Annotated in this window: 43 protein-coding genes and 1 pseudogene (2 of these 44 cut by a window edge); 17 read left to right on the plus strand and 27 right to left on the minus strand. The window is 66.3% G+C overall.

The features are described 5' to 3' along the window. The 8 genes from HWX00_RS20685 to HWX00_RS20720 all read right to left on the minus strand — a co-directional run. Positions 1–763, minus strand: the 5' portion of a protein-coding gene (locus HWX00_RS20685; protein ID WP_034187871.1) for a transporter substrate-binding and LysM peptidoglycan-binding domain-containing protein. It extends 371 nt beyond the left edge of the window; 763 of the gene's 1134 nt are visible here — the first part of the coding sequence; its start codon is at positions 761–763; the stop codon falls past the left edge of the window. A gap of 20 nt (positions 764–783) precedes the next feature. Beyond that, complete coding sequence (locus HWX00_RS20690; protein WP_034187872.1) at positions 784–1554, minus strand: hypothetical protein; 771 nt, start codon at positions 1552–1554, stop codon at positions 784–786. Between the two features lie 637 nt (positions 1555–2191). After that, positions 2192–3046, minus strand: a complete 855-nt coding sequence (locus tag HWX00_RS20695) for an amidohydrolase family protein (protein WP_124608824.1) — start codon at positions 3044–3046, stop codon at positions 2192–2194. Beyond that, positions 3043–4065: an NAD(P)-dependent oxidoreductase gene (locus HWX00_RS20700; protein WP_175028115.1), complete on the minus strand. Its 1023-nt coding sequence runs from the start codon at positions 4063–4065 to the stop codon at positions 3043–3045. The genes HWX00_RS20695 and HWX00_RS20700 overlap by 4 nt, the downstream gene beginning before the upstream one ends. After that, positions 4062–5144 carry a LacI family DNA-binding transcriptional regulator gene (locus HWX00_RS20705; protein WP_175028116.1) on the minus strand — a complete coding sequence of 361 codons (1083 nt, stop codon included), beginning with the start codon at positions 5142–5144 and terminating at the stop codon, positions 4062–4064. The genes HWX00_RS20700 and HWX00_RS20705 overlap by 4 nt, the downstream gene beginning before the upstream one ends. 8 nt (positions 5145–5152) lie before the next feature. Next, entirely contained in the window at positions 5153–7039 is a 1887-nt protein-coding gene (locus tag HWX00_RS20710; RefSeq protein WP_082744620.1) for a TRAP transporter large permease, read from the minus strand. A 3-nt stretch (positions 7040–7042) separates the two neighbouring features. After that, positions 7043–8074: a TRAP transporter substrate-binding protein gene (locus HWX00_RS20715; RefSeq protein WP_034187878.1), complete on the minus strand. Its 1032-nt coding sequence runs from the start codon at positions 8072–8074 to the stop codon at positions 7043–7045. 275 nt (positions 8075–8349) lie between these two features. After that, positions 8350–9258 (minus strand): LysR family transcriptional regulator, encoded by a 909-nt coding sequence (locus HWX00_RS20720; RefSeq protein ID WP_034187879.1) that lies wholly within the window; start codon positions 9256–9258, stop codon positions 8350–8352. Between the two features lie 113 nt (positions 9259–9371). On the opposite strand from HWX00_RS20720, the gene HWX00_RS20725 reads away from it, so the two are divergent. Continuing rightward, positions 9372–10310, plus strand: coding sequence for a 2-hydroxyacid dehydrogenase (locus HWX00_RS20725; RefSeq protein WP_124608820.1), 939 nt, complete (start codon positions 9372–9374; stop codon positions 10308–10310). Between the two features lie 76 nt (positions 10311–10386). Continuing rightward, positions 10387–11751 (plus strand): MFS transporter, encoded by a 1365-nt coding sequence (locus tag HWX00_RS20730; protein WP_124669912.1) that lies wholly within the window; start codon positions 10387–10389, stop codon positions 11749–11751. A gap of 27 nt (positions 11752–11778) precedes the next feature. Here the strand turns inward: HWX00_RS20730 and HWX00_RS20735 are convergent, their stop codons facing one another. Beyond that, a complete protein-coding gene (locus HWX00_RS20735; RefSeq protein WP_175028117.1) occupies positions 11779–12747 on the minus strand; it encodes a LysR family transcriptional regulator in 969 nt (322 codons plus the stop codon). A 364-nt stretch (positions 12748–13111) separates the two neighbouring features. Here HWX00_RS20735 and HWX00_RS20740 point away from each other — a divergent pair, with 364 nt between their 5' ends. The 4 genes from HWX00_RS20740 (at position 13112) to HWX00_RS20755 (ending at position 17382) form a co-directional block, all read left to right on the plus strand. Next, complete coding sequence (locus HWX00_RS20740; RefSeq protein WP_175028118.1) at positions 13112–14287, plus strand: HPP family protein; 1176 nt, start codon at positions 13112–13114, stop codon at positions 14285–14287. A gap of 123 nt (positions 14288–14410) precedes the next feature. Then, positions 14411–14824 carry a MarR family winged helix-turn-helix transcriptional regulator gene (locus tag HWX00_RS20745; protein WP_034187884.1) on the plus strand — a complete coding sequence of 138 codons (414 nt, stop codon included), beginning with the start codon at positions 14411–14413 and terminating at the stop codon, positions 14822–14824. 20 nt (positions 14825–14844) lie between these two features. Further along, entirely contained in the window at positions 14845–16632 is a 1788-nt protein-coding gene (locus tag HWX00_RS20750; RefSeq protein ID WP_175028119.1) for a chloride channel protein, read from the plus strand. A gap of 414 nt (positions 16633–17046) precedes the next feature. Next, positions 17047–17382, plus strand: coding sequence for a hypothetical protein (locus tag HWX00_RS20755; protein ID WP_021162025.1), 336 nt, complete (start codon positions 17047–17049; stop codon positions 17380–17382). Positions 17383–17470: 88 nt separating this feature from the next. Here HWX00_RS20755 and ppnP read toward each other — a convergent pair whose 3' ends face one another. Together ppnP and HWX00_RS20765 are read right to left on the minus strand one after the other, a co-directional pair. Further along, positions 17471–17791 carry a pyrimidine/purine nucleoside phosphorylase gene (gene ppnP / locus HWX00_RS20760; protein ID WP_006478890.1) on the minus strand — a complete coding sequence of 107 codons (321 nt, stop codon included), beginning with the start codon at positions 17789–17791 and terminating at the stop codon, positions 17471–17473. A gap of 173 nt (positions 17792–17964) precedes the next feature. Continuing rightward, on the minus strand, positions 17965–18867 hold the full coding sequence (locus HWX00_RS20765; RefSeq protein WP_175028120.1) for a LysR substrate-binding domain-containing protein: 903 nt from the start codon (positions 18865–18867) through the stop codon (positions 17965–17967). A 180-nt stretch (positions 18868–19047) separates the two neighbouring features. Here HWX00_RS20765 and HWX00_RS20770 point away from each other — a divergent pair, with 180 nt between their 5' ends. Further along, positions 19048–20232: a M20 aminoacylase family protein gene (locus HWX00_RS20770; protein ID WP_175028121.1), complete on the plus strand. Its 1185-nt coding sequence runs from the start codon at positions 19048–19050 to the stop codon at positions 20230–20232. Positions 20233–20274: 42 nt separating this feature from the next. Continuing rightward, positions 20275–21594, plus strand: coding sequence for an MFS transporter (locus HWX00_RS20775; RefSeq protein ID WP_034187888.1), 1320 nt, complete (start codon positions 20275–20277; stop codon positions 21592–21594). A gap of 620 nt (positions 21595–22214) precedes the next feature. Here the strand turns inward: HWX00_RS20775 and HWX00_RS20780 are convergent. The 9 genes from HWX00_RS20780 to HWX00_RS20820 all read right to left on the minus strand — a co-directional run bounded on the left by HWX00_RS20780 (position 22215) and on the right by HWX00_RS20820 (position 34735). Then, positions 22215–22469: a PAAR domain-containing protein gene (locus HWX00_RS20780; RefSeq protein WP_034187889.1), complete on the minus strand. Its 255-nt coding sequence runs from the start codon at positions 22467–22469 to the stop codon at positions 22215–22217. Further along, positions 22459–23292, minus strand: a complete 834-nt coding sequence (locus HWX00_RS20785; RefSeq protein WP_175028122.1) for a tetratricopeptide repeat protein — start codon at positions 23290–23292, stop codon at positions 22459–22461. The genes HWX00_RS20780 and HWX00_RS20785 overlap by 11 nt, the downstream gene beginning before the upstream one ends. Next, positions 23276–26221 carry a VgrG-related protein gene (locus tag HWX00_RS20790; protein WP_226193968.1) on the minus strand — a complete coding sequence of 982 codons (2946 nt, stop codon included), beginning with the start codon at positions 26219–26221 and terminating at the stop codon, positions 23276–23278. Before HWX00_RS20790 ends, HWX00_RS20785 begins: the two co-directional genes overlap by 17 nt. 60 nt (positions 26222–26281) lie before the next feature. Beyond that, entirely contained in the window at positions 26282–28786 is a 2505-nt protein-coding gene (locus tag HWX00_RS20795) for a type VI secretion system Vgr family protein (protein ID WP_175028123.1), read from the minus strand. Between the two features lie 784 nt (positions 28787–29570). Further along, entirely contained in the window at positions 29571–30674 is a 1104-nt protein-coding gene (locus tag HWX00_RS20800; protein WP_034187891.1) for a porin, read from the minus strand. 63 nt (positions 30675–30737) lie between these two features. After that, positions 30738–31157: a DoxX family protein gene (locus HWX00_RS20805; protein ID WP_034187892.1), complete on the minus strand. Its 420-nt coding sequence runs from the start codon at positions 31155–31157 to the stop codon at positions 30738–30740. A gap of 172 nt (positions 31158–31329) precedes the next feature. Further along, entirely contained in the window at positions 31330–32607 is a 1278-nt protein-coding gene (locus HWX00_RS20810) for a cytochrome c (protein WP_034187893.1), read from the minus strand. 2 nt (positions 32608–32609) lie between these two features. Then, entirely contained in the window at positions 32610–34229 is a 1620-nt protein-coding gene (locus HWX00_RS20815; RefSeq protein WP_034187894.1) for a GMC family oxidoreductase, read from the minus strand. Further along, positions 34229–34735: a sugar dehydrogenase complex small subunit gene (locus HWX00_RS20820; RefSeq protein ID WP_049028374.1), complete on the minus strand. Its 507-nt coding sequence runs from the start codon at positions 34733–34735 to the stop codon at positions 34229–34231. Before HWX00_RS20820 ends, HWX00_RS20815 begins: the two co-directional genes overlap by 1 nt. Positions 34736–35040: 305 nt before the next feature. On the opposite strand from HWX00_RS20820, the gene HWX00_RS20825 reads away from it, so the two are divergent. From HWX00_RS20825 to HWX00_RS20835, 3 genes are all read left to right on the plus strand, one after another. Next, the gene (locus HWX00_RS20825) at positions 35041–41076 is read left to right on the plus strand and encodes an alpha-2-macroglobulin family protein (RefSeq protein WP_175028124.1); all 6036 of its coding nucleotides are present in this window, start codon (positions 35041–35043) and stop codon (positions 41074–41076) included. 10 nt (positions 41077–41086) lie between these two features. Continuing rightward, positions 41087–43324: a penicillin-binding protein 1C gene (pbpC, locus tag HWX00_RS20830; protein ID WP_034187897.1), complete on the plus strand. Its 2238-nt coding sequence runs from the start codon at positions 41087–41089 to the stop codon at positions 43322–43324. A gap of 159 nt (positions 43325–43483) precedes the next feature. Then, positions 43484–44173, plus strand: coding sequence for a hypothetical protein (locus tag HWX00_RS20835; RefSeq protein WP_175028125.1), 690 nt, complete (start codon positions 43484–43486; stop codon positions 44171–44173). Between the two features lie 22 nt (positions 44174–44195). Here HWX00_RS20835 and HWX00_RS20840 read toward each other — a convergent pair whose 3' ends face one another. Together HWX00_RS20840 and HWX00_RS20845 are read right to left on the minus strand one after the other, a co-directional pair. Further along, positions 44196–44717 (minus strand): GNAT family N-acetyltransferase, encoded by a 522-nt coding sequence (locus tag HWX00_RS20840; protein ID WP_034187899.1) that lies wholly within the window; start codon positions 44715–44717, stop codon positions 44196–44198. A gap of 17 nt (positions 44718–44734) precedes the next feature. Further along, positions 44735–45983 (minus strand): annotated as a pseudogene (locus tag HWX00_RS20845) (multidrug effflux MFS transporter). Between the two features lie 295 nt (positions 45984–46278). Here HWX00_RS20845 and HWX00_RS20850 point away from each other — a divergent pair. From HWX00_RS20850 to HWX00_RS20860, 3 genes are all read left to right on the plus strand, one after another. Next, on the plus strand, positions 46279–46812 hold the full coding sequence (locus HWX00_RS20850) for a hypothetical protein (RefSeq protein ID WP_175028126.1): 534 nt from the start codon (positions 46279–46281) through the stop codon (positions 46810–46812). A gap of 290 nt (positions 46813–47102) precedes the next feature. After that, positions 47103–47963, plus strand: coding sequence for an urea carboxylase-associated family protein (locus HWX00_RS20855; RefSeq protein ID WP_175028127.1), 861 nt, complete (start codon positions 47103–47105; stop codon positions 47961–47963). Positions 47964–48048: 85 nt separating this feature from the next. Continuing rightward, on the plus strand, positions 48049–48723 hold the full coding sequence (locus tag HWX00_RS20860) for a GntR family transcriptional regulator (RefSeq protein WP_034187904.1): 675 nt from the start codon (positions 48049–48051) through the stop codon (positions 48721–48723). A gap of 49 nt (positions 48724–48772) precedes the next feature. Here HWX00_RS20860 and HWX00_RS20865 read toward each other — a convergent pair whose 3' ends face one another. The 4 genes from HWX00_RS20865 to HWX00_RS20880 all read right to left on the minus strand — a co-directional run bounded on the left by HWX00_RS20865 (position 48773) and on the right by HWX00_RS20880 (position 53019). After that, complete coding sequence (locus tag HWX00_RS20865) at positions 48773–49171, minus strand: ectoine synthase (RefSeq protein WP_034187905.1); 399 nt, start codon at positions 49169–49171, stop codon at positions 48773–48775. Positions 49172–49232: 61 nt separating this feature from the next. Beyond that, positions 49233–50573: an amidase family protein gene (locus HWX00_RS20870; protein ID WP_175028128.1), complete on the minus strand. Its 1341-nt coding sequence runs from the start codon at positions 50571–50573 to the stop codon at positions 49233–49235. A 23-nt stretch (positions 50574–50596) separates the two neighbouring features. Further along, complete coding sequence (locus HWX00_RS20875) at positions 50597–52099, minus strand: amino acid ABC transporter permease/ATP-binding protein (protein ID WP_049031135.1); 1503 nt, start codon at positions 52097–52099, stop codon at positions 50597–50599. A gap of 77 nt (positions 52100–52176) precedes the next feature. Then, on the minus strand, positions 52177–53019 hold the full coding sequence (locus HWX00_RS20880; RefSeq protein ID WP_175028129.1) for a transporter substrate-binding domain-containing protein: 843 nt from the start codon (positions 53017–53019) through the stop codon (positions 52177–52179). On the opposite strand from HWX00_RS20880, the gene HWX00_RS20885 reads away from it, so the two are divergent. Beyond that, positions 53018–53155, plus strand: a complete 138-nt coding sequence (locus HWX00_RS20885; RefSeq protein WP_154233740.1) for a hypothetical protein — start codon at positions 53018–53020, stop codon at positions 53153–53155. The two genes, HWX00_RS20880 and HWX00_RS20885, sit on opposite strands and share 2 nt — an antisense overlap. A 359-nt stretch (positions 53156–53514) precedes the next feature. Here HWX00_RS20885 and HWX00_RS20890 read toward each other — a convergent pair whose 3' ends face one another. Continuing rightward, on the minus strand, positions 53515–54411 hold the full coding sequence (locus HWX00_RS20890; protein WP_049034956.1) for a glutamate/aspartate ABC transporter substrate-binding protein: 897 nt from the start codon (positions 54409–54411) through the stop codon (positions 53515–53517). A gap of 423 nt (positions 54412–54834) precedes the next feature. Between HWX00_RS20890 and HWX00_RS20895 the strand changes: the two genes are divergently transcribed. Then, a complete protein-coding gene (locus HWX00_RS20895; protein ID WP_175028130.1) occupies positions 54835–56496 on the plus strand; it encodes a S8 family peptidase in 1662 nt (553 codons plus the stop codon). A gap of 716 nt (positions 56497–57212) precedes the next feature. Further along, positions 57213–57671 carry the 5' end (the start) of a magnesium-translocating P-type ATPase gene (mgtA, locus tag HWX00_RS20900; RefSeq protein ID WP_082744629.1) on the plus strand. 2307 nt of this gene lie beyond the right edge of the window, so only the first 459 of its 2766 coding nucleotides appear in the window; the start codon lies at positions 57213–57215; its stop codon lies off the right edge, out of view.

The following is a 57671-nucleotide window of genomic DNA, read 5'->3' on the forward strand; positions in this document are numbered from 1 at the left end:
TGACCGCGAACGGATAGTCGTAGATGAACGCGTCGACCGTGCGGCCGTCGATGCTCTTCGCGATGAACGCCGGATCGGAATCGTCGACCTCGACGAAGTGCACGTTCGGATACTGGCGCGTGACGAACGCGCGCACGTCGGGGTCGCCCTTCAGGATGCCGACCGTCTTGCCGACGAGATCGTCGGTCGAGCGGATCGCCGAGCCTTGCCGCACGATCAGCGAATAGCCGAAATCGTCGACGTACGGCACTGAATAAACGACGCCGGCCGGCGAGTTGTCCGGGAACGTCAGCCCGTCCATCGCGACGTCGACCACGTGGTTCCCCTTCGCGTCGGTATCGAGCAGTTGCTTCGGCACACCCGGGTACGTGTCGACCTCGTGACGCGTATCGACGACGACCGGCTTGCCGCCGCGCGAGAACGACGGATCCGCGAACAGCAGCCGCGCGAATTCGACGTTGAAGCCGTGCGGTGCCCCCTTGTCCTCGCCGAAGAACGGCTCGCTCGGGTTCTGCACCGAGATTCGCACGATGCCGTTCTCGGCAATCGATTTCAGCGTGCTGGCCTGCGGCGTGAAGCCGGCCGGCAGCACGTTCGCCGACGGCGGTGTCTGCGCGGACTGCCCGGTGTCGACATTTTGGGCGGATGTCGAGGACGATGCCGCGTCATGCGCGGGAATCAGCGTCGACAGGCCGCCCTGATGCACGATCCATACGCCGACGAGCACGACCAGAAACGCGATTGCGCCAAGAAGTTTTTTCATGGTTGAGGGCCTGCGGGAAATTATTGTTGTTTGGACGGCAACTGCGCGGGGTTCGCCGCATCGAGTCCGGGCGCGCGGCCGCCGTTCAGCACCGCCTGCTGCTGCGCCTGCTTGACCTCGGGGTTATCCATCAGCGACGTCTCCATCTCGGAGAACGCCTTGTTGACCGAGCGCATCACCGAATCGACGGCCACGTCGGTCTTGATCTGCTCGAACGTATCGGACGCCTGCCGGCCCGCGAGCTTGTTCATCTTCTGCGCCGCCTGCGACATGTCCCACATCGCCTTCGCGCGGTCGATCGCCGCCGCGAAATTCTTCAGTTCGACCTGCACCTGCTTGTAGCGGCCCTCGCGAAACGCGAGCAGCTGCTTCATCGTGTCGAGCTGCGCGCGAAAGCGTGGCGCGTCGTCCGGGTACTGCTTCTCGAACAGTTCCGTCTTGCCCTCGAAGTTCTTCACCTCGGTACGAAACGCGGTGATGCTGTCCGCGAACTTCTGCGCGTCCTGGCGCTTTTCCGCGAGCTGGTTGATCAGCGTCTCGATCGGATTCGACTGCGCCTCCTCGACGATCATCTTCACCTTCTGGTTCGCGAGCTTCATCGCGACGACCGGCGCCAGATAAATCGCGCCGAGACCGATCACGCCCGCCGTGACCAGCGCGATCACCCCCTTCAGGATGAACAGCGCGGCCGGTGCCGCGATCGCGACGCCGGCGACGATGATCGCCCACTTGATCAGCTTGACCTTGCCACTCCCCGAACTGCCGTTTGCTTCATTCGAAAGCTGCGACATGAGTTTTTCTCCTGGAACCTCGAACCGAACTGCGTACGTGTGCTTTTTCAAGCTCAATCGAAATGCTTCGGACTCCGGTGCCGCCCGGCAGACAGGCAAGCCGGCGGCGCAATGCAAGGATGGGCGCGTGCGGACGTCACGAGACGCCGGTGTAGGCGCCGTTCGGAATGCGGTGATCGGGGGCGGCGTGCGACGGAGCGATGCGGCAGGCCGAACCGGCGCCGTTCATCGTCGCGGCCCGTGCGCGGACGGGAAAGTGTACCGACGTGCGGTACGAAACGGGATGACGGATACGTGACGCGGCGGGCGTCGGGTGAAGCGTCGTCGCGGCGCGCGAACGGATGCGGCGCCGGTATTCCGGTACGAGGGCGTAAAGGCTCATCGTTGTTCTTTTGCGTGTCGCGGGTGCAGGAACCGCGCGGCCGGCGCGTCCCGCTCCAAATGCACGAACGTATCCTGCGCCGACCGGCATTCAGCGTCAAGCGGTCGGCATGGCCCGTGGCTTTCCCGATCGAAAGCGTGCACCGCACGTCAACTTTCAACACCGTAAGCATGTTGCCGGCACGGCAAGCGCCCGTGCCCGGTCAGGATTGCTTGGCATCGTCCCGCAGCCTGCGGCCGGCCGGTCGACCGGCAGCTACGTCGCGGCGTCGGGCGAGGTGCGCGCATCGAACCCGTAGAGCGCCGCCGGATTGTCGACGAGAATCGTACGGGCCGCCGCGTCGTCCGCGGCACAGGCGTACAGCCAGCCCAGCAGGTTTGCATCGTCGGGCACTGGCGACGCATTCGGGTGCGGCCAGTTGCTGCCCCACACGCAACGCGCCGCGTGCTCGCGCGCGAGCACCGCGGCGAGGCGCGCGACGTCGCCGTAACCGGGCGCACCGGACTGCGACGTTTCGTAAGGCGCGGACAGCTTCACCCACACGTGGCCGCGATCGAGCAGGCGCCGCAACGCGACGAACGCCGGCGCCTCCGTTTCAACCGGCGTCAGGAACTTGCCCGTGTGATCGATCACGACACGCGCCGGTAACGACGCCAGCATCGACCCGACGTCCGGCAGCGTCCGGCCGTCGAGCTGCACGTCGACGTGCCAGCCGAGCGGCGCGATCCGCGCGGCCAGGCGTTCCAGTTCGTCCCAGCGCGCGACGCCACCTGCGAGCGTCATGAAGCGCACGCCGCGGATACCGGCCGCGTGCAGCCGCTCGAGCTCGGCGTCCGGCACGTCGACCGGCACCGTCGCGACGCCGCGCGCCTGCGGGCCGAACGCGGCCAATGCGTCAAGCGTGCAGCGGTTGTCGAAGCCATAGCCGGTCGGCTGCACGACGACCACACGCGTGAGACCGAGCGCCTGTTGCATGCGCCGATACGCGTCCACCGGCGCATGTGGGGGACGGAAGGTCGCCGTCGGCGCGAGCGGATACGCATCGTCGTAGATATGGATATGGCAATCGCACGGGTTCGGCGGCCGACTGCCCGTCGTGTCGTGCGTCATCGCACGCCCGGTGCGGCAGACGCGACGGCCGAACGCCAGCGCTCCAGCCGCGTCGCCTGCGCCGCGTTGACGGCGCCGGTCGGCACGCGCCCGTCGAGCAGCGCGGCGAGCTGGTCGACCGTCTCCAGCGCCTGATGCTCGATCGCCGGCAGCGTCAGCCCGCCGATGTGCGGGGTCGCGATGACGCGCGGATGCGCGGCCAGCGCGGGCGTCGGCATCTGGTCCGCCGCGCGGCCGACGTCGAGTGCGCAGCCTGCCAGCCGGCCGCCGTCGAGCGCGTCGGCCAGCGCCTGCTCGTCGACGAGTTCGCCGCGGGACGCATTGATGAAGCACGCGCCCGGCTTCATCGCGGCGAATGCCGCCGCATCGAGCAGGTTCGCGGTGGCCGGCGTGGCCGGGGCAAGGCAGACGACGTAATCCGCGTCGCGCAGCAACGTGGCGGAGTCGACCTGTTCGAGCGGCCGCGCATCGACCTGCACGTACGGATCGCTGACGAGCACGCGCATGCCGAGCGCCGTCGCGATCGGTGCGAGATGGCGCGCGATCTGCCCGTAGCCGATCAGGCCGAGCGTGCTGCCGCGCAATTCGCGCCCCATCCGGGGCGCGGGCGGCGCGCCACGATGGTACGCGTCCGCGTAGCCACCGATCCCGCGCGCGAGGTCGATCATCGCGCCGACCACCCATTCGGCGACGGCCGGCCCGAAGCCGGGGCTCGCCTGCGTGACCAGCACGCCGAACGCGCTCGCCGCGGCGACGTCGACCGTGCGGATGTCGACCGCGCAACGCAGGAACGCGGCGAGTGCCGGCAGCCCCGCGAACAGCGCGCGCGGTGCCGGGGTCTGCCGGTACGCGACGATCGCGTCGCATCCCTGCGCGGCGGCAATCAGCTCGTCCGTGTCGAGTTCGCGATCGTGCGGGTTGCAGGCGACATCCGCGATCGCGCGCAGCGCGTCGAGCGCCCTGGCGCCGAAGTAGTGGTCGATCATCCCGACCGGATGCGTGACGTAGACGCGCGTCATGCGCGGCCTCCGCTCGTGCCGGCCGCATGCGGCGGCGGCGCCACCGACGCGCGCTCGACGAGCGTCACGTCCGCGAACACGCATTGCCCGGCGGCCGACGGCGCGTCGCCCTCCTGCCGCATCACGCGCCGCACCATCTCGCCGGCCATTTCGGTAACGGGCAATTGCACCGTGGTCAGCGCCGGCCACGAGATCGCCGACAGGAAATGACCGTCCATCCCGACGACGGATACATCGTCCGGCACCCGCAACCCGCCGTCGCGCAGCCCCGCCATCAGGCCGAGCGCGAACAGGTCGTTGACCGCGACGATGCCGGTCGGCCGTGCGGGATCGGCCGCGAGCTCGACGCCGAGCGCACGCCCGACATCGACGATCACCGAATCGCCGTATTCGTTGGCGGAGCCGCCGTCGAGCACGCGCGCCTGGGTGGCGCCGCCCGCCTCGCCTGCCACGGCGAGAAAGCCGCGGATCTTGTCGCTGCGGCTCACGGTGATGCCGGCCACCGTCGCGAACGCGAGCCGCGTATGACCCGCCTCGACGAGGCGGCGCGTCGCGAGCCGCGCGGCCGCCTCGTTGTCGGCCGTCACATGGTCGACCTTCGATGGCTCGCCGGGCGTCGCGCGGCGGTCGTAGCTGACGACGGTCATCCCGCGTTCGGCCGCGCGCTCGAGGTGACTTTCGTCGGCGAGCGACGAGATCACGATCACGCGCCGCACGCCATGCGCGTAGAGATCGTCGAAGAACGACGCCTCCTTGCGCGCGTCGCGATACGTGTTGCCGATCAGCACGCGATGACCGTACTGTTCCTGCGCGCAGGCCTCGACCTCGCGCGCGATGTAGCCGTACATCGGGTTCGCCATCGACGGCACCAGCAGCCCGACGAGCGGCGTCTGCCCCGTCTTGAGCTGGCGCGCGAGCGTGCTCGGCCGGTACCGCAGCGCGTCCATCGCGGCCTTCACGCGTTCGAGCGTTTCCGGCTTCATCTGATCGGTACGGCCGTTGAGCACGTTCGAAACCGTGCTGACCGAAACGGCCGCATGACGGGCCACGTCCTGAATCGTACTCATGTCGTCTTGCATGGAACGGGCTACAGGCCGAAACGGGCCGGCAGCCACAACGAAAACGCCGGTGCGAAGATCAGCGCCACCAGGGCGACGAACAGCACCAGCAGGTATTTCACCATCGGCCGGGCCACGCGCCCGACCTCGGTGCCCGTGATCGCGCACGTCGTGAACAACCCGAGGCCGACCGGCGGCGCGAACAGCCCGAACCCCATCGCCACCACCACGACCGTACCGAAATGCAGCGGGTTGATGCCGAGCTGCAGCGCGATCGGCGCGAGCAGCGGCCCGAAGATGATCAGCGCGGGCGCGCCTTCGAGCACGGCGCCGAACACGATCATCAGCAGCGCCGACAACAGCAGGAACATCGTCGCGCCGTACTGATGGGCGAACGCCGTCATTGTGCCCGAGACGAGCGCCGGAATCTGCTCGATCGACAGCGCGAACGACACGCTCGACGCCGCCGCGACGATGAACAGGATGCCGCTCGCCATCGATGCGGCGCGCACGAACACGCGGCCGACCGAACGCCACGTCAGTTCGCGGAACGCGAGCCAGCCCACGACCAGCGCGTAGACCACCGCAAACGCGGACACCTCGGTCGACGTCGCGACACCCGACGTCACGCCCTTGCCGATCATCGCGACCATGACCAGCGCGACGAGCGCGCCGCCCGCGAGCGGCAGCCACGCGCGACGCTCGACGAACACCTCGGCCACGTCGATCTTGCGCCCGGTGATCACCGTCACGACCGCGAGCGACGCGGCCAGCACGGCCGCCGGCACGATCCCGGCGACGAACAGCCCGGCGATCGAGATGTTCGCGACGAAGCCCATGATGATCATGTTCACGCAGGGCGGAATCGTCTCGGCCATCACCGCGCTGCACGCGAGCAGCGCGGCGGTTTCGTTCGGGTCCTGCCGTGCGCGGCGCACGGCGGGCATCACGACGCCGCCCACCGCCGCGATATCGGCCAGCTTCGAGCCCGACACGCCGGAAAAACACGCGGTCGCGAAAATCACGATCAGGCCGAGCCCGCCCCGCACGCGTCCGAACATCCGCAGCAGCAACTCGACGAGCCGCGCGGACATGCCGTTGGACTCCATCAGCAGCCCCGCCAGCACGAAGAACGGCACCGCCAGCAGCACGAAGTGATCGGCACCGGCCATCACCTGTTGCGAGTAGACGAGCAGCGGCAGCGTCGGATCCGCGAGGAAATACAGCAGCGCGGAAAACGCCAGCACGAACCCGATCGGCACGCCGAGCACCAGCCCGCCGACGAAGCCCGCGACGAGCAGCGTGCCCGGCGCGACCGCATGCGCGGGCCACAGTGCGTTCCAGCCGTACACGGCGACCGCGAGCGCCGCACAGCACGCGAACGTGCCGATCACACGGCGGCGCGGCGCGTTCAGCGCATTGGCGAGTGCGAATACCGTCATGAACAGCGCGCCGAACATCATCGGATACCCGTTGATCCAGCCCGGCAAGCCGCCCGTCGTCATCTGGTCGTACGAATCCGCGAGCAACTGGCACGACGACACCAGCAGGTTCAGCGCGACGGCCGCCACGATCCAGTGACCGACCTGGATCAGCGCGCCCTGCCAGCGTGCCGGCAGCCGGCCGCGAAACACGTCGATGCCGACATGCTGGCTGCGCCCCAGCACCGTCGCCGCGCCGAAGAACACCAGCACGATCATCAGCGCACTGGCCACTTCCTCGGCCCAGTCGACCGGGTCGTGCAGGAAATAGCGGAACACGACCGACACGAACACGACGAGCACGTCGACGGCGAGCACCGCCGCCGACAGGATTTCAATCCAGCGCAGCGCCGCATCGAGCACGCGGGCGGCGCGATGCGCCGGTTGGCCTGCAGCGGGCGCCGACGCGGCACCCGAGACGGAATGCATGTCCATCGCTCAACCCCGCGCGGCGGCGATCGCCGGAAACAGCGGCGCGGTGGCCGGATACTGCTTCGCGAACGCGACATACAGGCGGTCGCGCATCGTCTGCCGCAGCACCGCGCGCTCGGCATCGGCCAGCGGATAAAACGACATGCCGCGCTGCTTCAGCGCCTGCTCCGCCTGCGCGGCCTTCTGCGCGGCAATCGCACGCTGCTGCACGGTCGCGTCGGCCACCGCGCGCTCGAACGCCGGCCGCAGATGGGCCGGAATCCGGTCGAGCGCACGCCGCCCCATCACGACGGTCATCGCCGCGAACACGTGGTGCGACTGCCAGCACGACTTCACGGTCTCGTCGAAGCGGCTCGCGAGCACCGTGGCGGGATCGTGTTCCAGGCCGTCGACGACGCCCGTCTGCACGGCCATGTACAGCTCGCCGAACGGAATCGGCGTCGGCACCGCGCCCATCGCCTTGAAGGTGTCCATGAACGCGGGCGTCGGCAGCACGCGCAGCTTCGTCCCCTTCAGTCCCGCCAGCGCCGTCACCGGCTGCTTCGTGAACACGCAGCGGCCGCCGAAATGCGAGCCCCAGGTCAGCACCGAACATCCGGCGCGCTTTTGCAGCAGCGTGTTCAGGCTCGTGCCGACCGGCCCGTCGAGCGCCTTCGCGACATGCGCGTAGCTGTCGAACAGGTAGCCGAGATCGAGCATCCCGAGCTCCGGCGCGATCGTGGCCCAGATCGACGAGCCCGCGATCATCATGTCGATCGCGCCGATCTTGACCTGCTGCACGACGTCGTTTTCCTTGCCGAGCTGGCTGTTCGGAAAGTAGTCGACCCGGATCGCATCGCCCACGCTCGCCTTCAGGTTCGCGGCGAGACGCTCGTACCACACGTAGTGCGCGGCGTTCCGGTCGGCCGGCATCGACGACGAGCAGCGCAGCGCGACGACCGGCTGCTGCGCGCGCACGCTTTCCGGCAAGCCGCCCGCGGCCGCGAGCGTGGCCGCCGACACCGTCTGCAGGAAGCGCCGCCGGGTGTAGGTATTCATGAGCCGTCTCCTTTGCAGTGCGCCTCGCGACGTCACTGTATCGATTTAGTGTATCGATACAGTAATACGATGACCGATAAGGAAAAATGAGGGTTTCCCCTGCCTAAAATGAAACCCAAGGGGCGTGCAGCGCGTTTTTTCGCGAAAATCGGACAAAAATTGGCCGCTTCCCGCACATTTTCGGCTGCAGCCGAAACAATTCGAACGGCGGCTCGAATCGTCAGACGACAGACTTTTCGGCGCACGCCGGCGCCCGCTCGCGCGAGCAAACGCCGCTAGACGCCCACGTCGTCCGTGCTCTCGGTCAGAAACCGCTCGACCATCGCGTTGAACACCGGCAGCGCCGGATTGTCGTTGTCCGCCCGCCACGCGAGATACAGCTCGGCCGCGACATTGACACCCGCCAGCGGCCGGAACACCACGCCGTCGACGTGAAGCTCGCGCGCCGATGCCGGCACCAGCGCCGCGCCGAGCCCCGCGCGCACGAGGCCGAGGATCGTATGCGTCTGCCCGACGTAATGCAGGTAGTTCGGCAGCCGCCCGGCGCCCGCGAACATCCCCGAGATCATGTCGTGGAAGTACTTCCCCTCGTTCGGCGAGTACGCGATGAACGGCTGCCGGTCGAGCTCGTCGGGGCCGATCTGCTCGTAGCCGGCGAGCGGCGCGCCTTGCGCGACCGCGACGAGCATCGGCTCGCGCTGCACGAGCCGGTATTCCAGCGGCTGGCGCGCCGCGCGCTGGCGCACGAAACCCGCGTCGAGCATCCGCGACGCGAGCGCGTCGATCTGCACGGTCGACACCATTTCGCGCAATTCGACGTCGACGTCCGGCAGCGCATGCGCGGCGTGCGCGAGCAGCACCGGAATCATCCGGTACGCACTGACGGCCGTGAAGCCGAGCGTGATGCGGCCGGCCCCGCCGTGCGCGACGCGCTGCGCGGCCTGCTCGGCCCGTGCCGAGAATTCGAGGATGTGCCGCGCATCGCGCAGGAAGCGCTCGCCGGCCGCGGTCAGGCTGACCTGCCGGCTGCTGCGTTCGAGCAGCGCGATGCCGAGCGCGTGCTCGAGCAGCTGGATCTGCCGGCTGAGCGGCGGCTGGGTCATGAAGAGCCGCTTGGCCGCGCGGCCGAAATGCAGTTCCTCGGCCACCGCGACGAAGCAGCGAAGCTGGTGTAGTTCAATCATCCAAATCTTGAATTAATCGATAGTCTTTTGATGTTAGACCGATATCGATGCGATTCCTATACTCGGTTCCACCTGATGCACGGCCCGCGCCAAACACGACGACCGAGACCTTCATGACCATCGACATCCTGCTGACCCAGCCGCTCCCCGACACCATCGACGCCGAACTGTCCGCCCGTTACGCGGTGCACCGACCGTATGCGGCCGCGCAGCCCGACGCGCTGCTCGATCGCGTGGCCTCGCGCATTCGGGGTGTCGTGACCGGCGGCGCGAACGGCCTGTCCGCCGCGCTGATGGACCGGCTGAGCGCGCTCGAGATCGTCGCGATCAACGGCATCGGCACCGATGCGGTCGATCTCGATCGCGCCCGCGCACGCGGCATCCACGTGACGACGACACCCGACGTGCTGACCGACGACGTGGCCGACATGGCGCTGGGGCTGATCCTGATGACGCTGCGCGATCTCGGCGCCGGCGAGCGGATCGTGCGCGCCGGCCGCTGGGGCAAGACGGCCCAGCCGCTCGCGACGCAGGTCACCGGCAAGCGGCTCGGCATCGTCGGGCTCGGCCGCGTGGGCCGCGCGATCGCGCAGCGCGCGCAGGCGTTCCGGATGCCCGTGAGCTACTTCGGCCCGCGCGAGCACCGCGACAGCGGCTATCGCTACGTGCCCGATCTCGCCGCGCTCGCGCGCGACAGCGACGTGCTCGTGATCGCGGCATCGGCCGATCACGGCAACGTGCTCGTGACGGCCGACGTGCTCGCCGCGCTCGGCCCTCAAGGATTCCTGATCAATGTCGCGCGCGGCAAGCTGGTCGACGAGGCCGCGCTCGTACGCGCGCTGGCCGACGGCACGATCGCCGGCGCCGGCCTCGACGTGTTCGCGAACGAGCCGCACGTCCCGGCCGCGCTGCTCGAACTCGACCGCGTCGTCGTGCAGCCGCACCGCGCGAGCGCCACGCACGAAACGCGCGAAGAGATGGGCCGGATCGTGCTCGCCAACCTCGCCGCGTGTTTCGCGGGCCAGCGCCCGCCGACCAGCGTCACCGGCTGACCGCGGCGCGGCCGTACGGCCGGCATCCTCGATACGACAACCGATGCCTCCGCCCGACGGAGGCCAGGAGACACGCATGCCCAATCGATCCAGCGGCGCCGCCCTCGCCGCCTCCCCCGCCGCGTCGCGCACGATCGGCCGCGTCCGCTACACGGTCCTCGCGCTGATTTTCGCGGTCACCGTCATCAACTACGCGGATCGCGCGACGATGTCGATCGCCGGCACCGGCGTCGCGCACGACCTCGGGCTGACGCCCGTGCAGCTCGGCATCGTCTTTTCCGCGTTCGCCTGGGCCTATGCGATCGGCCAGGTCCCGGGCGGCTGGCTGCTCGACCGCTTCGGCGCGCGGCGCGTGTACGGCCTGAGCCTGCTGCTGTGGTCGGTCTTCACGATGCTGCAGGGCACGGTCGGCTGGCTCGCCGTGCAGGGTGCGGGCGCGACGCTCGCGCTGTTCGTCATGCGCTTCATGCTCGGCCTCGTCGAATCGCCGGCCTTCCCCGCCAATTCGCGGATCGTCGCCTGCTGGTTCCCGACCGCCGAACGCGGCACCGCGTCGGCGCTGTTCAATTCCGCGCAGTACATGGCCGTCGTGCTGTTCACGCCCGCGATGGCCTGGCTCACGCACGCGCTCGGCTGGGAGCACGTGTTCCTGTGGATGGGGTTGCTCGGCATCGCGCTCGCGGTGCTGTGGTTCGCGTGGTATCGCGAACCTCACGGCCACCCGCGCGTGACCGATGCGGAGCGTGACTACCTGCGCGCACACGGCGCGCTCGTCGATCTCGAGGCGAATCGCGTGCGCCACCGGCCGCGCGTGTCGTGGCACGACGCATCGCAACTGTTCCGCCACCGGAACCTGTGGGCGATCTATATCGGCCAGTACTGCATCACGGCACTCACGTACTTCTTCATCACGTGGTTTCCGATCTACCTGATCAAGGGGCGCGGGATGACGATCATGGAAGCCGGCTGGGTCGCCGCGCTGCCGGCGATCTGCGGGTTCACGGGCGGCGTGCTCGGCGGCGTGCTGTCGGACTGGCTGATCCGGCGTGGACTGCATCCGTCGAAGGCACGCAAGACGCCGTTCGTCGCGGGGATGGCGATGGCGACGCTGCTCGTGCTCGCGAACGGCGCGTCGTCGAACGCGATCGTGATCGCGCTGATGACGATCGCGTTCTTCGGCAAGGGGCTGGCGGCGGTCGGCTGGGCCGTGCTCGCCGATACGGCGCCGGAAGGCATGGTCGGGCTGAGCGGCGGCGTGTTCAACGGCCTCGGCAACATCGCCGGGATCGTCACGCCGCTCGCGATCGGCTACTTCGTCGCCAGCACGGGTTCGTTTGCCGGCGCGCTGTGGTTCGTCGCCGCGCACGGGCTGATCGGCATCGCCGCATACACGTGGCTCGCGGGCCGCTTCGAGCGGATCCGCATCGCGCCGGCCGCGTGAACGCCGCCGCCGCGCGCAGGCGCGCCGTCACGCGCGCTTGCGGCCGCCCGGAGCCGGTTCGATCGTCAGCCGCTCGAGCTCGCGCAGGTCGTTCTCCAGCGCAGGCGTGAGCGTCGTGCGCAGGTGATCGAGGAAGGTGCGGATCTTCGCGTCGAGATAACGGCGCGTCGCATACACGGCGTACACGCTCACCGTCTGCAGCCGATACTCGGGCAGCACGCGGATCAGCCGCCCTTCGCGAATGTCGTCGAGCACCGTGTACAGCGCGACGCACGCGATCCCGCGCCCGGCGCGCACCGCGACGCACAGCGCGTCCGGCACGTTGACCTGGAACGGCGCCGGCTGCAGTTCGTAGACCGCCTCCTCGCCGTCGCTGCGCTCGAGCCGCCATTCGCCGGCCGGCGACGCCGGCGTGTCGAGGCGCAGGCACACGTGGTTCGGCAGTTCGTCGGGCGTCTGCGGCGCACCGTGCCGCGCCAGGTATTCGCGCGACGCGACGAGCACGCTGCAGCTCGTGCCGCAGGTCTGCGCGACATAACCTGAATCGGGCAGTTGCGACGCCGTCACGATCGACACGTCGTAACCCTCCTCGACGAGATTCGGCATCCGCTGCGCAAGCGTCAGTTCGACCGACACGTCGGGATTGTCCTCCTGGTACCGGACGATCGACGACACGACATGGCTCTGCCCGAGCCCCGTCATCGCATGGATGCGCATCTTGCCGCTCGGCCGCAGCAGCGCGTTGCGCGCCTCGGCGTTCGCGTAGTCGATTTCCGCGAGGATCGACTTCGCGCGCTCGAAATAGCGTTCGCCGCTTTCGGTCAGACCGAGGTGGCGCGTCGTGCGATGCAGCAGGCGCGTCTGTACGTGCGCTTCGAGGTTCGAGACCGCGCGCGACACCTGCGCGGTGGTCGCGTCGATTTCCTTCGCGACCGCAGTAAAACTGCCGGCTTCGACAACGCGCACGAACAGGCGCATGTTTTCGAGCATATCCATTGGATTGGCTTGGGGAGAGTCAGTGGGGAGGCGTCGGCGGCGCTCGCGTCAGAGGGGAAACGGAACGCGGCCGCGAACCACGTCGAATCGATCAGCGAGCCGGGGAAAAGGCGGGAGAGCGGGCATCGCGTACGTGGTTCTGGCGTGACGGGGGATTCAGTGGCCGGAATTGTACGCCGCCGCAGACAAATTTGCGCGATTGTTCGCCCCCGAAGCTTTCATCGGACGAAAGGTTTTCGCAAGACTCGGGCTCCCCCGTGCGCAACGGCTTGATGCCGCGCGGCAATTTATATCACAACACGATATAATTCCGCTCTCGTCACCGCGCGCGCACCGCGCCGTCACCTTTACCGCTCGCCCGTTCATGTCACCAGGCTCCCCTCCATCGCGCCGCACGTTGCGGCAATGGCTGCACGGCTTCCTTCCGCATCCGATATCGCTTGGCTGGCGCGAACGCCTGCGTTCGTGCACGGGTGCGCTCGTGGGAATCGCGACGGTCGGCGCGACGATGCGGCTGCTACCCGGCGGGCCGGGCCTCGTGCCGCTGCTCGTCGCGCCGATGGGGGCATCGGCGGTGCTGCTGTTCGCGGTGCCGGCAAGCCCGCTCGCGCAGCCGTGGTCGATCATCGGCGGCAATCTCGTCGCGGCGACGGTCGGCGTTGCCTGCGCGCGATGGATCGCCGATCCGGTCACCGCCGCCGCGGTCGCGATCGCGTGCGCGATCGGCGGCATGTTCGCGCTGCGCTGCGTGCACCCGCCGTCGGGCGCCGTCGCGCTCACAGCCGTGGTCGGCGGCCCGGCCATCCACTCGCTCGGCTTCCGTTTCGTGCTGGAGCCGATCGCGCTGCAATCGGCGATCCTGCTGTCGGCCGCGCTCGCGTATCACGCGCTGACCGGGCATCGCTACCCGCATGGCGGCGTACATCCCGAAGCGAAACCGCGGGCGGGCGGCGCCGTGCCGGCGCACGGCGGCTTCACGCGCAGCGATCTCGATGCGGTGCTGAAGCGCCGCGGCGAATGGCTCGACATCGATCCGGACGATCTCGAAACGCTGCTGCGCGAAACCGAGATGCAGGCCTATACGCGCACGTTCGGCCAGCTCACTTGCGCCGACCTCATGACGAAACACGCGATCGAGGTCGCACCGTCGACGTCGGTAACGGCCGCGCTGACACTGCTCGACCGTCACTGCGTGAAGGCACTGCCGGTGGTCGATGGCGAAGGCCGCCTGACCGGCATCGTCACGCGCGCCGACCTCACGCGCCAGCCGCGCCGCCCGGCCCCGCTGTGGCAACGCCTGTCCGCGCGACTGCCGCAATCGCTCGGCGGCCGGCCTGCGAGCGTCGCCACCGTGATGACGCGCGACGTCGCGTGCGTGCCGGAAACGATGCCGATCACCGCGCTCGTGCCGCTGTTCACGCATTCGGGCCACCATCACATTCCGGTCGTCGATGCGTCGCGCCGGCTCGTCGGGATCATGACGCAGACGGATCTCGTGACGGGCCTTTATCGGCAGACCCAAATGCTCGAGGCCGCGTAACGCACGTGACGCCACAAAACGGCTGACGCAGCGCGGACCGTCTCCATTCCGCCCAATATCGTTCACTTATATCATGTTGTGATATATTTGACGCCACCGAAACCGCCCGTACGACCGACCTCGATGAACGATACCCGACGCGCGCTGAACAAGAGCGATTTCCAGCAACTGTCCGAGTTCCGTTACCAGATGCGCCGCTTCGAGCGCTTCTCCGAACGCGCCGCGCAAAGCGAAGGCGTGACGCCGCTGCAATACCTGCTGCTGCTGCACATCAAGGGCTATCCGCATCGCGAATGGGCGACCATCGGCGAGCTCGCGGAACGCCTGCAGGCGCAGCATCACGGCGTCGTCGCACTGGTGACGCGCTGCGAAGCGCTCGGGCTCGTGAAGCGCAAGCCGAGCGAAGCCGATCGCCGCCAGGTCGAGGTCCACCTCGAGCCGGCCGGCGAAACGCTGCTCGCCCGCCTCGCGGCCATGCATCGCGCCGAGCTGAAGTCGCTCAAGGACACGTTCCAGGTGCCCCGGATCGATTACTGACCCTTGCCCTTGTCACGCCGATGAACGCACCACACAAACGCGATTTCGCGCCCATCGAACGCCTGCCCGGGATCGCGTTGCTTGCCGCCGGGATCGGCCTGCTCAGCACGCTCGCCGCGTTCGTGCTGTCGAGCCTGATCCACCTGTTCACGAACCTGTTCTTCTTCCAGCAGCTCTCGTTCGCCGACCGCTCCCCGGCGAACAACACGCTCGGCGCATGGGTGATCGTGATCCCGGTGATCGGCGGGCTGATCGTCGGGATGATGGCGCGCTTCGGTTCGCGGAAGATCCGCGGCCACGGCATTCCCGAAGCAATCGAGGCGATCCTGTTCGGCAAGAGCCGCATGTCGCCGAAGGTCGCGATCCTGAAGCCGCTGTCGTCCGGCGTCGTGATCGGCAGCGGCGGCCCGTTCGGCGCCGAAGGCCCGATCATCATGACGGGCGGCGCACTCGGCTCGCTGGTCGCGCAACGCGTGCACGTGACCGCCGCCGAGCGCAAGACGCTGCTCGTGGCCGGTGCGGCCGCCGGCATGACGGCCGTGTTCGGCACGCCGGTCGCCGCGGTGCTGCTCGCGGTCGAGTTGCTGCTGTTCGAATGGCGTCCGCGCAGCTTCCTGCCGGTCGCGCTGGCGTGCGCGGTGGCCGGGTTCGCACGCGCGGTGTGCTTCGGCGTCGATCCGCTGTTTCCGCTGACGACGGCCGTGCCGACGCCCGTCGCGCTGCTGTCGTGCATCGTCGCCGGCCTGCCGTCGGGCATGCTCGCGTGCGGCCTGTCGGCGGCGCTCTATCGCGTCGAGGACACCTTCGCGAAGCTGCCTGTGCACTGGATGTGGTGGCCCGCGCTTGGCGCGATCGCGATCGGCATCGGCGGCTGGCTCGAACCGCGCGCGCTCGGCGTCGGCTACGACGTGATCGGCGATCTGCTTCATCAGCACATCGCGTTGAAGATCGCACTTGCGCTGCTGGTCGTGAAGGCCGTGATGTGGGTGATCGCGCTCGGCTCGGGCACGTCGGGCGGCGTGCTGGCGCCGCTGCTGATGCTCGGCGCCGGCCTCGGCACCGTGCTGTCGCCGATGCTGCCGGGTGGCGATCCGGCGCTGTGGCCGCTCGTATGCATGGCCGCGACGCTCGGTGCCACGCTCGGCGCTCCGCTGACCGCGATCGTGTTTGCGTTCGGCCTCACGCACGACGCGAACGCGCTGCTGCCGCTGCTCGCGGCGACGCTCGTCGCGCACGGTTTCTCGACCATCGTGATGAAGCGTTCGATCATGACGGAGAAGATCGCGCGTCGCGGCTATCACATCTATCGCGAATACGGTGTCGATCCGCTCGAGCGCCATGACATCGGCGAAGTCATGACGTCGGCCGACCGGGTCGTCGCGATCGACGGCGCGACGACGCTCGCTACCGTCGAGTCGCGCTACTTCGGCGCGAAGCAGACGCATCGCGCGTACCCGGTCGTGCAGCACGGCCGCCTGCTCGGCCTCGTCGATCGTGCGACGCTCGATGCGCGGCGCGCAGAGGCAGGCGCCGAGTCGCCGATCTCCGATGCATTCGCCAACCGCGTGCCGGCCGTCGCGCTCGCGCACGAAACGTGCCGCGTCGTCGCATCGCGACTCGCGATGCTCGGCCTCGAACGCCTGCCCGTCGTCGACGACGAGCAATCGCTACGTGTCATCGGCATCGTGTCGCGCAGCGACCTGATCAAGCCCGCGCGCCATCACTTCGACGACGAACAGACGCGCGAGCGCTTCCGCCCCATCGTCCCGGTCAACCTGCGCGACGCAGGCACCCGCGAGGCGGGCTGATGCCCCCCCGCGTGCTGCATCACATTCGGTCGCGTCCCGCGTTTAAAGTTGGTTAACAGTTCGACGGGCGAAAGTTTGTCATGATGGTGTCCATGCGACGGGGCCATCAATCAGCCATTCCACTTCGCCATCTGATAAAGAGTCGCGGCACGGCATGCACGCACATGCCGTTTGCCGCGGCCGTCACGACACCACACGACCGGACCGCGCGCCGACCGGGCAACACATGACGTCGAATCGCAGACGACGCATGCCGCATCGCAGCAACGCTGCACAGCACCGGAGCCGCCATTTGGCAAGCGCGTTAACAACTTGTTTCGGAATAGCCGGAACCGTGCTCGCCCGATGCGATCTCACTAGCACGCAGTACTACTGCGGATCCCACCTAATCAATCACGACTCGAGGGAGATAACGTGAACGCGAAATACTTACCGCTCATCGCATTGACCGTGGCATTTTCTGCTCATGCAGCCGATTCTGCCCTGCAGAACGTGGGACAAAGCCAAAAGCCCGCCGACCAGGTCGCGCAGTGCATCGCCAAGACGTGGGCCGACAAGTCGCAACAGCAAGTGACGTCGCAGTACGAACTGGCGAACGGCCTCGCCATGGCCGTTTATGCACCGGGCCAGCAGCCGCCGAACGGCGCTGCCGCCGTGGTGCGCCCGGCCAACGCCGCGAACGCGAAAACCTGGGTCGGTTTCCGCGGCGGCGATGCCTCGTCGGCCGGCGACATCAACGCCTGCCTGTAAATCGAACAGGCGCTCCGGATGGCCTTGCGCCATCCGCTTGCGACAAGCCCCGTTTCGACGGGGCTTTTTCTTTTTCTGCCGCCCGCGCTTACAGGTAGCTGCAGACGTAATCGAGCGTCTCGAGCACTTCGATGTCGAAGCGGCTCTTGCCCGGCACCGAGAACGACTCGCCGGCGCCATAGGTTTGCCATTCGCTGCTGCCGTCGAGCTTCACGCGGCACTTGCCGGCCTGCACTTCCATCAATTCGGGCGCGTCCGTACCGAAGTTGAGCGCGCACGGCAGGATCACGCCGAGCGTCTTGCGCGTGCCATCCGGGAAGAGCACGGTATGCGACACGCACTTGCCGTCGAAATAGACGTTCGCGCGCTTGACGACCGATACGTTGTCGAATTGGGTTGCACTGGTCATGTGATGCCTCTGATTGCTGGATGCCGGATAGTGATGGATTGGAGGCCGGCCGGAGCGGCGGGCCGGCCGATATCATACCGGCTCGCGCGGCATACGTCGGAACGGCCGGCCGCCGGTCGCTTGTCGGGGTGGTCATCATCAGGATGACTACATGATTGCCGTGGAACTCGGGTTCACCGCAACCCCTTGCGCCGCGCGGAATCGCGCAGGCAGTCGAGCAGCATCGCCGCGGCCGGCGTCAGCGGGCTGTCGCGGCGCGTGACGACCTGTACCGAGACACCCGGCAGCCGCTCGCGAATCGGCAACACCGCGAGCTGGTCGCGCGCCCACTCGCCCTGCAGCAATTGCTCGGGCATCGATGCGATCAGGTCGCAACCGGTCATCAGGCTGTGTGCGAGCCCGAAGCTCGGGCATTCGACGACGCGCGCCGGTACCGGCAGCCCGTACGCGACGAATGAATTGAACAACACCTGCGTCGAGCTTTCCGGCGACGGGTTCATCAGCCAGTCGGCGTCGACGAGATCGGCGAGCGACGTGGCCGACGCGAGCGGATGCCCCTTGCGCGCGACGATCAGCGAGCGGCTCGCGTAAAGCTCCGCATGGTCGAACTCGGCCGCCAGCAGTTCGGGGACGACGACCGCCACCGCGAAATCGAGCGAGCCGTCGTGCAGGCGCGGCAGCGCGACGCCCGGAAACCCTTCGACCAGGTTGACGCGCGCCACCGGGAAGCGGTGCCGGAATGCCCGAAACGCGTCGGGCAGGATCGTCACCGCGGCCGCCGGTGTGATCGCCGCCGACACGGAGCCCGTCATCGCCCCCTGTGCCTGCTCGATGTCGTCGCGGGCGCGCTGCATTTCGGCGACGATCAGCCGCGCGCGCACCTGCAATTGCTGGCCGAACGCGGTGAGTTGAACGCCGCGCGCGGTACGCACGACGAGCGACACGCCGAGCGCGATCTCGAGTTCCTTGACCGCCTTCGTCAGCGCCGCCGGCGACACGTTCAGGCGCCGTGCGGCCGCACGGATGCTGCCTTCTTCGGCAACGGTGACGAACGCTTTCAACTGATGGTATTTCATGGCGGCAACGCGTGATCCGTGGAAACCCCGTGCATCGCGGCGTTACCGGCTCAGGGTATTCCCGAGCGGCAACCGGTGGTGTGCACCAAAGCAATTTATCAGCTTCTGGTACGCAAAAGAAATTTATATGCTTGCTCGTCATATACGCGTCAAACGCCCTTCGGCCCCACTGGAGACCCCATGCTGCAAGCCGTGAACCCCGTCATCCCCGGTATCGCCGCGATCGCCCCCGAGCTGGTCGAGGTGCGCCGCCGCATCCACGCCCATCCCGAGCTCGCGTTCGAAGAGACGCTCACGAGCGACCTCGTCGCCGAGCTGCTCACCGGCTGGGGCTATGAAGTGCATCGCGGCATCGGCAAGACGGGGGTCGTCGGCGTGCTGCGCGAAGGGCAAGGCACGCGCACGGTCGGGCTGCGCGCCGACATGGACGCGCTGCCGCTCGCCGAAGCCACGGGCCTGCCGTACGCGAGCCGCCATGCGAACAAGATGCACGCGTGCGGCCATGACGGCCATACCGCGATGCTGCTGTGCGCGGCGCGTCACCTCGCGGCGACGCGCCAGTTCTCCGGCACGCTGAACCTGATCTTCCAGCCGGCCGAGGAAAACTTCGGCGGCGCGAAGGCGATGATGGACGACGGCCTGTTCCACCGTTTCCCGTGCGACGCGATCTTCGCGATCCACAACATGCCGGGCCGCGCGGCCGGCGACATGGCCTTCCGCACCGGCGCCGCGATGGCGTCGGCCGACCGCGTGACGATCACGCTGCGCGGCGTCGGCGGCCACGGCGCGATGCCGCATTTCGCGCGCGATCCGATGTCGGCCGCGGGCAGCATCATGGTCGCGCTGCAGACGATCGTCGCGCGCGAGGTCGACGCTCAGCAGGCGGCCGTGATCACGGTCGGCAGCGTACAGGCCGGCGAGACGTTCAACATCATTCCCGAGACCGTCGTGATGAAGCTGTCGGTACGCGCGCTGAACGCCGACGTGCGCGCGCTGCTCGCGCGCCGCATCGAAGCACTCGCGAGAGGCCAGGCGGAAAGCTTCGGCGTGAGCGCGGAAGTCGACTACGACTACGGCTACCCGGTGCTCGTCAATCACGCGGAACCGACCGCGTTCGCGGCCGACATCGCGCGCCAGATGCTCGGCGCCGAACGCGTCGAAACCGAAGCCGCACCGCTGATGGGCAGCGAGGATTTCGCGTTCATGCTCGAAGCGCGCCCCGGCTGCTACGCGTTCATCGGCAACGGGATCGGCAGCAAGGGCGGCTGCATGGTGCACAACCCCGGCTACGACTTCAACGACGACATCCTCGCGATCGGCGCCAGCTATTGGGTGCGCGTCGCCGAAGCCTGGCTCGCCGCCTGACGGCCCTTCATCACGCAGTTTCGCGCTTATCGGGGGAACCCCATGGAAACGTCTGCCCTTCCGTTCGCCGGCACGCCGGTCGATGCCCGCGCCGCCGCGAAGAAACGCCGGCTGATCGCGGCCGCCGCCGTCGGCAACGCGCTCGAGTTCTACGACTTCACGGTCTACAGCTTCTTCGCGATCCTGATCGGCAAGCTGTTCTTTCCCGTGCATTCGCCGTTCGGGCAGTTGATGCTCGCGGTCGCGAGCTTCGGCGTCGGTTTCGTCACGCGTCCGCTCGGCGGGCTCGTGATCGGCATGTACGCCGACCGTGCCGGCCGCAAGAGCGCGATGATCCTCACGCTGCTGCTGATGGCGCTCGGCACCGCGACGATCGCGGTTGCACCGACCTTCGCGCAGATCGGCATCGCCGCACCGCTGTTGCTCGTGCTCGCGCGCCTGCTGCAGGGGTTCGCGTCGGGCGGCGAAGTCGGCGCGTCGACGACGCTGCTGCTCGAGCAGGCGCCGCAGCATCGGCGCGGCTTCTACGCGTCGTTCCAGTTCTCGAGCCAGGGGCTCGCCGCGCTCGCCGGCGCGCTCACCGGCGTTGCACTGACGTCGACGCTGAACGCCGCGCAACTCGAAAGCTGGGGCTGGCGCGTGCCGTTCATCATCGGCACGCTGTTCGTGCCGCTCGGCTACTGGCTGCGCCGCACCGTCGAGGAGGTGCCGGCCGCCGCACCTGCCGCCGCGCACGACGAGCCGGTCGCGTCGCTGCCGCTCGCCGACGTGCTGCGCCATCACGGCAAGGCAGTGTTCGCGGGCCTCGGCGTGACGATCGGCGGCACATCGATCCACTACATCATCGTGTTCTACATGGCGATCTACGGCGTGCAGGTGCTGCATCTGCCAACCTGGCTGTCGATGACGGCAGGCTGCGTCGCCGGCGCGATCCTGATGCTCGTGACGCCGATCGGTGGCCACCTGTCCGACCTGTTCGGGCGCAACCGGATCGTCTGGTGGACGCGCATCGCGCTGATGGCCGCGATCTACCCGGCGTTCATCGCGCTGAACCGCTGGCCGGGCGCCACGTCGCTGCTGTCGATCATCGCCGCGCTGTCGATCGTGCATGCGATCAACATCGGCGCGACGGGGGCCATGCTCGGCGAGTTGTTCCCGCGTGCGGTGCGGGCGACGGGCGGTGCGCTGGTGTACAGCGTGGGCGTCGCGATCTTCGGCGGCTTCGCGCAATTTTTCGTCACGTGGCTGATCGCGGCAACCGGGAATCCGAATGCGCCGGCGTGGTATGCGATCGGATGTGGCGCGATGACGTTGCTCGCGATTCGTTGCATGGATGAAAAGGCGGGGAAGGCGTTGGACTGAGCGGTGGGGGGATGCCCGGTGTGTGAAGCGTCATTGACGCCGCGCGCATCGGACATCATTGACCAATACACAACACCACGATCACCCTTTCGACGACCACACGCACGATCGCCTTCGGCGGGCTCGTGCGGCGAGTGCGCGCAATATCGTAGCGTCACCGATTCCCACAGGCCCCACCGGTTCCGGACGGGGTCTTTTCGATTCTCCTTCTGCATCGGCCACTCAGGAGAAACGTAATGTCCAACACCGTCTCCCCAAAACGAGCGCTGCTTTCGCTCAACATGCAGGCGGGATGTTCCACGATTACGCTCGTCCGCATGGCAGCGAACGCTTGCTGGCCAACGTCAACCGGTTGACCTGTCGTGCACACGACGCGAGTGGGTCGATGTTCGCCGTGAGTCGCACCGGGTCCGCCGGCTCGCCGATCGCTCCCGACTCGCTGTGCCGTTGCCGAAACTTGCGATCGATAAGGCACGCGATATCGTATTCGACAAGACCCGATCGAGTTGCTTCGTGGGCACGCGGTCGACATCTGCGAAATCGTGATTCTGGGGGTAAAGACGCAATACTGCATGGACACGCCCGCATCAATGGCCAGGTTTCCCACTGCCGTTGTAGCGTCACCCGAGACTCGAAATCAGATGACAGCCGCATGTCGCTCGATGACCGTGTCGCGCAACCGGAATGCCGTCGTCCTTCATCGATTCGTCGCCTTCCTCGATAACGTTCGGCGCCACCTCCGGATGCTGCGGACACGATACGCGGTCGCCTTTACGCGCGACGTAGCGGCCATCGAATTTCATTGATGATGAACCAGTTTCGACTTTGCCTCCGTGATCAGTGGAATCTCCGATACGAATGATATCAATTGACATATCTCTCTTGCGCTCTCGACGGAATCTTTGAAGCATTACCTGATCTATTCATCAAGTTAACATACCTCTTATATGCTGCACGCCCCTTCTCGACATCCCCCCTGCTCCAGTACGAATCGGCAATATTAAGCCACGCAACAGCTCGATTCGGCACAACGGATAACACAGTCAGAAAAACAGGAATGGCCTCATCATCTCGATTATTTAATTGAAGGGCGTATGCATAATCATTAAGCGACGAAATCAATATATCACGCGTAACTCGATCGTCCAACCAATTTTTCTGGTATGCCTCAGCATACGGGGCGAGAACTTTAGCAGCATCTTTAGGACGATCATTTTTCAAAAAAAGAAGAGCCTCTTGATGAACCATATCAAGATAATAAGCATACTTTTCCCTTAAACCACCCCCTTCCGTTACTATTTTATAATTTCCAGTGAAATCTATATCATCCGCACATATCCCCGCAACGTTTGCATCCATTACTTCAATAATTGACTTTTTTACCCTTGCAAAGACACGATGACCCGCAACACTCTTCTCGCCAATATTCGCAATTCCGTTGTGAATAGGCGCGAACTCTCCATCAAGAGAGTCACTCTTTAACTTTATCTCTCTAGATTTAACGTAACAATCCGCCGAAGTAGATGCACCGGCTGGCGGGGCGCCACCTGATAGCGTTAACGTATACAGGTCATCAACTTTGACCAGGGCCGCATCCGCTCCTTGAGTTTCATAAAATTTGACAAAACCCTCGGAGTGCGCAAGCAGTGTTGTGAAAGTGAAAAATCCACCAATAGATAAATTAATAATCTTTTTCATTAGCAAGCTCATGTTGCGCCTTCGCCCTCTCCGAAACAAACCTCTTTGCAACATTTTCTTGCCCATGAGACGACGAATGGATAAATCGAACAAGTTTCCCATCCGAATTTTTCCTACCCCTCTCTGCATAGATGGCATCAATCAACTTCACGTCGTAGTCTCGCGTCTCCGTCGGTGGCTCGAGAGAACTCATTGCCGTTGTAATAACATCGGTTGACGGCCCATGTTGAACGCACGTTGACCAAATGACGTCATTCAGCGCATGAGAATGGTACCTCATGTCAACGCGCGCAAAAACCTCAATTGTTTTAATCTGGATGTCGTAGTGAGTTTCTCTCGTGAACTTATGCTCTGCATCATGAAATTTAGATTCATCTGACTTCACAAGCTCCCGCCATTTATCAGAGAACTCCAACGATCCCGGCGTTAATCCTTCAAAGGCGTTTGGCCAGGGAAATCCAGACCATGAAACAAACTCCTTTACCCTACCGCCAATGATGGGCTCACCATGCTTCTGTCGCGTTTGGCTCGTAAACTGATACGATCCGTACGAAACTCCCCCGGGGTCTCCTTGACCACCAGAGATGGCAATTGGCCCTCGGCCACCCGTTTCGTAATATGTCGACAACCCTCCAAGATCGTAATCCCGTCGTTTTCTGACAGTGGCGAGGAAATTCCCCAGCAACCCAATCGGATGGAAGTGCCAAGGCGAGAGGTCCGTAGGAAAGCCATCAACTCCCTTGACTTGTTCCCACCACTGAAGCTTGGCAAGCCGATCAAGTTCCGTCTTCCACATCTCGGTTTGCTTCTTCATGAGCGGGGTGAGTTCCTCCCACTTGCCCATACCGCCACCCCATTCGGTTTCATTGCGCACAACAAGGTGCGAAACCGCTTCAGCCATCCACCGCGTTTCCAGCGCATGCTTCAGTTCCTGTGCAGTCACCTTCCCGTCGTGGTTCGTATCGATCGCCGTTTCAAGTTTCGTGATGAGTTCGCCAGCGTTGACCTTCCCCGCCACGCCCTTGAACTCGGTACCTTCCTCATCCGCCAGATATTGTTCGGTCGTATGGATATGGCGTTTGAACATGTCGGCAGGGCTGACGCTGCCGTTGTCGACCAATTCGAAACCCGGCCATTCCCAAGGGCTACGCAACTGCACGCCGTCATGGCCGGTATCGCATACCCATCCCTGTCGTGCGGAACCGTCCTTCGAACCAATCGTGATGTTCCACCAGTGATGCCCCTTGTCGTCGATCGCGACATTGTCCGCCCCAAGCTTGTCGAGACCCGTACGGCGGAGCACATCCCGGAAATCCGCTCCCGGCCCGCTTGCCTTGGAAACGTCCAGCGGAAAGTTCTGCCATCCCGCGACATTCGCCGTGCTGATCGTGTTCGCGAGACTGCTTTCAACCCACATCGGGTTCCCAACGTCCGCGAAGGTTTGTTTGGCCTTCTGCTTGCCTTTCGCGGACACAGTCATCACGCTCTTTGGCTGCACCTTGATCCAGCGCGAACCCTTTGCGTCGCCTATCGGTACAAGCTTCAATCCGGATTGGGTCAGTTTCTGATCCGGCGCGAGCACTTCGCTGACCAGCCTGGCCCCCGGCTCGATTTCCAGAAGCGGTTTGTTTTTATCGTTCAATTCTTTCGCGCGCGCACGGCTTTGATCGATGAAGTCTTTCAGGTCCGGCCCCGCGAACACTTCGAGATGCAACATCGGATAGTTCGGCTTCGGCGGTATCGGGCTCGCCTTACTGGGCCATTGATACTGGCCGACATGCGCGACGACTTCGCCTGCCTTGACGCGCTGCGGCTCCTTCAGGATCACTACCGTATCGAGCGGTTTCGGATCGACAACAGCGTCCAGGTCCCCTTTGAACACGTAGCTCCACGGCGCTTGGGGGGACACCGGCTTACCGACTTCGGCAGACAAAACCGTGCCCGATTTAATGGACTTGATCTTGATCCAGTCCAGGTGTGTGGGATCGCCTTCGCCCGCAACGATTTCGGCCCCCATCGGTAATATCCCGATAATCTTGCTCTTTCCGTTCGGCAACTCTCGAATGTGCAAGCCTGCCTCCGGCGCTGGAGGAGTGGCATCTTGACCGCTATCTGCGGGCGGAGGCTCGTTCTGGTTCGTGTTGTTGACAGGCAGATCGTCGGCACCATTGATCCGCTTCGCAGATGGCTGCGCAGGCGCCTTCCGCTTCGGAACGGTTTGCTTGTCCTTCGCCTTGCCGCCCACTCGATAGTAGCGATCGCCTTCCCAATACGACATCGGTACCGGAAGCGCCGGGTCAGGCTTCGGGTTCGATTTCGCCTGTTCAATTGCTTTCTGATAGCCGGCCCAATCCATCGTGTGCATGTACAGGCTGAAGAACACGAGGGATTTTTCGTTCGCCGGTTTGCCGTTGGACGGCGCGTTATTGGCAGGGGCGGCTGTCGGGGGCGCGGTGTCAGTCGATGCAGGCGCGGGGGCCGATGCGGGAGCCGATTTCGCGGATTCCTTCGCGGCCGGCTTCGGCGGCAACTTCAGTTCGTGGCGGACCAGTACAAAGCCGGTCGAGTAGTGCGCCCGACCAGCATTGTTCGGGTACGTCGTTTCCTCGTATTTCGCGTTCAGCCGATACGCCACGATTTTGCCGTCCGCAATCGCGCGCACGCCGCTGTCCTGCTTCAGCATTTCCGCGCTGCCGTCGGCGAAGTGCACGCCACCGTGCCACATGCCGCTGACGCCGAGCGGATAAAAGCCGTTTTCGCACTTGGCCAGCGCCCTGAAATAGGTCATCGGGTCGGCCGCGTCGTTCTTGCCTACCGGCGTGAACGGGTAGGCCCAGCTCAGTGGCGTATCCGCCGGTTCCGCAGGTTTGGTGGCCGATTTTGGGGCGGACGCCGGATGGTGCTTCTTTTTAGGCATTGTCTTGCTCATGATTCCCGACTCGGATTCGGTTTCAGGATTTTTTGTATTGGAACGATCCCGCCGCGCGGTTTAACCGGAGAACACGGTGAAACGACCGCCGTCGGCCGATACCGGCGACGAATGCAGCGGGTTTCGCAGCGCGCCGCTTGCCGCTCCCGCTTTCTCCCAATCCGCACACTTTTCTACAATCTGGCCGGAGGTTGCGTTCTCGATCATGTTCGCCGTCAGTTTGATGTACGAACCATTTGCACCGATCCAGATTTCGTCAGCCGACAGATACATCCTCTTACCCGCCGTAATTTTCACGTCTTGCGATGCGGCCAAGCTCATCGAATCGTTCTGCGCCTGAAGGTCTATCGGCCCGCTCCCCGCGTAGATCTTGACACCGAGTTTTTCCGCAAAGAGGCTGATTCGCTCCAGCACACTGGCGAGCAATGCTCGCCCGGCCGCGAGGTTGATGTTCTCGCCGGCAACCACATTGGCTTGCTTGTTTGCCGTAACGTGTGCCGACCCTTGTGTCGATACGGCAATGCCTTCCGGACTCGACAGCAGCATGATCGGCTTCGCGAAGCCGTTCGCGTTGCCCGTGCCACCGCCTGCCGTGCGCCCACCCTTGATCGTGCCGGCCACCGGGTGCCGCGTTGCGTCCGTGAAAGTTTTCAGCGCATCGTGGCCGTCTTGCTGACTCTGCGCCCGATTCGTCTGGCTCGCCTGCGACGTCGTCGCCAGCATCGCTTCGGCGCGAGTAAGCTGTTCGGATGCCGCCGTCGCACGCATCGGTTGCGTGGCTGCCGGTTGCGTCGACACATAGAGCCCTTGTTCGGCCCGCACCGCACCGTAGCCCAATGACTTGAGGTCGAAGCCCTGTCCGATGAATGCACCGCGCGTGTTGCCCGAATGCTGGATCAGGTAGCCCAGGTGCAAATGCGAGCTGTAACTCGTCGAATACAAGTGCACGCGGTTCTGCCCGCTGGCGTCGTCCATCATCAGCTGGTTATAACCTTCGCCGCCGTATTCGCGTGACAGCAAGCCCGAGGTCAGCCCGTGCGTGTGCCATTCCGGCATGCTTTCGCCACCGTGCATTCTCGACAGAATCACGGGGCGATCGCAATCACCGTTAACGAAGCCGATCAGGACTTCGTCGTTCTTGCGCAGCGGAAACATGCCGCCGCGCTTGTGGCCCGCATCGGGCATCGCCGCGCGTATCCACGCCGAGACGTTCTGGTCGCCGTCATTGAGTCGATCGGATGTCAATCGAACCTTCGCTCGCAACATCGCATCCGTATGGATTTCCTCGCTGCCCGGTCCGCCGACAATGCCGGTCTGAAGCTGCATGACGGGCCTCTTGTGTTCGAACGGACTGCGAAACGCGACGCGACGCCGCTGCGCTTCGATTTCGACGTGGAAAAATCCAACGCCACCGTCGGTATGGCGCACCACCGAACCTGCACCATTCGTACGCACTTGCTCGACCTCCGCGCGCACGCTCTTGCGAAAGCGCATCAGGTTTTCCAGCCCCGGCACGTTATTCTGGATGAGCCAGCTCACGGAAAGAATCGCCATCTCGCGATCCTGTTCCAACTGCGCATCGTGCACCGGGTGCCCGGTCAGCAGACCATAGCGACCCGGCCATGCGCAACGCAGCGCGCCCACTCCGTAGAAGCGCTGAGCGCGTGAGCGCCATTCCTCGGCGATAAAGTTCGCTTGAGCCTCGCCCATGTCGCGATCCGACCACGTGTGCGACCCCGTGTATTCGTATTGCTCGCCCAAGCCTGGAACATCGTCGAGATCGAATGCGGGCATCGTGACGTGTTTGGAAAGATCCGGACGCTTGTAATCGAACGTGCCCGTGTCGAGTTCGGCGGACTGGATTTCTTGCGAATCGATCCATTCGCTCAGGCCGTCGAATTCCTCGTCCTGCACCGAACCGCTAAACGAGATGGTCCTGCGCTTCAATTCGGGAACTGAAAAAAGGTCGTCCATGATGACGACCCGATGCGACTTGCCGTCCGGTGCAATGTCGAAACGCGGAAACAGGCCGAGTTCCTCAAACGTGCGGTGGACGTAGTTCCAGTCGGATTCCCATTGCATGCGCTGAGAATACGAACGTAGCGCTCGACGCAATTGCCAGGTCACGTTACCGGATGCCTGCGGATACTTTGCGAGCACGTCGGACACGGTTTGCTGTGCGGGCGCCTCGACCCAGTCCCGACGGTCGCTGCCCAGCCGAAGCAGCGCGAGGAACGAATTGAACCGAAGCTGGTAGTAGGTGTTGGCACCGTCCGCGCCCAAGCGACTGAACGCAGTCACATAACCGTGAATCGGCATTTCGCTCCCGTCCGTCTGCCGAATCCACAGCGTCACGGATTGCCGAATCAGGGCCTTGGCCTGAATCAATTCGAGCCGGGTCGAGGTTGCATCGATCGTGAATTCGAAGTCTCGCCCCAAGCACGCACGCCCCCGGACATAGAGCGGGATCAACCGGTCTTCGCCAAGCGGCGTGTCAAGACGGACAATCCGTCCGTGTTGCGTGTATTGCGCGCGCAGCGCCTTGTTCAGCAAATCGGAAACCATCAGGCTACCCCGTACCATGTAGTAACAGAAACGACCGCCGGGCAACGCCACGAGCTGATTGCTATCTCGTCAAAAGAGGAAAAGGCCCGGAATTGCGACCACTGGTGAGAACCTTCGGGCACCGGCGCGATTCAAACCACTGAATCGGACCGAATCGGCATTCACCGCATCCAATCGTGATCCGTCCCGTCGTACGCTGATGATGCTTTCCCATTCAGCGTCGCAACGCGCCGGAATGAATCCCGCACAACTTACATCCTGCTTTCGATTGCGGCAATGTCGCGGGAAGCATCGGCTCGCGACTGGTCGAGCAGCTGCATTCGGCAGCGTCGGCAAAGTCGTGATTGCCGGGATGAAGATGGACATGGCATGCCGTACGGGCGCCAGCCTCGGTTTTCGTGCGGTAATGGTCGCCGGTGCACGATCTTCATGGACACGTCCGTGCTGTCGGCCGAACGGATCGAATAGTGGCGATATCAGTTGATAGCGACGAATCGCGGATCCGTTGTCTGCTTCGGATTTCCGGACCGTAAACGTTTCGGAGTGTGAATCCATCGAGTGCGCATCACCGGCAGCGCACTACTCAGGTACGCCATACGCTATGAGCGAACCGATGGCCGCTCGATGTACGGCAGCGATATAACAGCCGTCCCGGCTCGCAAGATGCATTCGAATTCCGCGTCGACACCAATATGCTCGCCGCAATCATCTTCACAGTCGCCGTAAACGCAAAAAAGGCACGGGTGCGACCACCCGTGCCTTTTACGTATCTGCCGTTGCCCGCTTAGAACGTATGCATCATCCCCACATACGCACCCGTCTGCGACTCGCCCGCCAGCGGGCTCGTGCCCGACGTCGCATCGCGCGGCGTCGCGAGCAGCGAGAAGTTCGAATTCCCGCCGTTGCGCACATACGCGACCGTGCCGTACAGGAACGTGCGCTTCGACAGGTTGTACGTGGTGCCGAGCACGTACATCATCGCGTGCCCCGACGGATCGTGCGATGCGTCGCTGCCGCCGTCGCCCACCTTCACGTAATAGCCGCCGGCCGTCACGGCCCATTGCGGATTCGCCGCATAGGTCGCGCCGAGCCAGTAGTGATCAGCGCGATCGGCCACGCCGGCCGGGCTGTCCGGCGCCTGGTAGTGCGTATACGCGCCCTGGATCTTGAACTTCTGCACCTTCACGTTCGCGCCGACGAAATACTCGCGCGACGCGGTGAAGATGTTGCTGAACTTGCCGTTGTTGTCGCGCAGTTCGTCGTAGATGCCGCGTACGTCGAGCACCGGCGAATGGTACGAGATCATGATCCCGTCCGAGCGGCCGAAATCGTCGGCCGCGCCGTAGTTGAAGCCGCGCGACTGGTTGCCGAACGCATACTGCGCCTGCACGTCGAAGCCGCCGATCACCGGGCTATGATATTCGATGTTGTTGCTGCTCTGCTGCCAGTTGCGGCCACGCACGAGCGACGCCGACGAAAACGCCTGCTGAACGAACGGGTCGAATTCCCACACGCCGTCGCTGTCGATGAACAGGTTGCGGCCGGCCTGCAGCTGGCCCCACGTGTTGCTCTTCAGCCCGACATACGCGCGCCGCGACCACATGCGACCGCCGCCGGTCGTGCCGTTCATCACCTGGAATGCGGTTTCCAGGTTGAAGACCGTCGACAGCCCGCCGCCGAGATCCTCGACGCCCTTCAGGCCGAACATGCTGGTGCCCCAGTCGCCGCCTTCCGCGCTCCAGCGCGACTTGCTGCCGTTCGGCGTCGCGATGTGATTCAGGTATTCGATGCCGCCGTCGATCCGGCCGTACAGCGTCACGCTCGTCTGTGCAAAGGCGGCCGCCGGTGTGGCGGCCGCGATCAGCCATGCGAAATGTTTAAGTCGCAAAATGATGCCCCCTCGGAGTCTCGACCTTCCCGCGCGCGCCCCATGCGCGCGCCCAGGGTCCGTTTATCCGCGATCGATCGAATATCGGCCGGGGCCTGCTGCGCACAGTGCAAGCAAGCCGCCCGCGATCGCGATGTTCTTGTAGAAATGAATCATGTTGTTGATCTGCTCGCCGCCCGTCATCGTCCAGTAGTGGTGGCCGATGATGCCGGTGCCGATCGTATAGAGCGCCAGCAGCAGCGCGAGCGGGCGCGTCTGGAAGCCGACCAGGATCGCGATGCCGGCGAACAGCTCCATCACGACGGAGATCGCCGCGGACACGATCGGCGCGGGCGCGCCCTCCGAACCCATGAACGCGATCGTACCGGAGAAGTCGACGATCTTCTTCCAGCCGAACATCACGAACAGGATCACGAGCAGGATTCGGGACAACAGCAGCAGCACATCGCGCTGGGACGCGAGAAACGGTTGATTCGGTGTCATGGTCTCGATCAACGAAAGCGATGCACGGTCTACGCGCACCGGATTGCCAACGATCCAGGACGGGCGGCCGCCTGCGCCGCCCGCCCCGCTCTGCAACAACCGGCATCGGGCCCGCCCGATGTGCTGTGCGCCTCCTCTTGTCTATTGTTGCCCTGCTTCGCCGCGCGCCGCGTCAGCGCAGCTTCGCGACGTCCTGCTCGGTCACCTTCGCGGCCGGATTGCCGAACTGCCCGGTCAGGTAGTTCGTCAGCGCGGCGATCTGCGCATCCGACAGCTCGTGGCGGAATGCCGGCATCCCGACATCCTCACTGCCGGCCTTGCGCTGCACGCCGTTCAGGATCACCTGCACGAGGTTGGTCGGATTCGGCGCGCCGACCGTCGAGTTGTGGAACAGCGGCGGGTAATAACCGTCCGGCGTGCCCTTGCCCTGCATCTGGTGGCACGTCGCGCAGTTGCCGAGGTACAGCCGCGCCGGATCGATGCCCGACGACGCGAGCGCGACGCCGCGCAGCTTCAGCCCGTCCTCGGCCGGCTTGCCCCACGACGAGCGCGACTGCTTCGCGTCGCCGCTGGCCACCGCCGGCACCGTGCGGATGTACGTCGAGATCGCGCCGATGTCCGCTTCCGTCATCTTCGAGAAGCTGTGCTCGATCGCCTCGGCCATCGGGCCGGCCGCCTGCGCGAGGCCCGGCACGCTGCCGGTGCGCAGGTACTGGACGAGCTGCTGCTGCGTCCATCCGCCGATCCCCGCGTTCGGGTCGGACGTGATGTTGTAGCCGTCCCAGCCTGCGAGTACCGAACCCGACAGGAAGCTGCCGCCGGTTTCGTCGAGCGATTTCTCCTGCATCGCGATGCCGCGCGGCGTGTGACATGTGCTGCAGTGCGCGAGGCCCTGCACCAGATACGCACCGCGGTTCCACTCGGCGCTTTGCGCCGGCTTCGGCTGGTACACGCCGTCCTTCAGGAACAGCCAGTTCCAGACCTTCAGCGGCCAGCGCATGCTCAGCAGCGCGGGGATCTCGTTCTTCGGCGGCGCCTGCTTGACCGGCTCGACGCCGTGCATGAAGTACGCATACAGCGCCTGCACGTCGTCGTCGTTGATCTTCGCGTACGACACGTACGGCATCGCCGGGTACAGGTTGTCGCCGTTCTTCGAGACGCCGTGGCGCACCGCGCGCTCGAAGTCGTCGAACGTCCAGTTGCCGATGCCGGTATCCGGATCGGGCGTGATGTTGCTCGTATAGATCTTGCCGAGCATCGGCACCGGCATGCCGAGACCGCCCGCGAACGGCTTGCCGCCCTTCGCGGTGTGGCACGCCATGCAGTCGCCCGCGATCGCGAGGTATTCGCCGCGCTTGACCTGCGCCGGATCGGCCGAGTCGGCCGCGCGTGCGAAACCCGGCAACGCGAGGCAGCCGGCAAGGAGGAAGGTGAGAGTAGATTTCCGCACGGTCAGACTTCCTTCTTCAGCGTGTCCGACATCCGCAGCGCAAGCGCCGCGATCGTCAGCGTCACGTTCACCGTACCGACGGTCGGCATCGTCGAGCTGCTCGAGATGAACAGGTTCGGATGGTCGAACGTGCGGCAGTCCTTGTCGACGACCGAATCGCGTGCATCCGCGCCCATGATCGTCGCGCCCGTGATGTGGTTGTTCGGCGCGAACTCGTCGTTGAAGACGACTTCGGTGCCGCCCAGCACCTTCGCGGCCGTCGCGTAGACCTCGCGCGTGTGCACGGCGCCGCGCTTCACGTAATCGTCGATCGCGTACGTGATCTCGGGGCGCGGGATGCCGATCGCGTCGGTGGCCGTCTTGCTCGGCACGATGCGGTTCTCGGGCTGCGGCAGGATTTCGTGGAAGCAGTCGAACTGCACGTAGCGCGCGGAGCGGTCGCGGATCTGCGCGTCGAGTTCCGCGGGCTTCATCAGCTTGCCGGCCTTGAAGATCTTCTGCGTCTCCTGGTTGATGCGCGACATGTTCGACAGGTGGATCTTCTTCGCGGCTTCGGTCGCGCGGAACGGGCCGTCGCGGAAACCGATCAACGAGGTCATCTCCTGCGGGCCGCGGCCCGGCCACAGCTTCTCGTTCGCGTAGAACGACACGCCGGTGCCCGGATGGTCCATCAGGTTGCGGCCGACCATGTCGGAGCTGTTCGCGACGCCGTTCGGGAAATCGCGGTTCGCGGACATCAGCAGGATCTTCGGCGTCTCGATGCCGTTCGCGGCCACGACGAAGTACTTGCCCTCGACGCGATGGTCGGCACCCGTCTTGTCCTTGTAGATCGCGGCGACGATGCGCTTGTCCGGCCCGGTCTCAAGCTTGTAGACGACCGCGCTGTCGATCAGCTTCGCGCCGGCCTGCTCGGCCTTCTCGACGTGAACGATGCCGTTGTACATCGCGCCGATCGGGCAGATCGGCATGCAGTTGTTGTTCCCGCAACAAGTGGGCCGGCCGTCGTACGGGCGGCTGTTGCGCGCGACGGGTTCGGTCACCACGTGGAACTTCGGGTCATAACCGTTGAGCGCGCTCTTGATCGTCTGCTCGTTGAACGACAACGGCAGCGGCGGCATCGGGTACGGCGCCTTGCGCGGCGAGTACAGGTCTTCCTCGGGGCCCGGGCCCCACACGCCGAGTTCCTCCTCGGCGCGCTGGTACCAATGCTCGAGGTCGTCGTACTGGATCGGCCAGTCGCGGCCGACGCCGTACACGGTCTTCATCTTGAAGTCGTTCGGGATGAAGCGCCACGCCGACGCGGCCCAGTGCCACGTCGTGCCGCCCACCGCACGGATGTACTGCGAGTTGAACTTGTGCTCGCCCTTCAGGATCAGGTAGTCGTTCGGCGGGCCGTATTCCGGATGCGGCGCCCATGCGCTCGACGGGTACGGCGCCATGAAATCGGTCTTGTCGACCTGGTTGCGAAAGCGCTCGACAATGTCGCCGCGCGGCATGCGCGGGCCGGCTTCCAGCAGGATCACGGACTTGCCGGCCATCGCGAGCTGGTGGGCAACGATCGCGCCTGCGACACCCGATCCGACGACGACGACGTCGGCTTTTTGCGTATCGGTATCGGCCATCAGGCTTGCCTCTCGATCGGTTTTTCGGCCCAGAAGCCGGGTTTGTTGGGGCAATACGAGGGAATCACGAGCGTATCGGAGACGACGCTGAACATTAATGCTTCTTCGTAGGTAATCACGACGTTGTCGACGATGCCGAGATACCACGCTTCAAGAATCTTCAGCGCGAGCGCTTCCTGATCGGGGTTCAGCGAACCGGACGCAAGTGCGCCGGCGAGTTGCGGCAGACTGTCGGCCGTCTTGAACGAGCCCTTCTGCAAGGCCTGCAGGAAGCGTTCGCCGAGCACGCGGCTCAGCCCCTTCTTGCCGGTCAATGCTTCCGAGAGCGTCATGAACGTATCGAGCGGCGCTGTGCCGGGATCGTCGGCCAGGGCCCGCAACGCCAGCGAGCCGGTGAGGCCCGCCGCCGTCAGCGCCAGTGCGCCCTGCAGCCATTGACGCCGTGTGATGCCGCTTGCGGTTGCGTCGCTTTCGCGACGCGAGTGGGGAGTGTTGTCGTTGTGCATGTTTCCTTCTCTCGAACACCGGATTCGGGAAAACCACGCTTGATATTTCTCAAACATTGGCGCGGACCTGAAATGTACGCGCACAAATCGGATCGAACAATCTTTTTATAGTCCATTTAATGTTCCGCAATCGGAGACAATCGAAATTTCGATGCATTTTTGTGTCGTCGGCGCGACAAATCTGCGGCGCGCAACCCCGGTGTCGCATGCCGGCGACACCCCGCGCGCCGCGATGCGCGCGCATGACGGTCGGTTAGAATCGCGTGCAATCAAACAGAAAGCTTCCCTCCGAGGGCAATCGAGCGATGAAGCAGCACGACAAACACAACAAAGCCGATCGAACCGACCGCACCATCCGGCTGCTCTGGCGCATCGGCGCCGTCGCGGCGCTCGGCGGCGCAACGGCGCTTTCGCTGCACGCGGGCGCGGCGCGCACGGTGAGCGTGTCGCCGCAAGGCACCGTCACCGAAGTCCGGCAGAGCGTCGTCAAGTTCGACGAACCGATGGTCGCGTTCGGCTCGGCCTCCGCGCCGAACCCCGCCCGCGTGACCTGTAACGACTCGACGGCCGCGCGCGGCCAGGGTCACTGGCTCGACGACAAGACCTGGGTTTACGACTTCGAAAACGACCTGCCGCCCGGCGTGCGCTGCTCGGTCGCGCTCAACGACACGCTGCGCTCGGTCGCCGGCAATGCAGCCAGCGGCCCGCGCCGCTTCACGTTCCAGACGGGCGGCCCGTTCCCGGTGTCGGTGCGCCCCGGCTCGCGGGAAATCGAGGAACACCAGGTTTTCGTGTTGAAGCTGAACGGCCCGGCCGAGCCGCGTTCGGCGCTCGCGAACATCTGGTGCGAAGCGGCGGGCATCGGCAACCGCATTCCGGTCACGGCCGCCGACGACGATACGCGCAACGCGCTGCTCGATCATTTCGGGTTCAAGAAGGAAGCCGCGCGCGTGCTGACGCTGTCGTGCTCGCAGGCGCTGCCGGCCAGCGCGAAGATGCAGCTCGTCTACGGCAAGGGCGTCGCGAGCCCGAGCGGCATCGCGAACGAAACCGAACGCCGCTTCGATTTCACCGTACGCGCGCCGTTCGCCGCGAGCTTCTCGTGCGAACGCGAGAACGCGAAGGCGCCCTGCACGCCGCTGCGCCCGCTCACGCTGTCGTTCAATGCGCCGATCTCGCGCAAGAACGCCGAAGCGATCAAGCTGCGCGGCCCCGACGGCTCGCTGAGCCCGACCTTCGCGGCCGACGACCACAGCGAGGAAGTGACGACCGTCACGTTCAACCCGCCGCTGCCCGCGCAGGCCGGCCTGACGATCGAACTGCCGTCGGGCCTGCGCGACGTGACCGACCGCTCGCTGTCCAACGCCGACCTGTTCCCGCTGGCGACACGCACCGCGCCGATGCCGCCGCTCGCGAAATTCTCGTCGGGCACGTTCGGGATCGTCGAGCGCTTCGCTGAACCCGACACGCCCGCGCTCGTGCCCGTCACGCTGCGCAACGTCGAGGCCGACCTGCATATCGCGGGCCTCAACGCGGGCGGCGCGCAATTCGCGAACCTGAAGGTCGAGAACGATACGGCGATCCGCCAGTGGATGCGCACCGTCGACCGCTTCGACAACTGGTCGATGACGGCCGGCTCGATCGACAGCCAGATTCCCGGCCTGCTCGACCGCAAGGGCCAGCACCCCGTCTACGTGCCGCTCGAAGCCGGCGAAAAACAGCCCGCGCCGAAGAATCGCCGCATCGACGTGCGCTCGCTGTCGCTGCTCGAGGGCGAGCCCGGCGCGCAAACGCTGACGCTGCCGCAGGCCGATCCGAAGACGCTGCGCCCGTTCGAGGTGGTCGGCGTGCCGATCGACAAGCCCGGCTTCTACGTGCTCGAACTCGCGTCGCCCGCGCTCGGCCGCTCGCTGCTCGCGAAGCCGTCGAGCATGTACGTGCGCACCACCGTGCTTGTGACGAACCTCGGCGTGCACCTCAAACAGGGCCGCGAGAACAATCTCGTCTGGGTCACGACGCTCGACAAGGGCAAGCCGGTGCCGAACGCGCAGATCCGCGTGTCGGACTGCAACGGCGACGAAATCGCGGCCGGCACGACCGATGCGCAGGGCCTGCTGAAGATCGACGGGCCGTTCGAGCCGAAGCGCGCATGCAACTCGTCGGAGCAGCGCTTCGACGACTACTTCGTATCGGCGCGCGTCAACGATCCGAAAACGGGCCCCGACATGGCGTTCGTCAGCTCGGGCTGGAACCGCGGGATCGAATCGTGGCGCTTCAACGTGCCGACCGACACCGACAGCGCGCCGACCGTGCGTGCGCATACGGTGTTCGACCGCACGCTGCTGCGCGCCGGCGAAACCGTGTCGATGAAGCATTTCATCCGCACCGAGACGCTGCAGAGTCTCGCGTTCCCGTCGCAAACCCCGACGCGCGTGACGATCCGCCATCTCGGCACGGGCCAGACGTACAAGCTGCCGCTCACGTGGGCGGCCGACCATAGCGCGGACACGCAGTTCACGCTGCCGGCCGCCGCGAAGCTCGGCGAATACAGCGTCGAACTCGAAGGCGGCCCGGAAGATGCACCGACCGCCACCTACTACAGCGGCAGCTTCCGCGTCGAGGCGTTTCGCCTGCCGGTGCTGAAAGGCTCGATCGGCGCGCGCGACGCGCAGAAGAGCCCGCTCGTCGCCGCGAAGGAAGCGCCGCTCGCGGTGCAGATCGACTACGTGTCGGGCGGCGGCGCATCGAACCTGCCCGTGCAGGTGTCGGCGCTGATGAAATGGGCATCGCCGCCGTTCGCCGACCGCTTCGAGGATTTCAGCTTCACGCCGTACCGTCCCGACTCGAGCGACGGCAACGCCGACGACGATTCGCAGGACGGCGACAACGCGTCCTCGTCGAACCACGATCCCGACGCGACGAAGCTGATCGCCGACAAGCTGCCGCTGACGCTCGACCGCAACGGCGCGGGCTCGGTCACGCTCAAGGGTCTGCCCGACGTCGACGCGCCGAAGCGCATCGCGCTGGAAGCGACGTTCGCCGATCCGAACGGCGAAGTGCAGACGATCCGCGGCGACACGATCCTGTGGCCGGCCGCGGTGGTGGCCGGCATCAAGGCCGGCCGCTGGGTGTCGGTCGGCCAGCGCGTGCCCGTGCAGGCACTGGCGGTCGATTTGCAGGGCAAGCCGCGTGCGTCCGTGCCGATCGAGATCAAGGGCGTCGCGCACATCACGACCTCGTCGCGCAAGCGGATGGTCGGCGGCTTCTATGCGTACGACAACAAGAGCGACACGCGCGAGCTCGGCGTGCTGTGCTCGGGCAAGACCGACGACAAGGGCCGCATGGCCTGCGACGCGACGCTCGAACAGGCCGGCAACGTGCAGCTGATCGCGGTCGCGAAGGACGGCGACGGCCGCACGTCGAATGCGTCGACGTCGGTGTGGGTCACGCGCGAGGACGAACTCTGGTTCGGCGGCGACAACACCGACCGGATCGACGTGATCCCCGAGAAAACGTCGTACGAACCGGGCGAAACGGCCCGCTTCCAGGTGCGGATGCCGTTCCGCTATGCGACGGCGCTCGTCGCGGTCGAACGCGGCGGCGTGATGGAAACGCACATCGTCGAACTGAACGGCAAGAATCCGACCGTCGACCTGAAGGTCGGCGATTCGTGGGGGCCGAACGTGTACGTGTCGGTGCTCGCGCTGCGCGGCCGGATTCGCGAGGTGCCGTGGTATTCGTTCTTCACGTGGGGCTGGAAAGCGCCGGTCGAATGGGCGCGCGCGTTCTGGCGCGAAGGCCGCCACTATGAAGCGCCGACGGCGTTCGTCGACCTGTCGAAGCCCGCGTTCCGCTATGGTCTCGGCGAGATCAAGGTCGGCACGGGCGTCCATCGCCTCGGCGTGACCGTGACGACCGACGCGACGCGCTACACGGTGCGCGGCAAGGCGCAGGCGCACGTGAAGGTCACGCTGCCGAACGGCCAGCCTGCACCGGCCGGCACGCAGATCGCGGTCGCGGCCGTCGACGAGGCGCTGCTCGAACTGATGCCGAACAACAGCTGGGACCTGCTCGGCGCGATGCTGCGCCGGCGCGCGTACGGCGTCGAGACGGCCACCGCGCAGATGGAGATCGTCGGCCGCCGCCACTTCGGCCGCAAGGCCGTGCCGGCCGGCGGCGGAGGCGGCAGCGCGCCGACGCGCGAGCTGTTCGACACGCTGCTGCTGTGGAATCCGCGCGTGACGCTCGATGCAAGCGGCAGCGCGACCGTCGAGGTGCCGCTGAACGACGCGCTCACGCGCTTCCGGATCGTCGCGATCGCGGCGGTCGGCCCCGACCGTTTCGGCACGGGCAGCACGTCGATCCGCAGCACGCAGGATCTGCAGCTGATCTCCGGCCTGCCGCCGCTCGTGCGCGAAGGCGACGCGTTCCGCGCGCAGGTCACGCTGCGCAACACGACCGACCGCGCGATGCAGGTCGTCGTGACGCCGCGCGTGACGGGTCTCGACGTCGCGCCGCAAACCGTGTCGCTCGCGGCCAATACGGCAACCGAGGTTGCCTGGACCATCACCGTGCCCGAGCAGGCGCTCGATGCGGCCGGTGCGCTGAACTGGCGCATCGAGGCGGCCGAGCAAGGCGGCAAGCGCGCGTCCGACGCGCTGGCGGTCGCGCAGAAGGTCGTGCCGGCCCTGCCGGTGACCGTGCAGCAGGCCACGCTCGCCCAGGTCGACGGCACGCTGACGGTGCCCGTGTCGGCCCCGGCCGGCGCCGTGAACAACGCGCAGGGTTCGCCGCGCGGCGGCATCGCCGTCTCGCTGCAGTCGAAGCTCGCCGACGGCCTGCCCGGCGTGCGGCGCTGGTTCGAGCGTTATCCGTACCGTTGCCTCGAACAACAAACGTCGCGCGCGATCGGCCTGCGCGATCCGGCGCAATGGCAGGCGCTGATCGCCCGCATGCCGGTCTACCTCGACGGTGACGGGCTGGCGAGCTATTTCCCGCCGTCGTCCGACGATTCGCACCACGGCAGCCCGACGTTGTCGTCGTACCTGCTCGTGGTGTCGGACGAAGCCAGCCGCCTCGACCCGCGCTTCGCGCTGCCGGAAGACCTGCGCACGCAGCTCGAGGCCGGGCTTGCACGCTTCGTCGACGGCCGCATCGAGCGCAACGCGTGGGCGCCGCGCCAGGATCGCGACCTGCGCAAGCTCGCCGCGATCGAGGCGCTGTCGCGCTTCGGCGCCGCGCAGGGCCGCATGCTCGGCTCGATCGAGATCGCGCCGAACCAGTGGCCGACGTCGGCGGTGATCGACTATCACGCGATCCTGACGCGCGTGAAGGACATCCCGCAGCGCGACGAGAAACGCGCGCAGGTCGAACAGATCCTGCGGGCGCGCCTGACGTACCAGGGCACGCAGCTCGTGTTCTCGACCGCACGCGACGACGACCTGTGGTGGCTGATGACCAGCAACGAGACCAACGCCGCGCGTCTCGCGCTGGAATTCGCGGGCGACCCGGCATGGAAGGACGAGATGCCGCGGGTGACGGCCGGCCTGCTCGCGCTGCAGCGCCAGGGCGCATGGCAGACGACGACGTCGAACGCCCTCGGGCTGCTCGCGGTCGAGCGCTTCTCGCGCACCTACGAGAGCACGCCGGTCGCCGGCGCGACGAAGGTCGCGCTCGGCGGCGACGAGCGTTCGATCTCGTGGTCGCAGGCGCCGGCGCCTGCCGACGCACCGGTGTCGGCCACCGCCGCGACCCGCGCCGCCGCCGCGCGCAGCGTGATGCTGCCGTGGCCGCGTGCGTCGCAGGGGCCAGCCACGCTGTCCGTCACGCAGGACGGCACGGGCCGCCCGTGGGCGACGGTCGAGAGCCTCGCGGCCGTGCCGCTGCGTGCGCCGTTCGCGGCCGGCTACCGGATCACGAAGACCGTCACGCCCGTGTCGCCGGCCGTCAAGGGCGTGCTGACGCGCGGCGACGTCGTGCGCGTGCATCTCGACATCGATGCGCAGAGCGACATGACGTGGGTCGCCGTCAACGATCCGATCCCGGCCGGCGCGACGATCCTCGGCTCGGGCCTCGGCCGCGACTCCGAAGCGGCAACGCAGGGCGAGAAGACGCCGGACGGCGCATGGCCGGCATTCATCGAGCGCGATTTCGACGGCTACCGCGCGTACTACGACTATCTGCCGAAGGGCAAATTCTCGGTCGAGTACACGGTGCGGCTGAACAACGTCGGCACGTTCGGGCTGCCGCCGACGCGCGTCGAGGCGCTGTACGCGCCGTCCGTCCACGGCCTGTGGCCGAACCCGCCGATGACCGTGAAGGCGCCCGACGCGGGCAAGTAACGAGACCGTGATGATCGATCTGGCATGGCCGCGGCCGGCGCGTTTCGCCGGCCGCGTATTCGTCGCCGTCGTGCTGGCCGCACCGCTGGTTGCACATGCGCTGCCCGGCTACGACGACGTGCGCCGCAACTGGCGCAGTTCCGACTGGGTGCTGCTCGCGCGCGACGGCACGCCGTTGCAGCGCACGCGCGTCGACCTCGCCGAACGGCGCGGCGACTGGGTATCGCTCGCGGATGTCTCGCCCGCGTTCCGCGAGGCGATCGTCGTGTCCGAGGACAAGCGCTTCTACGAACACAGCGGCGTCGACTGGCGCGGGATCGCCGGCGCCGCGTGGGGCAACCTGTGGAACGAGCGCACGCGCGGCGCGTCGACCGTCACGATGCAGCTCGCCGGGCTGCTCAGCGATTCGCCGCGCCGCTCGGGCCAGCGTTCGCTGCCGCAAAAGGCCACGCAGGCGATGAACGCGCTGCTGCTCGAACGCGGCTGGCGCAAGGACCAGATTCTCGAGGCCTACCTGAACCTGGTGCCGTTCCGCGGCGAGACGGTCGGGCTCGGCGCGCTGTCGCAGGTGCTGTTCGGCAAGGCGCCGTCGGGCCTCGACGCGCGCGAGGCGGCGATCGCGGCTGCGCTCGTGCGTGCGCCGAACGCGGCGCCCGCGAAGATCGCCGAACGTGCGTGCCGGATCCTGCGCGACATGCACGCCGAACCGGCGTGCGCATCGCTCGACGGTTACGTGCAGCTCGTCGTTGCGCGCCCCGCCAGCGCCGTGCGCGATGACGGCGCCGCCCTCGCCCCGCACTTCGCACGGCGCATCGCGGCCGAGGTCAAACCGGCGGCCGGCGCGCAGGTCCGCACGACGCTCGATGCGCCGCTGCAGCGCTTCGCGCGCGACACGCTGATGCGCGCGCTGACCGAACTCAATGCGCCCGCGCACCGGCGCAACGTGCAGGACGGCGCGGTCGTCGTGATCGACAACGCGACCGGCGAGATTCGTGCATGGGTCGGGTCGTCGGGCGCACTGTCGAGCGCGCGCGACGTCGATGCCGTGCTCGCACCGCGCCAGGCCGGCTCGACGCTCAAGCCGTTCCTCTATGCGCAGGCGCTCGACGAGAAACGGCTGACGGCCGCGTCGCTGCTCGACGATGCGCCGATCAACCTCGCCGCCGGCGGCGGCCTGTACATTCCGCAGAACTACGACAAGGATTTCAAGGGCTGGGTGAGCGTGCGCAGCGCGCTCGGCGGCTCGCTGAACGTGCCGGCCGTGCGCACGCTCGTGCTCGTCACGCCGCACCGCTTCGCGCGCACGCTGACCGCGCTCGGCCTGCCGCTCGCGCAGGAAGGCGACTACTACGGCTTCAGCCTCGCACTCGGCAGCGCCGACGTCACGCTGCTCTCGCTGACCAACGCCTATCGCGCGCTTGCGAACGGCGGCGTCGCGCGCAAGGTCGTCGACCTGCCGGCCGCGGCACCGGCATCCGGCGCATCGACGCCCGCCGGGACGAATGACGGCACGCGCGTGTTCAGCGAGGCGGCCAGCTTCATCGTCACCGACATCCTGTCCGACAACAACGCGCGCGTGCGCACGTTCGGCTTCGACAACCCGCTCGCGACGCGCTTCTTCTCCGCCGTCAAGACCGGCACGAGCAAGGACATGCGCGACAACTGGACCGTCGGCTACACGTCGCGCTATACGGTCGGCGTGTGGGTCGGCAATGCGGACGGCTCGCCGATGTGGGACGTGTCGGGTGTCACGGGCGCGTCGCCCGTGTGGTCGGCCGTCGTCGGTTATCTGCACCGCGACCTGCCGAGCCGCGCGCCGCGCGCGCCGGCCGGCGTCGAGACGCGCCGCATCGCGTTCGAGCGCGACATCGAGCCTGCACGCAACGAGTGGTTCCTCGCCGGGACGGCGGTCGACACGATCCGGCTCGCGGCGCCCGTCGCGCCGGGCAAGGACGGCGCGCGCGCGCCGCTGACGATCGGCGCGCCGACCGACGGCACGATCTTCGCGATCGACCCGGACATTCCGCCGAGGAATCAGCGCATCTGGTTCGAGCGCTCGGCCGGGCGCGCGACGAAGTTCGCGTGGCGGCTCGACGACAAGGTGATCGGGCATGCCGACCGTATCGCATGGCTGCCGTGGCCGGGACGGCACCGGCTCGAGCTCGTCGACGCACGCGGCAACGTCGCGGATGCGATCAGCTTCGAGGTGCGCGGCGCGTTCGCGAAGACGGCCGCGCGCAAGCCCTGAGCACGTGAACCGGCCAACCCCGGTGCAGAGGCATGTGCGTCGCTGTCGTCGCGACCGGGTCAAACGAGCCAGCAGCGCGCCGATCCGGGGCCTAGAATGAGAACAGCGCCGCCTTCCCGACGCGCACCGGTTGCCCCATTCTTCCGATCGTCCGCGACCATGAACATTCGCCACGAACGCTTCACCCGCCCCGCGCTGGGCGTCTTGTGCGTCGCAACGCTCGCCGCCCTCCAGGCGTGCAACGGCGATGCCTGCTTCGGCGTCGATGTCTGCTTCAACAACAATACGCAAACCGTCGCGCTGTCGGGTACGGCCGCGACGGGCGGCGCGCTCGCGAGCGCGCAGGTGACGGTCAGCTGCGCGGCCGGCTCGGCGACGATGCTGACGGACGGCGGCGGCAACTACCGCGTGACGCTCAACGCGACGCTGCCGTGCGTGATCACCGTGGCGTCGGGCGGCACGAGCCTTCATTCGCTCGCGTATGCAGGCGGCACCTTCAATACGACGCCCGAGACCGAGTTGATGCTGGTCTATCTCGCGGCCCAGCTCGGCACGAACACGGCCGGGCTGATCGGTCATTTCCAGGGCAGCCTGCACGATCAGCAGGTGATGAACGACCCGAACGCGGTCCAGGCCGCGCAATCGGCCGTCGTGTCGAACCTGCAGCAGCGCTATGCGGTCACGCTCGCGGCGCCGGCGTTCCTGACCACATCGTTCGTGGTCGGGCAACCGGGCGTCGACAGCGACCTCGTCGCACTGGCCAAGGCCGGCGCGATCGACTCGAACGGACAGCCGGATCCGGTTGCCGTTTCGCTGTTGCAGCAGGCCGGCGCCGCGCATCCGCTGTAACGGGCGCGACGGGAATCAGCCGTCAGGTGCCGGCTTCGCGCGCGTCGTCCGCCAGCAGCGCCCAGCGCTCGTGGTCGCGCCATTCGCCGCCGATGCGCAGATAGCGCGGCGAAAAGCCCTCTTTCGCGAAGCCGAGCCGCCGCACCAGCGCGATCGACGCGTGGTTGCCGGGCTGGATGTTCGCTTCGAGCCGATGCAGTCCCAGCTCGCCGAATGCGACGGCGATCGCCGCGCGCAGCGCATCCGTCATCAGCCCCTTGCGGCTGAAATCCGCCATCCCGTAGTACGCGAGATACGCGCTCTGGAACACGCCGCCGACGATCTCGTTGAGGTTCACGACACCGACCACCGCGCCGGACGCCTGCTCGCGCGCGACGAGGCCGACGTTCGGCCCCGTCAGGCAGCGGGCGAACCATGGGTCGAAACCCGCCTGATCGACGAACGAGTCGACCCACGGCAGATGATGATTGCGGCTTGCGCGATTGGCGGCGATCAGGTCGGCGGCGTCGGATCGGGCGACGCGGTTCAGCAGGATTCGGCTCATGGGTCGGCCGGCCGCGCTTACGCGGCCTCCCCGCGCCCGCAAACGACCGGCGCGGCCTGTTGCTGCGACAGGTAGCGCAGCAGCTTCGTCACCATCCACACGACGATGAACGACAGCGCGACGAAGAACACCGCAAGCGGCGTCAGCACATGGATCGACACGAAGCCGGCCAGCCCCATCATCGCGGACGACACGAGCAGCAGCGCGCAGCCGAGGATCGCGCTCGTCAGCCCGGCGATATGCGGAAACAGCGAATTGCCCTTGGCCATCAGCGTCGGGTACATCGCGCCCGCGCAGAAACCCATCACGAGTACCGGGGTCGCGAGCGTCCACACGCGCAGGCCGACGGTCAGCGCGAGCACCAGCATCGTGACCGATGCGCCGGCCATCACGCGCGCGCCGATGCGCAGCCGTTGCTCGGCGCTCGGCAGCCCGCGCCCGTGAATCCGGTTCGACAGCCCGCCGAGGAAATACATCAAGCCGATCCCGAGCGCGAGATAACCGAAGAAGGTCGGCGGCTTGTGCAGCGTCGTCTGCACCATGAACGGCCCGACGATGTTGAACACGAGGAGGATGCTGTAGCACAGCCCCTGGGCGAGGAAGCAGCTCTGGAACACCGGGCTCGCCAGCACCTTGCCCGCGTTCGTCATCAGCGTGCGCGGCTCGAGATGCACCGGCTTCGGCAAGGTTTCGCGGTAGTGCCACAGCAGCGCCCACATCACCAGCGAGTAGACGAGCAGGAACACGAGGCACGCCCGCCAGCCGAACCATTCCTGCAGGTGCGCGCCGATCACCGGGGCGATGATCGGTGCGAGCCCCCCACGCGATCGACATGTACGTGAACGCGTGCATCAGCGCCTGGCCCGAGAACGAATCGGTGATGATCGCCTTCGCCAGCAGGTTGGTGGTCGCGATCCCGAAGCCCTGCAGGCAGCGCGCCAGGATGAACGTCTCGAGGTTCGGCGCGCCGAGCGACAGCAGGCAGCCGATCGTGTAGATCACGAGCCCGAACGCGAGCACGCGCTTGCGCCCGTACGCGTCCGCGATCGGGCCGAAGATCAGCTGGCCGAGCGCATAGGCCGCCATGTAGCCGGACACGCTCGACTGGATCGCCTGCGGCGTGGTCGCGAACGAGCGCGCCATGTCGGGCAGCGCGGGCACGTAGATGTCGATCGCGAGCTGGCCGGCGGATGCGAACAGACAGATCAGGAACAGCAGGAAGCGCGGCGAATTCGACTCGCGCGCGGGAGTGAGCGTGGCGTTCATGACGACTGGGAAGGAGATCGGGCAGCGGTGCCGCACCGTCGATGTTCGAATGTCGAACAGGCGTGCGATCGTGGCGAATCCCGTATTGTGCCTGTTGTGGCGCCAGGCGACCGGATTCCCCCTGGCGCGGGCGAGGTTGAATGCCGCGCGGCCCTTCCGGAAAGGCGCTGACCGGGGCGGCCGGCCGCGGTTTTAATGTTGATTTAAGCCGACGGCGGCATTGTCCCGGATGGCTCACTCCGTGAGCCGCACGTCATTGTTGATTCGATCAGTCTCGTTTGATGGAGATACGAAGATGCGATTCCGTTCGTACATGGCGGCGGGCGCGCTGGCACTGGTGCCCGTGCTCGCCTTGGCCGGCCAGGCCGGCGCGGCAGCCGCCGCCCAACCGATGTTCGTCGACGTCGACGGGCAGGCCGTGCCCGTGAAAGCCGAAACGCGCGTCGTCCAGACGGCCGTCGGCCCGATGAAGGTCAGCACGTGGAGCTGGCACGGCCCGCAAGGCGGCGCGAGCTTCGAGATGCAGACGTCGTCGTCGGGCGGCATTCCGCCTGCGGCAGCGTTGCGGCAGATGCAGGCCGTGCAGTACCGGATGCAGGCAGCCCAGGCGCAGATGGTCGCGATGCAGCAGCAGATGCTGGCACTCCAGCACATCGCGCTCGCCAACGCGTTCGCCATGCCGATGCCGCAACCGGTCGGGTTCGCGATGCCGGCGTGGGCCGTGCCCCAACCGGTGCTCGTCATCGTGCCGGCGCGGCCTTCGGTGCCGTCGGCGGCGCCGTCGGCACCGGCCCGGCCGGCTGCGCGCGGGCCCGAAATCAAGGCCTGACGCGCGACGCCGGCGCACGAGCGACCGGGCTGCAAAACAAAACCGCCGGCATGTGCCGGCGGTTTTTCATGTGCGGCGCCCGACGTGTCGCCAGAGGCGGCGCGCGCGCCGCCGCCCCGATCCTCCGGACTTTCCTCCGATTGACACACCTCCCCGCCTTCCCCCTATACTCCCCGGAGCGCCAATCAATTGTTGAACAATCAATCATGCGAATTGACGCCTGACCGGCCACCATAAAGGGTTACAGCCGGATCGACGCATCTGCCAACCTTTCCCGAGAGTACCGCGTCATGTCGAACTATCCCGCTGCCTACCAGGTCACCAAGGGCTCCGTCCTGAACGTCGACGAAGCCTTTTATTCCGCGATTGCCCGGCGCCAGGACGCGCGCGAACGGATTGCCTCGCACGTCGTGCCGATCCGCAGCGGCTTCGCTTGGACAGTGCCGGCCGGCCACGTATTCCGGATCGTCACGCTCGAGGGCCCGCAAGTCGCGGATTTCAACATCTGGAACCTGCACAATCCGCGCGAACGCATGTGGGCGTCGCGCACGCGCCAGTTGCAGGCCGCGCACGTGACGACGTTCGACCGGCTCTGGTCGACACTACCGTATCTGCGCCCGATGGTCACGATCACCGACGACACGCTCGCCGGTTACGGCGTCGACGGCGACGGCGGCCGCGTGCACGACCTGCTCGGCACGCGCTGCGACCCGTACGTGAACAAGCTGCTGACCGGCGAGGATTTTCATTTCCACTGCCACTCGAACCTCGTGCGCGCGGTCGCGCCATACGGGCTCACCGAATTCGACGTGCACGACGTGCTCAACGTGTTCCAGTGCACGGGCCTGAACGACGACGACAAGTACTTCATGAAGGCGTGCCCCGCGAAACCGGGCGACTACCTCGAATTCTTCGCCGAAATCGACGTGCTGTGCGCGATGTCCACCTGCCCCGGCGGCGATCTGTCGGTGCCGATGTGGGGGCCCGGCGCGCGCGATCCGATCGACGTGTGCCGGCCACTCGGCGTCGAGGTGTACCGGCTCGACCCGAGCCTGCTCGAAGGCTGGTCGTCGCCGTCCGTCGCGCCGTACCGCGGCCAGCACGGCATGCAGCAGCCGCAGGCCGGCTGGCAGCACGGCGAAACGGCGTAACCCGAGCCGCAGCCCGTAGAATGGCGAAACGCCGCCGGCCGGCCACGCCGGCGGCGCACGATCAGGAGAGGAGCGAACGAACGGAATGGCAAGCGAAAAAGCGAGAGGACAGTCGGTCGCCGACCGGATCAGCCATCAACTGCGCGAGCACATCATCAGCGGCAAGCTGCCGCCCGGCACGGCGCTGATCGAGATGGACCTCGCCGCCGAATACGACACGTCGCGCAACTCGCTTCGCGAAGTCCTGCATCAGCTCGGCCGTGAAGGGCTCGTCACGTTCGTGCGGCACAAGGGCGTCGTCGTGCGCACGCTCAACCGCCAGGACGTGCGCGATCTCTATGTCGCGCGCCGGACGCTCGAACTGCATGCGCTGAACACGGCCGAACTCGCCCAGCCGGCGCTGCTCGAAAAGATGCAGACCGCCATTCGCGCGGCCGAGCGGGAACTCGACAAGGAAAACTGGCAAGCCGTCGGCACGCACAGCCTGCGGTTTCACCAGCACATCGTCGCGCTTCAGAAGTCGGCGCTGCTCGACGAATTCTTCCGGACCATCTCGGCGCAGTTGCGTCTCGTCTTTGCGGCCGATCCCGACGAGAAGCGCGTGCAAACGCCTGACTGGATCCAGCGCGAATACCAGATCTACGACCTGCTCACGCAGAACCGCCGCAGCGAAGCCGTTACCACGCTGGCGCGTTATCTCGACGATTCCGAACGGATGCTCGTCGAAGCGATCAAGCGCGGCCATCGCGACGCAGCCTGACGCCACGCACCGCACGATGCGGTGCGCAACGGCCCGACCGCACACGGGGTCAGGCTTGCCGTTCAGCCGGAAGCGCGTAGCTGCCGTCTTCCCGATGCGTCTCGAGCCCCGTCAGCGGCGGATTGAACACGCACACGAGATGCAGGTCGCCGCGCGTCGCACGCAGGATATGCGGATCGTTCAGGTTCAGCGCATAGATCGTTCCGGGCGTGATCCGATGCACGGTGCCGGTCGCCGTGTCGACCACCTCGCCCTCCCCGGCCACGCAGTAGTTGGTCTCGAAGTGGTTCTTGTAATGCAGATGCAGTTCCGCGCCTTCATGCACGCGCGTTTCGTGGACGGAGTAGCCAACGCCGTCCTGCCTGACGATCATGCGCTTGCTGTCCCAGCCCGGGCCGCGCGCATGGCGTTCGGTATTGGCAATATCGGCCGATCTCACGACGATCATAAGTACCTCTGAATAGTGACGATGAAAGATGACAAGGCGATCCTTGCCGCGGGGAAACGCGTCATGCGAAACCGGTCAGCGTCCGTTCGACCGTGGCCGCGACATCGAAGAGCCATGCGTCTTCGCCGCGGCGCCCGGTGATCAGCAAGCCGACAGGCTGCCTGTTCCGCAGGTCGCCCGGCACACTGATGCTCGGCAGATCGAGCCGGTTGGCGAATTCGGTCAGCCTGAACGCCCGCGCATTCTGTGCGAGATACACGGCTTCGTCGGCCAGATCGGCCAGGCGCGGCGGCAGCATCGGCACCGTCGGCGTCAACACCGCATCCGCGTCGCCGAGTTCGGCGTGGTATGTATCGGCAAGCGCGGCGAGACGCAGCAAAGCCGCCGCGTAGTCGTGCGCGCGCACGTGCTCGCCCGCCGCGATGCGCGGCCCGACCAGCGGATCGTAGCGGTCCGCGGCCGTTGCGAGGCGCGCGCGATGCAGCATGAACGCCTCCGCGGCGATGATGCCGCCCGTGCGGGCGACGGCACCGGCCTCGGCCACGCAATCGAGCCGCTTGCGCAGGATGCGCGCACCCTGCGCGGACAGCCGGGACAACCATCCGTCGAACGCGCGGCCGACCACGGGATCGAGGTCGTCGGTCGCAAATGGCTCGGGCACGATGAACGTGAAGTCGCGAATGGTTGCCGGCGCCGCCCGTTGCAGGCCGCGTCCGTGCAGCACCGCGTCCGCACGCCGGCACAGGCGGACCGTCGCGGCCAGCAAGCCCGGTACGTCGAAGCTGGTCGACAGAAGCTGCATGCCGCCGGTCGCATAGCGTCCGCGCGACGGCTTGAATCCGGTCACACCGCAGAATGCGGCTGGAATGCGCGCGGAACCGCTCGTATCGGAACCCAGCGACAGCTCGGCCGCGCCGAGCGCCAACGATACGGCCGCGCCCGAACTCGATCCGCCGGCGACCCGCTCGCGCCGTGCATCGAGTGGCGTCATCGGCGTGCCGTACGCGTGGTTCACGCCGAGCGCGCCATACGCGAACTCGGTCATCGCCGTCTGCGCCACCACGACGGCACCGGCACGGCGCAGCGCCGCTACCGGTGGGGCGTCGGCGCGCGCCGGCAGCGCGTCCGCCAGCACGCGCGAACCGGCATGCGTGACCCAGCCTTCGCAATCGAAACAGGCCTTCACCGCCAGTACGGCCCCGGCCAGCGGCGCATCGGCCGTCCCGGCGCGCAACGACGCGTCCATTGCCCGCGCTTCGCGGGTCGCCGCGTCGTCACGACGCGCGAGCCATGCCGTTTCGATGTCGCCGGGATGCGCGTTCGCGCGTTCCAGACAGGCGAGCAGTCGCTCGGCACACGCATGATCGTGCATGTCGCTCAGCCGGAAAGCCGTCGGGTCCATTCCTGCTCCGATCCAGTGGTCCGTCATGCAAAGTGAACGTGCTTCAGAAAATCCTTCACGCGCGCGTCCGCGCTGCCGCGGATCCGCTCCGGCGGCACGTCGTACAGGATGCGTCCGTTCTCCATGAACACAATCCGATCGGAAACCTTGAACGCGAAATTCATTTCGTGGGTCACGATGACCATCGTCATCCCTTCTGCTGCCAGCGTCTCGACGACCTTCAACACTTCACCGACGAGTTCGGGATCGAGCGCCGATGTCGGCTCGTCGAACAACATGATCGACGGCCGTGTCGCGAGCGCACGCGCAATCGCGACACGCTGCTGCTGGCCACCCGACAACTGGTGCGGATACTTGTTCGCATGTTCGAGCATCCCGACCTTCGACAGCAGCGACAGTGCCTGCAGCCGGACCGCCGCCGTATCGGCCTGCCGGTGATAGCACGGCGCCATCGTCACGTTCTGCAGCGCGGTGCGATGCGGAAACAGGTTGAAGCCCTGGAACACCATGCCGATATCCAGGATGCGCGCGTCCGACACGCGCGGCGGATGCGAAGCGGACGCGCGGATGAACGATACGCCGTACAGGTCGATCTCGCCGGCACTCACCGGCGCGAGGCCGTTGATGGTACGGATCAGCGAGGTCTTGCCGGAGCCGGACGGGCCGATGATCGACACGACCTGCCCGGGCGCGACGTCGAGATGAATATCCTTCAGCACCTCGTGGCGGCCGTAGCGCTGCTGCACGCCTTTCACGCGCAGTGCGAATTCCGCGCTCGCCCGCGGTCTGGGCTCGACAGCAGGCACCGACAGCGGCAGTTCGAGATCCGCGTGGCCTGACTGCGCGGGCGTGCGGCGGCTGACGTCGAGGTGCCTCTCGAGATAACCCAGCAGCCGGCTGAACACCGTGACGATCAGCACGTAGTAGAACGCGACGGCCAGCATCGTTTCGAACACAAGGAAGTTCTGCGTGTAAAGCCGTTGTCCGACGAGCAGGATCTCGGCAAGCGATATCACGGACACCAGCGACGTGAGCTTGACGATCGTGATGAACTCGTTCGCGAGCGCGGGCAGCGCAATGCGGATCGCCTGCGGCATCACGATCAGCCGCTGGATGCCGGTAAAGCGGATCCCGAGCGCGCGCCCCGCCTCGATTTGCCCGGGCGGCACCGACAGAATCCCGCCGCGATGGATTTCCGCGAAATACGCGGTTTCGCTCAGCACCATCGCGATCAGGCCGGCCGTGAACGGATCGGACAGCACCACGCTGGTCGCGGGGAAGACCTGCGGGAGGTTGTAGATGAAGACCAGCAGCACGAGCAGCGGCAGGCTGCGGAAGAACCAGATGTACCCGGCCGCCGCGCGCTTCAGCAGCGGCCGGTGCGACTGCCTCGCGAGCGCCACCGGAAACCCGAGCAACACGCCGAGCCCCCACGTGGCGACACTGAGTTCGACGACCACGACGCACGCGCGCCAGAAATCCGTGTCCCGCAACAGTTGAAACGCATAGTGCCAATCGAACTGCATCGAAGACTCCTCAACCCCGAAGGGCGATGCGGCCGCACCGAGCGGCACGCGATGGTCGGGTCGTGCCTGCTTCGCGCTTATTTCGCGGCGCCCAGCGCCCCGGCAACGTCGGCCGGCGTGGGCTCCTGCAACCCGTATTTCTTCACGAGGCTGCCGTATTCGCCGCTGCGTTTCGCGTCGCTCAGCGCGCCTTCGAGCGCGCCCTGCAGGCCGCTGTCGCCCTTCGTCACGCCCAGGCCGATCACGATCGGATACAGCAGCGTCGTCGAGCTGATTTCGATGCGCTCGTTCGTCTGCTTCGTGATCCCCTGCGCGACGGCCGCATCCTCGATCTGGACGTCGACCGCCTTTGCCATCAGCGCGGACGTCGCTTCCGGCGACGTCGGGAACTCGAGGATCGCGATCTCGCCGCGGCCGGCCGGCTTGCAGGTGTCCTGCGAGACCGCGCGCAGCTTCGGCGTCCAGGACGCGCCCTTGATCGAGCCGACCCGCTTGCCGCACAGGTCCTGCGGCGTCTTCGGCAGAAATGCGCTGCCTTTTGCGACGAGCAGCGACGCGCCCGTCTTCAGGTACGGCACGAAATCGACCTGCTTCACGCGATCGGGCGTCACATAGAGCGCGGACGCGACGACATCGAAGCGGCGCGCCTTCATCCCGAGGATGAGGTCCGGAAAGCGTGTATCGAGGAACACCGGCTCCAGTTGCAGGTGGTGCGCCAGCATCCGCGAGAACTCGGCGTCGAAGCCGGCGGGCTTGCCGGCATCCAGGTACGCGTACGGCGGATACGTGAGATCCGATCCCACCAGCAGCGTGCCGGACCGCACCGTCTGCAGCGGCGACGCCGCTGCGAGCGAGCACGCGAAGGCCAGCGGCACAAGCGCGCCGCGGAGGAAACGTCGAAGCGGAAGACGAGCGGACATGGCGAAGCTCCTGGGTTATTCGGCTCCCGCGCTGAAACGCCACAACGCCTCCCGCACGCCGCCCTGCGCGGCTTTTCGGGATTTTTCGCCGAAGATTGTTGAACAATTTCGGCCGATTCTGACCAGTTCAAATTGAAATCTGAATTCGGGTTTACGCGGCACACGGCGTCGGCGGACACGCCACGGGCGTGCACGCACAGCCGGTCGCCCGGCGCATGGAACGGGTCATCAAAAAGGAGCAAGGAACTCGCACGGACGAGGCCTGGGACGGCGTCCGTCGAGATACGGCGCCGCGGGCACGACGCGTGTTGCGGGGATCAGGAGGCGGGTTTCGGCATCCGGCACGGACGGCGCCGAGCGGGTTCGCGGCCTCCGCCGCCGCTGCTTCGCAGGCCGGGAGGCCAGCGGATCCGGGCACCGGGGCTGCAACGCAAAACCGCCGGCATGTGCCGGCGGTTTTTTCATGTGCGGCGCGATACCGCCACGATGCGGCGATCAGTACTGCGCCTGGTCCGTCGGATTCTTGAACAGCTGCTTCATCTCCGGCGACAGCGGATAGTTGAGGCTCACGCCCTTCGGCGGAATCGGCTGCATGAACCACTGGTCGTAGAGCTTCTCGGCCGCGCCCGACGTCTGCATCTTCGCGATCACGCCGTCGACGACCCGCTTGAACGCCGGATCGTCCCTGCGCATCATGCACGCGTAGTTTTCGTGGACGAGCGGCGTGCCCGACACCGTGTACGCGCCCGGGTTGCGGTCCTTCGCGATCTCGCCGTACAGCAGCGGCTCGTCCATCACGAACGCCACCGCGCGCCCGGTCGTGACGTTCATGAACGCTTCGGCGTGATCCTTGGCGCTGATGATCGTCATGTTCATCGCCTTCTCTTCGTTGAGCTTGCGCAGCAGGCGCTCGTCCGACGTGCCGGCCGTCGTCGCGACCGTCTTGCCGGCCAGGTCCGCGAAATCCTTCACGCCCGAGTCCTTGCGCGTGCTGAAGCGAATGCCGTACAGAAAAATGCTGTTCGAGAACGCGGCCTGCTTCTGCCGTTCGAGCGTGTTCGTCGTCGACCCGCACTCGAAATCGATCGTCCCGTTCTGCAGCAGCGGAATCCGGTTCTGCGACGTGATCGGGATTTCCTTCACCGTGAGGTTCGGCGCATTCAGATCCGTCTTCAGTTGATCGATGATGCGCGACGCGATGTCCCGCGAGTAGCCGATGTTCTTCTGCTGGTTGTCCGAATACGAGAACGGCACCGACGACTCGCGAATGCCGAGCGACACGACGCCCGTCTCCTTGATCTTCTTCAGCGTACCGGTAAGGGCCTGTGCGTGCGCGGCGCCCGCCAGCGCGCAGGACAGCGCGACAGCCAGCCAACGGAAACGGCGATCCATGCGTATCTCCTGACGAAACGTTGATCGAACCGCGATCGTACGCCCGACAATATTCGCGTCACATCAGGGCAAGCGTAAGCGACTTTCAACACCGGCCGGACCGTGAAAGAGGTTTTCCGTGCCGCGCCAATCGCTTCCGCGCCGTACGGTCACCCCGACCGGCCTCGCACGGGCTCGCCCCCGCCCTTTGTGCCACCCGTTCCAAACGCGCGTTCATGCTGCGCCGCACCGACGAAATCGTTTGCGGCACCCCCTGTTTTTCTCGCGAAACGCACTCAAGAAGCCGCCGCGCACGCCGTTACCCAGTGCATGGCGCGTCGCAGCAACCCTGCTGCAACCGTCAGACAAAAAAGACTAGGTCCGGATCAGCCGGACCAGCGCCACCGCCGGCACGACGGTTATCTACGAGGATCGAGTTTCAACATGAGAGCCAAACGTTTCAATTCTGCGCTGGCGCGCTCCGCACACGCGCGCATGCTCGCCGGCATGCTATCCGCCGCCGCCCTCCTGCCTCTCGCCGGTTGCGGCGGCGGAGGCGGCGGCGACGGCAGCAACCCCTCCTCCTCCAATGCTGCACCGGCGCCGACACCGACGCCGACGCCGGCCCCCACGCCCACGCCCCCCGCGACCCCGCCCGCCTCGTCAGGCGGCAATGCATGCACCACGCAGCAGGCCGCCGTGCAGATGGCTGCGCAGACGGCACCGGCCGAGCCGCCGGTCGATCACCTGATCGTCAAGCTGAAGACGCTGACGGCCACGCGTGCGATGTCGGCCATCGACAACGGGACGCGGCTCGACGCGGTCATCCAGCGCGCGATGACGCGCTGGACGGCGCCGGTGGCCGGCAGCGCGCGCGCCTATGCGAGCACGGTCGCGCAAGCGCCGGTGAACGTGCAGGTCGAACGGACGATCTCGAACGGCGCGGCCGTGCTGTCGCTCGGCCAGCGCATGGCGGCCACCGACGCAGCCGCACTCGCGCAGGCATTCGCGGCCGACAGCGATGTCGACTACGCGGAACCGGATCACCCGATGCAGATTCGCGACACGCCGAGCGACCCGCTCTACAACCAGCAGTGGTACCTGTCCGACCCGACGGCCGGGATCGACCTGCCGCCCGCCTGGAACGTAAGCAAGGGTTCACCGACCGTCGTCACGGCCGTGCTCGACACGGGCTACCGGCCGCACGCCGACCTCGTGGGCAACCTGCTGTCCGGCTACAGCTTCATCAGCAACGTCAACACCAGCAACAACGGCATGACGCGCGGCCCCGACGCAACCGATCCGGGCGACTGGGTCACGCAGCAGGAACTCGACAACGCGAACGGCCCGTACTATCACTGCGCGAGCCAGCCGAGCGACAGCAGCTGGCACGGCACGCGCGTGATGGGCGTGATCGGCGCGACCGCCAACAACGGCACGGGTATCGCGGGCGTGTCGTGGCTCGGCCAGATCCTGCCGGTGCGCGTCCTCGGCAAGTGCGGCGGCGTGACGAGCGACATCGCGGACGGCATGCGCTGGGCAGCCGGCATTGCGGTGAACGGCGTCCCGACGAACCCGCGGCCGGCGAAGGTCATCAACCTGAGCCTCGGCGGCGTCGGCGCATGCAGCACGACGTTCCAGCAGGCGATCGACGACGTCACCGCGAAAGGGGTGACCGTGGTCGTCGCGGCCGGCAACGACGGCCTGTCGACCGGCCTCGACCAGCCCGCGAACTGCCGCGGCGTGATCACCGTCGGCGCGACCGACGCGACGGGCCGCCGCGCATCGTTCAGCAACTTCGGCGCCGATGTCTCGCTGAGCGCACCGGGCGTCAACATCCTGTCGACGTCGAACACCGGCACGACGACGCCGGGCACGGACACCTACGGCCCCGCGAACGGCACCAGCCTCGCGACGCCGCAAGTGTCGGGGGTCGCCGCGCTGATGCTGTCGGTGAACGGCAACCTCACGCCCGCGCAGATCCAGCAGAAGCTGCAAGGCGGCACGCGCGCGGCGAAGCTGGCAGCCGGGACGTCGTGCACCGCGATGCCGGCAGGCTCGGGCATCCTCGATGCGGGGGCGGCCATCGCGTCGGCGAACCAGTAACCGGCGCGCTGACCGACGCGGCCGCGCGCATGCCCGCATGGCGTGCGCGCGGCCGTTTCGTTGCCGTCCGTCCGGCGATTCCGCGCACCCACGCCGGCCCGGTCAAGCATCTCGAAATAACGCCTGACAAAAGGGTTGACGCTTCGCACGACGAGCCATTACCATCGCTCCCGTCTCAATACATGGAGTGTTCTGTGAACACCGATGCGAGTTGTAGTTGGTGCTCGACCAACTTGACTGCTGCCTGAGGAAAACGCGCAGAGCCTCGTCTTCTGCCGCATCCCGGGAAGCAGGATGCGGCGTCCTTCCGGCCTGACTACCGGCCCGATCTCCCGCCGAATTTTTCGATATCGTCGAATGCACGCGACGCGCCATTGCGCGCGTGCGTTCACGTTGCGCGCGGCGCCAGCCGCGCGCGCTCTCCGTTCGCGTGCCGTCCGGCCGCGCGCCTCGTTGCGCGCGGCGCCGCCGATCGCCCGTGCCGATTATCCGCAACCGACAGGAGTGCAGATGAACTCAGACGACAGTAGTCGATTACCGCTCGCCGGTGCGACGCCGCGCATCGACACGCCGACCGCTTCACGCGCGCCGGCGAGCGTTCCCGCCTTTTCCGATCCACAGCCGATCGCGCCTGACGCGACGCGGCGGGGAGCGCTCGTGCGTCGATAACGTCACGGTCGCTCCCCGCCCGCCGCCTCGTGCGCAAGGAGCGACTCATGACAACACGACACAACCCATCGCAGAAGAAACAGCGCGGCTTCATCAAGAGCGGCGCCGGCCAGCAGAACGCGCCGCGCATCATGCGCGCGGCACAGGAAGCGGCCCGCCCGCTCGAGGACACGCTGAAGACGCTGCACACCAGCACGCGCGGCCTCACCTACGACCAGGCCGCCGACCGCCTGCAGCACTACGGCCCGAACGAGATCGCGCACGACAAGCCGCCGCACTGGACCCGCCAGTTGCTGCTCTCGTTCCACAATCCGTTCGTCTACGTGCTGCTGGTGCTCGCCACCATCAGCTTCTTCACCGACGTCTACTTCGCGGCGCCCGACGATCGCGACTATGTCGGCATGACGATCCTGCTGACGATGGTCACGATCAGCGCGCTGCTGCGCTTCGTGCAGGAATTCCGTTCGTTGCGCGCGGCCGAGAAGCTCAAGGCGATGGTCCGCACG

Origin of the sequence: Burkholderia seminalis DSM 23518 (assembly GCF_902832885.1) — a bacterium.
GTDB lineage: Bacteria > Pseudomonadota > Gammaproteobacteria > Burkholderiales > Burkholderiaceae > Burkholderia > Burkholderia seminalis.

What these genes read in the sequence shown, in the direction of transcription:
- HWX00_RS20750 (WP_175028119.1), top strand. Translation starts at nt 14,845, where the DNA reads ATGAACGCACCACACAAACGCGATTTCGCGCCCATCGAACGCCTGCCC.
- HWX00_RS20770 (WP_175028121.1), top strand. Translation starts at nt 19,048, where the DNA reads ATGCTGCAAGCCGTGAACCCCGTCATCCCCGGTATCGCCGCGATCGCC.
- ppnP (WP_006478890.1), bottom strand. Translation starts at nt 17,791, where the DNA reads ATGACCAGTGCAACCCAATTCGACAACGTATCGGTCGTCAAGCGCGCG.
- HWX00_RS20885 (WP_154233740.1), top strand. Translation starts at nt 53,018, where the DNA reads ATGGCGAAGCTCCTGGGTTATTCGGCTCCCGCGCTGAAACGCCACAAC.
- HWX00_RS20705 (WP_175028116.1), bottom strand. Translation starts at nt 5,144, where the DNA reads ATGCAAGACGACATGAGTACGATTCAGGACGTGGCCCGTCATGCGGCC.
- HWX00_RS20730 (WP_124669912.1), top strand. Translation starts at nt 10,387, where the DNA reads ATGCCCAATCGATCCAGCGGCGCCGCCCTCGCCGCCTCCCCCGCCGCG.
- HWX00_RS20785 (WP_175028122.1), bottom strand. Translation starts at nt 23,292, where the DNA reads ATGAAAAAGATTATTAATTTATCTATTGGTGGATTTTTCACTTTCACA.
- HWX00_RS20880 (WP_175028129.1), bottom strand. Translation starts at nt 53,019, where the DNA reads ATGTCCGCTCGTCTTCCGCTTCGACGTTTCCTCCGCGGCGCGCTTGTG.
- HWX00_RS20790 (WP_226193968.1), bottom strand. Translation starts at nt 26,221, where the DNA reads ATGAGCAAGACAATGCCTAAAAAGAAGCACCATCCGGCGTCCGCCCCA.
- HWX00_RS20805 (WP_034187892.1), bottom strand. Translation starts at nt 31,157, where the DNA reads ATGACACCGAATCAACCGTTTCTCGCGTCCCAGCGCGATGTGCTGCTG.
- HWX00_RS20690 (WP_034187872.1), bottom strand. Translation starts at nt 1,554, where the DNA reads ATGTCGCAGCTTTCGAATGAAGCAAACGGCAGTTCGGGGAGTGGCAAG.
- HWX00_RS20775 (WP_034187888.1), top strand. Translation starts at nt 20,275, where the DNA reads ATGGAAACGTCTGCCCTTCCGTTCGCCGGCACGCCGGTCGATGCCCGC.
- HWX00_RS20710 (WP_082744620.1), bottom strand. Translation starts at nt 7,039, where the DNA reads ATGGACATGCATTCCGTCTCGGGTGCCGCGTCGGCGCCCGCTGCAGGC.
- HWX00_RS20820 (WP_049028374.1), bottom strand. Translation starts at nt 34,735, where the DNA reads ATGCACAACGACAACACTCCCCACTCGCGTCGCGAAAGCGACGCAACC.
- HWX00_RS20895 (WP_175028130.1), top strand. Translation starts at nt 54,835, where the DNA reads ATGAGAGCCAAACGTTTCAATTCTGCGCTGGCGCGCTCCGCACACGCG.
- HWX00_RS20875 (WP_049031135.1), bottom strand. Translation starts at nt 52,099, where the DNA reads ATGCAGTTCGATTGGCACTATGCGTTTCAACTGTTGCGGGACACGGAT.
- HWX00_RS20840 (WP_034187899.1), bottom strand. Translation starts at nt 44,717, where the DNA reads ATGAGCCGAATCCTGCTGAACCGCGTCGCCCGATCCGACGCCGCCGAC.
- HWX00_RS20870 (WP_175028128.1), bottom strand. Translation starts at nt 50,573, where the DNA reads ATGGACCCGACGGCTTTCCGGCTGAGCGACATGCACGATCATGCGTGT.
- HWX00_RS20740 (WP_175028118.1), top strand. Translation starts at nt 13,112, where the DNA reads ATGTCACCAGGCTCCCCTCCATCGCGCCGCACGTTGCGGCAATGGCTG.
- HWX00_RS20780 (WP_034187889.1), bottom strand. Translation starts at nt 22,469, where the DNA reads ATGTCAATTGATATCATTCGTATCGGAGATTCCACTGATCACGGAGGC.
- HWX00_RS20765 (WP_175028120.1), bottom strand. Translation starts at nt 18,867, where the DNA reads ATGAAATACCATCAGTTGAAAGCGTTCGTCACCGTTGCCGAAGAAGGC.
- pbpC (WP_034187897.1), top strand. Translation starts at nt 41,087, where the DNA reads ATGATCGATCTGGCATGGCCGCGGCCGGCGCGTTTCGCCGGCCGCGTA.
- HWX00_RS20855 (WP_175028127.1), top strand. Translation starts at nt 47,103, where the DNA reads ATGTCGAACTATCCCGCTGCCTACCAGGTCACCAAGGGCTCCGTCCTG.
- HWX00_RS20890 (WP_049034956.1), bottom strand. Translation starts at nt 54,411, where the DNA reads ATGGATCGCCGTTTCCGTTGGCTGGCTGTCGCGCTGTCCTGCGCGCTG.
- HWX00_RS20695 (WP_124608824.1), bottom strand. Translation starts at nt 3,046, where the DNA reads ATGACGCACGACACGACGGGCAGTCGGCCGCCGAACCCGTGCGATTGC.
- HWX00_RS20715 (WP_034187878.1), bottom strand. Translation starts at nt 8,074, where the DNA reads ATGAATACCTACACCCGGCGGCGCTTCCTGCAGACGGTGTCGGCGGCC.
- HWX00_RS20835 (WP_175028125.1), top strand. Translation starts at nt 43,484, where the DNA reads ATGAACATTCGCCACGAACGCTTCACCCGCCCCGCGCTGGGCGTCTTG.
- HWX00_RS20720 (WP_034187879.1), bottom strand. Translation starts at nt 9,258, where the DNA reads ATGATTGAACTACACCAGCTTCGCTGCTTCGTCGCGGTGGCCGAGGAA.
- HWX00_RS20735 (WP_175028117.1), bottom strand. Translation starts at nt 12,747, where the DNA reads ATGGATATGCTCGAAAACATGCGCCTGTTCGTGCGCGTTGTCGAAGCC.
- HWX00_RS20850 (WP_175028126.1), top strand. Translation starts at nt 46,279, where the DNA reads ATGCGATTCCGTTCGTACATGGCGGCGGGCGCGCTGGCACTGGTGCCC.
- HWX00_RS20825 (WP_175028124.1), top strand. Translation starts at nt 35,041, where the DNA reads ATGAAGCAGCACGACAAACACAACAAAGCCGATCGAACCGACCGCACC.
- HWX00_RS20725 (WP_124608820.1), top strand. Translation starts at nt 9,372, where the DNA reads ATGACCATCGACATCCTGCTGACCCAGCCGCTCCCCGACACCATCGAC.
- HWX00_RS20815 (WP_034187894.1), bottom strand. Translation starts at nt 34,229, where the DNA reads ATGGCCGATACCGATACGCAAAAAGCCGACGTCGTCGTCGTCGGATCG.
- HWX00_RS20865 (WP_034187905.1), bottom strand. Translation starts at nt 49,171, where the DNA reads ATGATCGTCGTGAGATCGGCCGATATTGCCAATACCGAACGCCATGCG.
- HWX00_RS20700 (WP_175028115.1), bottom strand. Translation starts at nt 4,065, where the DNA reads ATGACGCGCGTCTACGTCACGCATCCGGTCGGGATGATCGACCACTAC.
- HWX00_RS20860 (WP_034187904.1), top strand. Translation starts at nt 48,049, where the DNA reads ATGGCAAGCGAAAAAGCGAGAGGACAGTCGGTCGCCGACCGGATCAGC.
- HWX00_RS20745 (WP_034187884.1), top strand. Translation starts at nt 14,411, where the DNA reads ATGAACGATACCCGACGCGCGCTGAACAAGAGCGATTTCCAGCAACTG.
- HWX00_RS20795 (WP_175028123.1), bottom strand. Translation starts at nt 28,786, where the DNA reads ATGGTTTCCGATTTGCTGAACAAGGCGCTGCGCGCGCAATACACGCAA.